At 59.5% G+C, this 55,793-nt stretch carries 49 protein-coding genes and 5 pseudogenes; 35 read left to right on the top strand and 19 right to left on the bottom strand.

Annotated elements, in window-relative coordinates:
- Window positions 1-108: 108 nt before the first annotated feature.
- Window positions 109-417, bottom strand: a pseudogene (locus tag D6851_RS16220) (tyrosine-type recombinase/integrase); the annotation flags it as partial.
- 56 nt (window positions 418-473) lie between these two features.
- Here D6851_RS16220 and D6851_RS18115 point away from each other — a divergent pair.
- Window positions 474-746, top strand: a complete 273-nt coding sequence (locus D6851_RS18115; protein ID WP_338014762.1) for a hypothetical protein — start codon at window positions 474-476, stop codon at window positions 744-746.
- 310 nt (window positions 747-1,056) lie between these two features.
- On the opposite strand, the gene D6851_RS16230 is transcribed toward D6851_RS18115, so the two are convergent.
- The 4 genes from D6851_RS16230 to D6851_RS16245 form a co-directional block, all read right to left on the bottom strand.
- Complete coding sequence (locus tag D6851_RS16230; protein ID WP_210210385.1) at window positions 1,057-1,446, bottom strand: nucleoside deaminase; 390 nt, start codon at window positions 1,444-1,446, stop codon at window positions 1,057-1,059.
- Window positions 1,447-1,514: 68 nt separating this feature from the next.
- Window positions 1,515-2,060, bottom strand: coding sequence for an AAA family ATPase (locus D6851_RS16235; RefSeq protein WP_210210386.1), 546 nt, complete (start codon window positions 2,058-2,060; stop codon window positions 1,515-1,517).
- Between the two features lie 8 nt (window positions 2,061-2,068).
- Entirely contained in the window at window positions 2,069-2,785 is a 717-nt protein-coding gene (locus tag D6851_RS16240; protein ID WP_120325962.1) for a 2OG-Fe dioxygenase family protein, read from the bottom strand.
- Window positions 2,782-3,288, bottom strand: a complete 507-nt coding sequence (locus D6851_RS16245) for a cupin domain-containing protein (protein WP_120325963.1) — start codon at window positions 3,286-3,288, stop codon at window positions 2,782-2,784. Before D6851_RS16245 ends, D6851_RS16240 begins: the two co-directional genes overlap by 4 nt.
- A gap of 73 nt (window positions 3,289-3,361) precedes the next feature.
- Between D6851_RS16245 and D6851_RS16250 the strand changes: the two genes are divergently transcribed.
- Genes D6851_RS16250 through D6851_RS16265 form a run of 4 tightly spaced genes read left to right on the top strand, consistent with a single transcriptional unit; the run spans window position 3,362 to window position 5,638 of the window.
- Complete coding sequence (locus D6851_RS16250) at window positions 3,362-4,009, top strand: 2-hydroxychromene-2-carboxylate isomerase (RefSeq protein ID WP_120325964.1); 648 nt, start codon at window positions 3,362-3,364, stop codon at window positions 4,007-4,009.
- Complete coding sequence (locus D6851_RS16255; protein ID WP_210210387.1) at window positions 4,006-4,446, top strand: PaaI family thioesterase; 441 nt, start codon at window positions 4,006-4,008, stop codon at window positions 4,444-4,446. Before D6851_RS16250 ends, D6851_RS16255 begins: the two co-directional genes overlap by 4 nt.
- Window positions 4,443-4,994 carry an RBBP9/YdeN family alpha/beta hydrolase gene (locus D6851_RS16260; RefSeq protein ID WP_120325965.1) on the top strand — a complete coding sequence of 184 codons (552 nt, stop codon included), beginning with the start codon at window positions 4,443-4,445 and terminating at the stop codon, window positions 4,992-4,994. The genes D6851_RS16255 and D6851_RS16260 overlap by 4 nt, the downstream gene beginning before the upstream one ends.
- Entirely contained in the window at window positions 4,991-5,638 is a 648-nt protein-coding gene (locus tag D6851_RS16265; RefSeq protein WP_120325966.1) for a LysE family translocator, read from the top strand. The genes D6851_RS16260 and D6851_RS16265 overlap by 4 nt, the downstream gene beginning before the upstream one ends.
- Before the next feature lie 60 nt (window positions 5,639-5,698).
- On the opposite strand, the gene catB is transcribed toward D6851_RS16265, so the two are convergent.
- Together catB and D6851_RS16275 are read right to left on the bottom strand one after the other, a co-directional pair.
- Window positions 5,699-6,334, bottom strand: coding sequence for a type B chloramphenicol O-acetyltransferase (catB, locus tag D6851_RS16270; protein WP_120325999.1), 636 nt, complete (start codon window positions 6,332-6,334; stop codon window positions 5,699-5,701).
- 167 nt (window positions 6,335-6,501) lie between these two features.
- Window positions 6,502-7,446 (bottom strand): LysR family transcriptional regulator, encoded by a 945-nt coding sequence (locus D6851_RS16275; protein WP_210210388.1) that lies wholly within the window; start codon window positions 7,444-7,446, stop codon window positions 6,502-6,504.
- 90 nt (window positions 7,447-7,536) lie between these two features.
- Here D6851_RS16275 and D6851_RS16280 point away from each other — a divergent pair, with 90 nt between their 5' ends.
- The gene (locus D6851_RS16280) at window positions 7,537-7,971 is read left to right on the top strand and encodes a VOC family protein (protein WP_120326000.1); all 435 of its coding nucleotides are present in this window, start codon (window positions 7,537-7,539) and stop codon (window positions 7,969-7,971) included.
- A gap of 33 nt (window positions 7,972-8,004) precedes the next feature.
- Here the strand turns inward: D6851_RS16280 and D6851_RS16285 are convergent, their stop codons facing one another.
- The 3 genes from D6851_RS16285 to D6851_RS16295 are packed head-to-tail and all read right to left on the bottom strand — an operon-like array spanning window position 8,005 to window position 9,347.
- Window positions 8,005-8,316: a cupin domain-containing protein gene (locus tag D6851_RS16285; protein ID WP_120325968.1), complete on the bottom strand. Its 312-nt coding sequence runs from the start codon at window positions 8,314-8,316 to the stop codon at window positions 8,005-8,007.
- Window positions 8,317-8,358: 42 nt separating this feature from the next.
- The gene (locus D6851_RS16290; protein ID WP_120325969.1) at window positions 8,359-8,742 is read right to left on the bottom strand and encodes a nuclear transport factor 2 family protein; all 384 of its coding nucleotides are present in this window, start codon (window positions 8,740-8,742) and stop codon (window positions 8,359-8,361) included.
- A gap of 11 nt (window positions 8,743-8,753) precedes the next feature.
- Window positions 8,754-9,347: a LysE family translocator gene (locus tag D6851_RS16295; RefSeq protein WP_120325970.1), complete on the bottom strand. Its 594-nt coding sequence runs from the start codon at window positions 9,345-9,347 to the stop codon at window positions 8,754-8,756.
- An 86-nt stretch (window positions 9,348-9,433) separates the two neighbouring features.
- On the opposite strand from D6851_RS16295, the gene D6851_RS16300 reads away from it, so the two are divergent.
- From D6851_RS16300 to D6851_RS16340, 9 genes and pseudogenes are all read left to right on the top strand, one after another.
- On the top strand, window positions 9,434-10,822 hold the full coding sequence (locus D6851_RS16300) for an aminotransferase-like domain-containing protein (RefSeq protein ID WP_120325971.1): 1,389 nt from the start codon (window positions 9,434-9,436) through the stop codon (window positions 10,820-10,822).
- Window positions 10,823-10,843: 21 nt separating this feature from the next.
- On the top strand, window positions 10,844-11,383 hold the full coding sequence (locus D6851_RS16305; RefSeq protein WP_238474171.1) for a DMT family transporter: 540 nt from the start codon (window positions 10,844-10,846) through the stop codon (window positions 11,381-11,383).
- A 237-nt stretch (window positions 11,384-11,620) separates the two neighbouring features.
- Window positions 11,621-11,821, top strand: a pseudogene (locus D6851_RS16310) (IS5/IS1182 family transposase); the annotation flags it as partial.
- A 197-nt stretch (window positions 11,822-12,018) separates the two neighbouring features.
- Window positions 12,019-13,215, top strand: coding sequence for an isochorismate synthase (locus tag D6851_RS16315; protein WP_183030149.1), 1,197 nt, complete (start codon window positions 12,019-12,021; stop codon window positions 13,213-13,215).
- Window positions 13,215-14,846 (top strand): (2,3-dihydroxybenzoyl)adenylate synthase, encoded by a 1,632-nt coding sequence (locus tag D6851_RS16320; RefSeq protein WP_120325973.1) that lies wholly within the window; start codon window positions 13,215-13,217, stop codon window positions 14,844-14,846. The genes D6851_RS16315 and D6851_RS16320 overlap by 1 nt, the downstream gene beginning before the upstream one ends.
- A complete protein-coding gene (locus D6851_RS16325) occupies window positions 14,843-15,493 on the top strand; it encodes an isochorismatase family protein (protein WP_120325974.1) in 651 nt (216 codons plus the stop codon). The genes D6851_RS16320 and D6851_RS16325 overlap by 4 nt, the downstream gene beginning before the upstream one ends.
- Window positions 15,490-15,729, top strand: coding sequence for a phosphopantetheine-binding protein (locus tag D6851_RS16330; protein ID WP_120325975.1), 240 nt, complete (start codon window positions 15,490-15,492; stop codon window positions 15,727-15,729). The genes D6851_RS16325 and D6851_RS16330 overlap by 4 nt, the downstream gene beginning before the upstream one ends.
- Window positions 15,730-15,732: 3 nt before the next feature.
- Entirely contained in the window at window positions 15,733-19,602 is a 3,870-nt protein-coding gene (locus D6851_RS16335) for a non-ribosomal peptide synthetase (RefSeq protein WP_120325976.1), read from the top strand.
- Window positions 19,599-20,378, top strand: coding sequence for a 2,3-dihydro-2,3-dihydroxybenzoate dehydrogenase (locus D6851_RS16340; protein WP_183030150.1), 780 nt, complete (start codon window positions 19,599-19,601; stop codon window positions 20,376-20,378). The genes D6851_RS16335 and D6851_RS16340 overlap by 4 nt, the downstream gene beginning before the upstream one ends.
- 17 nt (window positions 20,379-20,395) lie before the next feature.
- Here the strand turns inward: D6851_RS16340 and D6851_RS16345 are convergent, their stop codons facing one another.
- Entirely contained in the window at window positions 20,396-21,547 is a 1,152-nt protein-coding gene (locus tag D6851_RS16345) for an amidohydrolase (RefSeq protein ID WP_120326002.1), read from the bottom strand.
- A gap of 109 nt (window positions 21,548-21,656) precedes the next feature.
- Here D6851_RS16345 and D6851_RS16350 point away from each other — a divergent pair, with 109 nt between their 5' ends.
- The 4 genes from D6851_RS16350 to D6851_RS16365 all read left to right on the top strand — a co-directional run bounded on the left by D6851_RS16350 (window position 21,657) and on the right by D6851_RS16365 (window position 26,445).
- Window positions 21,657-22,811 carry a FecCD family ABC transporter permease gene (locus D6851_RS16350; RefSeq protein WP_238474172.1) on the top strand — a complete coding sequence of 385 codons (1,155 nt, stop codon included), beginning with the start codon at window positions 21,657-21,659 and terminating at the stop codon, window positions 22,809-22,811.
- A complete protein-coding gene (locus D6851_RS16355) occupies window positions 22,811-23,608 on the top strand; it encodes an ABC transporter ATP-binding protein (RefSeq protein ID WP_120325977.1) in 798 nt (265 codons plus the stop codon). The genes D6851_RS16350 and D6851_RS16355 overlap by 1 nt, the downstream gene beginning before the upstream one ends.
- Window positions 23,609-23,935: 327 nt before the next feature.
- A protein-coding gene (locus D6851_RS16360; RefSeq protein WP_120325978.1) for an IS5 family transposase occupies window positions 23,936-24,687 on the top strand; the annotation gives its coding sequence in 2 pieces (ribosomal slippage) (window positions 23,936-24,266 and window positions 24,266-24,687; 753 coding nt in all).
- A 120-nt stretch (window positions 24,688-24,807) separates the two neighbouring features.
- Entirely contained in the window at window positions 24,808-26,445 is a 1,638-nt protein-coding gene (locus D6851_RS16365; RefSeq protein WP_120325979.1) for an SPFH domain-containing protein, read from the top strand.
- Between the two features lie 332 nt (window positions 26,446-26,777).
- Here the strand turns inward: D6851_RS16365 and D6851_RS16370 are convergent, their stop codons facing one another.
- A complete protein-coding gene (locus D6851_RS16370) occupies window positions 26,778-28,193 on the bottom strand; it encodes a YncE family protein (RefSeq protein WP_120325980.1) in 1,416 nt (471 codons plus the stop codon).
- A gap of 84 nt (window positions 28,194-28,277) precedes the next feature.
- A complete protein-coding gene (locus D6851_RS16375) occupies window positions 28,278-29,438 on the bottom strand; it encodes an ABC transporter substrate-binding protein (protein ID WP_120325981.1) in 1,161 nt (386 codons plus the stop codon).
- Between the two features lie 108 nt (window positions 29,439-29,546).
- Here D6851_RS16375 and D6851_RS16380 point away from each other — a divergent pair, with 108 nt between their 5' ends.
- Window positions 29,547-30,404: an alpha/beta hydrolase gene (locus D6851_RS16380; RefSeq protein WP_120325982.1), complete on the top strand. Its 858-nt coding sequence runs from the start codon at window positions 29,547-29,549 to the stop codon at window positions 30,402-30,404.
- A 67-nt stretch (window positions 30,405-30,471) separates the two neighbouring features.
- Here the strand turns inward: D6851_RS16380 and D6851_RS16385 are convergent, their stop codons facing one another.
- Complete coding sequence (locus D6851_RS16385; RefSeq protein WP_120325983.1) at window positions 30,472-31,302, bottom strand: class I mannose-6-phosphate isomerase; 831 nt, start codon at window positions 31,300-31,302, stop codon at window positions 30,472-30,474.
- Between the two features lie 202 nt (window positions 31,303-31,504).
- Between D6851_RS16385 and D6851_RS16390 the strand changes: the two genes are divergently transcribed.
- The 5 genes from D6851_RS16390 (at window position 31,505) to D6851_RS16410 (ending at window position 36,333) form a co-directional block, all read left to right on the top strand.
- Window positions 31,505-32,356 (top strand): helix-turn-helix domain-containing protein, encoded by an 852-nt coding sequence (locus tag D6851_RS16390; protein ID WP_183030152.1) that lies wholly within the window; start codon window positions 31,505-31,507, stop codon window positions 32,354-32,356.
- Window positions 32,357-32,473: 117 nt separating this feature from the next.
- Complete coding sequence (locus tag D6851_RS16395; protein WP_120325985.1) at window positions 32,474-34,573, top strand: TonB-dependent siderophore receptor; 2,100 nt, start codon at window positions 32,474-32,476, stop codon at window positions 34,571-34,573.
- The gene (locus D6851_RS16400; protein ID WP_120325986.1) at window positions 34,570-35,100 is read left to right on the top strand and encodes a hypothetical protein; all 531 of its coding nucleotides are present in this window, start codon (window positions 34,570-34,572) and stop codon (window positions 35,098-35,100) included. The genes D6851_RS16395 and D6851_RS16400 overlap by 4 nt, the downstream gene beginning before the upstream one ends.
- The gene (locus tag D6851_RS16405; RefSeq protein WP_120325987.1) at window positions 35,097-35,474 is read left to right on the top strand and encodes a cupin domain-containing protein; all 378 of its coding nucleotides are present in this window, start codon (window positions 35,097-35,099) and stop codon (window positions 35,472-35,474) included. Before D6851_RS16400 ends, D6851_RS16405 begins: the two co-directional genes overlap by 4 nt.
- A complete protein-coding gene (locus D6851_RS16410; RefSeq protein ID WP_183030153.1) occupies window positions 35,446-36,333 on the top strand; it encodes a PepSY-associated TM helix domain-containing protein in 888 nt (295 codons plus the stop codon). The genes D6851_RS16405 and D6851_RS16410 overlap by 29 nt, the downstream gene beginning before the upstream one ends.
- A 54-nt stretch (window positions 36,334-36,387) precedes the next feature.
- Here the strand turns inward: D6851_RS16410 and D6851_RS16415 are convergent, their stop codons facing one another.
- Entirely contained in the window at window positions 36,388-38,442 is a 2,055-nt protein-coding gene (locus D6851_RS16415; RefSeq protein ID WP_120325989.1) for a TonB-dependent receptor domain-containing protein, read from the bottom strand.
- Between the two features lie 186 nt (window positions 38,443-38,628).
- Window positions 38,629-39,543, bottom strand: coding sequence for a LysR family transcriptional regulator (locus D6851_RS16420; protein ID WP_120325990.1), 915 nt, complete (start codon window positions 39,541-39,543; stop codon window positions 38,629-38,631).
- A gap of 50 nt (window positions 39,544-39,593) precedes the next feature.
- Between D6851_RS16420 and D6851_RS16425 the strand changes: the two genes are divergently transcribed.
- The 4 genes from D6851_RS16425 (at window position 39,594) to D6851_RS16440 (ending at window position 44,033) form a co-directional block, all read left to right on the top strand.
- Window positions 39,594-40,214: a sigma-70 family RNA polymerase sigma factor gene (locus D6851_RS16425; RefSeq protein ID WP_210210389.1), complete on the top strand. Its 621-nt coding sequence runs from the start codon at window positions 39,594-39,596 to the stop codon at window positions 40,212-40,214.
- A 123-nt stretch (window positions 40,215-40,337) separates the two neighbouring features.
- Window positions 40,338-41,342, top strand: coding sequence for a FecR family protein (locus tag D6851_RS16430; RefSeq protein ID WP_183030154.1), 1,005 nt, complete (start codon window positions 40,338-40,340; stop codon window positions 41,340-41,342).
- A gap of 239 nt (window positions 41,343-41,581) precedes the next feature.
- Complete coding sequence (locus D6851_RS16435; protein WP_183030155.1) at window positions 41,582-43,363, top strand: TonB-dependent siderophore receptor; 1,782 nt, start codon at window positions 41,582-41,584, stop codon at window positions 43,361-43,363.
- The gene (locus D6851_RS16440; protein ID WP_120325993.1) at window positions 43,317-44,033 is read left to right on the top strand and encodes a TonB-dependent siderophore receptor; all 717 of its coding nucleotides are present in this window, start codon (window positions 43,317-43,319) and stop codon (window positions 44,031-44,033) included. Before D6851_RS16435 ends, D6851_RS16440 begins: the two co-directional genes overlap by 47 nt.
- A 136-nt stretch (window positions 44,034-44,169) precedes the next feature.
- Here D6851_RS16440 and D6851_RS16445 read toward each other — a convergent pair whose 3' ends face one another.
- Window positions 44,170-46,326 carry a TonB-dependent siderophore receptor gene (locus tag D6851_RS16445; protein WP_120325994.1) on the bottom strand — a complete coding sequence of 719 codons (2,157 nt, stop codon included), beginning with the start codon at window positions 46,324-46,326 and terminating at the stop codon, window positions 44,170-44,172.
- Between the two features lie 145 nt (window positions 46,327-46,471).
- Between D6851_RS16445 and D6851_RS16450 the strand changes: the two genes are divergently transcribed.
- From D6851_RS16450 to D6851_RS16460, 3 genes are all read left to right on the top strand, one after another.
- The gene (locus D6851_RS16450) at window positions 46,472-46,927 is read left to right on the top strand and encodes a DoxX family protein (RefSeq protein ID WP_210210390.1); all 456 of its coding nucleotides are present in this window, start codon (window positions 46,472-46,474) and stop codon (window positions 46,925-46,927) included.
- A 259-nt stretch (window positions 46,928-47,186) separates the two neighbouring features.
- On the top strand, window positions 47,187-50,396 hold the full coding sequence (locus D6851_RS16455) for a glycoside hydrolase family 2 TIM barrel-domain containing protein (RefSeq protein WP_183030156.1): 3,210 nt from the start codon (window positions 47,187-47,189) through the stop codon (window positions 50,394-50,396).
- A gap of 226 nt (window positions 50,397-50,622) precedes the next feature.
- Window positions 50,623-51,855: a PepSY-associated TM helix domain-containing protein gene (locus D6851_RS16460; protein ID WP_120325997.1), complete on the top strand. Its 1,233-nt coding sequence runs from the start codon at window positions 50,623-50,625 to the stop codon at window positions 51,853-51,855.
- A gap of 240 nt (window positions 51,856-52,095) precedes the next feature.
- On the opposite strand, the gene D6851_RS18385 is transcribed toward D6851_RS16460, so the two are convergent.
- Window positions 52,096-52,446, bottom strand: coding sequence for a MarR family winged helix-turn-helix transcriptional regulator (locus tag D6851_RS18385; protein WP_120326005.1), 351 nt, complete (start codon window positions 52,444-52,446; stop codon window positions 52,096-52,098).
- On the opposite strand from D6851_RS18385, the pseudogene D6851_RS16470 reads away from it, so the two are divergent.
- The 3 genes and pseudogenes from D6851_RS16470 to D6851_RS16480 form a co-directional block, all read left to right on the top strand.
- Window positions 52,400-52,933: pseudogene (locus tag D6851_RS16470) on the top strand (IS91 family transposase); the annotation flags it as partial. The gene D6851_RS18385 and the pseudogene D6851_RS16470 sit on opposite strands and share 47 nt — an antisense overlap.
- A 519-nt stretch (window positions 52,934-53,452) precedes the next feature.
- A pseudogene (locus tag D6851_RS16475) lies at window positions 53,453-53,889 on the top strand (IS3 family transposase); the annotation flags it as partial.
- A 306-nt stretch (window positions 53,890-54,195) separates the two neighbouring features.
- Window positions 54,196-55,392, top strand: coding sequence for a Fic family protein (locus D6851_RS16480; RefSeq protein WP_238474173.1), 1,197 nt, complete (start codon window positions 54,196-54,198; stop codon window positions 55,390-55,392).
- Between the two features lie 294 nt (window positions 55,393-55,686).
- Here D6851_RS16480 and D6851_RS16485 read toward each other — a convergent pair.
- A pseudogene (locus D6851_RS16485) lies at window positions 55,687-55,793 on the bottom strand (IS5 family transposase); the annotation flags it as partial.

Below are 55,793 nucleotides of genomic sequence, written 5' to 3' on the forward strand. Positions count from 1 at the left end.
GCATTTGGCATTGGCCCCTCGGTCATGACCGAGGCCATGGACGTGCTCAATCAGCATTTTGCCAATGCTGCCTGATCCCCAGACGGGGTGACGCTGCCCGGCCGTCACCAATGTTTGCAACAGAGCCGTATGACTCAGCAGGATCTGGACCGCCCGAAGATTGCCTGTGGCTTTGCAGATCAGCGCTGCCTTGGTCCGTCGCATCGAGTGTGTGCCATACTCCCGCTTGTCGAGGCCAATCGTTGAAACCCACTCGTCAACAAGACGAGCATACTGCCGTGTGCTCAAATGGCCGAGATAATCGATTCTGCTTGGGAACACGAAGTCGCGGATAGTTCCGCCGCGCCGATCAAGCCATGCCTTCAGGCTCTTGCGTGCCTCCGACATGATCTCGAATTGCACCGGCCTGCCAGTCTTTTATTGGATGACGGTCGCGCGATCCCTCTCCAGCCGCGTCTTACGAAGCGGCTAGGATCGCGTCTTCGCGCCGAGCCGACTATCTTTCTCGAGGTCGGGATTTCGTGACCGAAACGGTCTTCTCGCATCCCTCCAAGCTTGAACTGATCGACGAAGCACGAACCAAAGGTTTCACCGTCATCGTGATGCATGTCGGCGTCGAAACGCCAGATCTCTCTGTCGCGCGTGTCGGTACGCGCGTCGAGGAAGGCGGTCAATATCGTACCCGAAGACAAGATCCGCGCCCGTTACGAGCGTGGCGCGCCATTCATTCGGGCCGGAGTCCTTAAAGCAGATCGCGGCAAAGCAGATCGTGGCATGGTCTTCGACAATTCGCGTCTCAACGAACCGCCGACCCATTGCCTGACATTCGCGAACGGGCGGCTGGCCTTTGCGTTGCCGCGCCTACCCGACTGGATCAGATCGGTTTATGAAGCAGACCTAGATATCGAGGCTAAGTGCAAAGGGTGGCGGGCAGGCCGCCCGGTGCCAGCCAGGTAATACGACCCTACTCTTCATTGAGTGTCGTTTGCACAGCCGATCGCCCACCCTGCGTCCAGATGTCGAACGTCGACTGACCTTCCTCAGCCATCATCTGGATCATGGAGATTTCACGTTCTGCAAGGGCCGCTGAAGTTCCGCATAAAGCGTCCGATCATCGAACCCCGCACGCGCAGCGGCGTTTCGGTCCGTCGCGAACCGGACAGCCGAGATCCGCGACCAGTAAATAGCTGACATGCACATGGGGCATGGCTCAGAGCTTGAATATAGAATGCAGCCATCGAGGAACGGCGATTCGAGCGTCTTGCTGGCGTTCCGAATTGCGACGATTTCGGCGTGGGCGGTCGGATCGTTGTGAGCATGAACGTGATTGAAGCCTTCCTTCACTATCACCGCACCAAAGGGCGGTCCCGAGCCCTGCGAGATTGCCTCTTGAGACAGGGCGATAGCTCTTGCCATCGCATCCTCAGGCAGAACCGGATTGACCATATTTTTCTCCGACCGGGGAATGGTTGCCGGCTTCCGGCCGAAAGGTTGGTACTTAGGCTTAGCTGTCATCACGTCTCCAGCTTCGCAATCCAGTGCTGCAGGAAAGCAGCGCGTTTATCGGGCGACACGAGAGGGAGGGGTACGAGAGTGTATCCCAGTTGCTGATAGACACGCGCCATCACGTCATGAGTCGCCACCGCCTCGTCCCAGTCCTGCTTGCGCTCGGTATCCTTGGCGTAGATCTCGGCCCAGGGCGGCGCGATGAAGACATGCCAATTGTACCGGTTGCTCTCCGCCGCGCGTGTGAGGTCGCCGGGTATGCCCAGCCCGCACAATATGCGGTAGCCGATGATGTCGGGAATGCCTCGGTCGAAGAACAGGACGCCGTCTTTCGTCCGTGCCTCCTCATAGGAGCTGAGGTCATGCGTAAGCATCCGCTCGGCAAAGGTGTCGCGGTCATCCCATGGCAGAGCGGTTCCGCCGGCGGCCACCTCGTCGCGGATCACCGCTCGTCCGGCCTCGGGCATATGCGGCAAGCCTTGTTTGGCCAACACTGCAAGGAGCGTGCTTTTGCCTGATCCCGGTCCACCGGTTACGACGAAGAAGCGATCCATCCTGTCCCTCAACTTTCCCGCGCTTGCGCGAAGGTAAGGACCAGCGTGTCCCGCCATGCGGGGGCGCCCGGTATCGCGGACTCGATCGGCGTTGTGCCGTGGCGGACGGTACGGTCATCGAGTAGCAGCGCTTCGCCGGGACGGGTTAGCCGATGTTCGAGGACGCAAGCGCCGGAAGCATCCTCGACGCGGCTTTCACCGCCTGCGTAATCGCTGCCGCCGACGAGCAGGATCAACACCCAGTCGCGCCCGTCATGATGCATGCCCTCCGGCGTGGGGAGGCCGGGCTGTCCCGACAGCGCTTCGATGCGAAATTGATGCGCTTCCACCGTCCAGGAGTTCGGACCCCTCGCGCTCGCATCCGCGATCAAGGTGGCGGTGCCCAGTACCAGCGCCTGAAACAGCGGCGATCCGGTTTGATCTTCGGCCATCGGCGCGAACCATCGTTCGATGCCGCCATTCAATGGATTGTCATCGCGCTCCTGGTAGTGCGGGCGATGCGGCAGGTGCGTGCATTTCCCGCCTGCAACCTCAAAGGCCGCGTAGCGTCTGCGGCGATAGGTGCCACCGTCGGCCATCCATGTGTTGCGCGGCAGATCATCCCAGCTCCGCGCAAATGCGGCCCATTCCGGGGTGCCGGGATCAACCAGCTTACCCGGCGGCAGGAGCTGGGCGGGCGGCGTGGCGATGCACTCACCGGAGGCAATAGCGAGCCGCCCGGTCATGTCTCGCCGTCCCAGTAGCCGACCGCATCGACATAGCGCCCGACATGGTCCACCGAGCGGCTCGCCTTGTCGCCACCGGGCGCAGCGCCTGCCATGACCGCGAACTTGCCGCTGTCGGGATAGTCGATCACGTCGGGCTCGTTCATCGTGCTGATGGCGAGATAGCGCAGGTCCGTATCGCCGATGTTGATAATCTGGTGCGCACTTGCCGCGCCGCTGGCCGGGCACAGCGCGACATCGCCCGCCCGCAGTGCATGATCGCCATCGGCATAGCGCAGGCAGCCGCTGCCGGAGAGGATCACGAACAGTTCCTCATTCGCGTGATGGCCGTGGAACGGCCACGCCCGTTTGCCTGGCGGTACCACGACGAGCCTTCCGCCCAGCATGTGCGCACCCAGCGGCGAAGCGAAGGACGCCATACGCGCCTCGTAGAGATCACCGTGCGCTTGTGTTTGCAGGTCGAGGGTGTCGAGATGAAGAACGGGGGGTGTGATAACGGCCATGATTGAACCAATACAATGTTTGATTTGATCGACTCATGAGTTGATACAATGATGAGGCCCAAGGAGCAACCAGATGAGCACAAAGACCCCGGCCGACTTCTATTTCGATCCCGTCTCGCCCTTCGCCTTCCTGATGTGGAAGCGCCTGCGTGAAGACGATTTCGGACTGGAGATACGCCCGGTCCCGGTGCTGCTGGGGGCGCTGCTGAACCACTGGGGGCTGATCGGTCCGGCGGAAGTGCCGCCCAAACGGGCACAGACCTATCGCATGTGCCAATGGCTTGCTGACAGGAACGGTATCGTGCTGCGCTTTCCCGATACGCATCCGTTTCGTTCGGTCGAGGCTCTGCGGCTGCTGATTGCGCTCGATGCCCGCGTGGATGCTGTAGATACCGTGTTCGAGGCGGTTTTTGCGAAAGGCCGGGATCTGACCGATGGCGCCGAACTGGAGAGGCTTGGCGGCGAACTTGGTCTTTCCGCTGTGCAGGATAGGATCGCGAGCGCGGATGTAAAGGACGGGCTCCGAGCCAACACCGAGGCGGCGATCGCGCGCGGCGTGTTTGGCGTGCCCACGCTTGCGATCGGGGAGGACCTGTTCTGGGGCTTCGATACGCTGGGCATGGTGCGCGATTATCTGGCCGATCCCAAAATGTTCCAGACGGCTGAGATGCAACGCCTCGGCACTCTCGATTATGGCGTGCCCCGGAGGACAGAATCGTGAGCGGGGCCAATGACCCGCTTCTGCTCGAACGCGTTCGCGAGAACTTCTCGCGTCAGAGCTTCATGGGGCTGATCGGGGCCGAGGTGATCCACGCCAGCCACGGCAAGGTGGTTCTCGATCTGCCGTTCCGGACTGATCTTTGCCAGCAGAACGGCTTCCTCCATGGCGGCGTGGTCGGCGCTATTGCCGACGTGGCGGGCGGTTATGCGGCCTATTCGGTCTTCGGGGATGGCGATGATGTCCTGACGGTCGAATACAAGCTCAATCTTATCCGCCCGGCGGGGGGAGAACGCCTGCGCGCCACGGGCGAGGTGCTGCGCGCCGGCCGCGCCCTGACGGTCTGCGATCTCAAGGTCCATGCAATGCGTGAGGGAGAGGAGGTGCTGTGCGCTTCCGGCCAGCAGACACTCATGCGCATGGAAGTGGGCAGCGCATGACACTCCCAATCCTTTTGCTTCCCGGCATAGGCGGTTCGGGACCGGACCATTGGCAAAGCCATTGGGAGCGGACCGATTCCGGCATGACCCGCTTCGCACCGTCCCACTGGGATCGGCCGGAACTTGCCGACTGGTGCGAGGCGCTGGATCGAGCGGTTGGGACGCTGGATCGCCCGCCTATCCTGGTCGCGCATAGCCTGGCCTGCCTGCTGGTGGCGCATTGGGCCGCCGCGCGGGAAACTCCGGTAGCCGGCGCGATGCTGGTCGCCGTGCCCGACCCGTGCGGACAGGCGTTTCCAGATGAAGCGCGGACTTTCGCGCAAGTACCGGAGCAGCCCCTGCCGTTTCCCAGCCTGATCGTCGCCAGCGCGAACGATCCTTACGGAACAGTCGATTACAGCAAACGACGCGCCCGGCAGTGGGGTTCGCGGCTGATCGCGTTGGGTCCGCTCGGCCATATCAACGCGGGCAGCAATCTTAGCGATTGGCCGGAGGGCCGGGATATCCTCACTTCCTTCCGTGCCGAAATCGAAGGGAATGGAGCATGACCATCTGGACTGCGCTTGCCGGGTTCATGCTGGCCGCCGGGCTTCTCGTCATCACCCCCGGCCTCGACATGGCACTGGTCCTGCGCACACTCGCCGTCGAGGGACCGCGTCAGGCTCTCGCGGCGGCGGCAGGCGTGGTTGCGGGCGTTCTTGCCTGGGGGCTGATTGTGGCGCTGGGGCTTGGCGCGCTGCTCGCGCTGTCAGGCACGCTCTACACGCTCCTGCAATATGCAGGCGCCGCCTATTTGCTATGGCTGGGACTGGGCATGGTTCGGGCGGCTCTCAAATCGGGTGCGCCCTCCGATGCAGCAAGTCCGGCATTGCCATCTGCTCCATCACGATCGGGCAACTGGTTCATCAAGGGCCTGCTCACCAATCTGCTCAATCCCAAGATGGGTGTCTTCTATGTGAGCTTCCTGCCGCAGTTCATTCCGGCGGGAGCGTCGGTACTGGGCTTCAGCCTGTTGCTGGCGGCGCTTCACGCCACGCTCGGCATGGCCTGGTTTGCGCTCCTGATCCTTGGCAGCCTTCCGCTGCGGCACTGGTTCGCGCAAGGGGCCGTAGCGCGCTGGCTCGATGGCCTGACCGGCGGCGCGCTCATCGCGCTGGGCCTGCGCATCGCCTTCCATCCGACGCAGCGATAGCCGCACAAACGCACCGGCTGCCCGTCCCACGGTACGTTCGGACGGGCAACTCTCCTGTTGTCATTTGGCTTGAACGACATTCCGCCAATGATCGTGCAACTCGCTGACCGAAGAGTTCGTAAGCAGCGGCATGGCCTCTCGGAGCTGTTCGTCGGTCCAGTTCCACCATTGCAGTTCCAGCAGCCGGGCAATATCGGCCTCGTCGAACCGTGTTCGGATCACTGTCGTCGGATTGCCGCCGACGATGGTGTAGGGGGCCACATCTTTGGTTACCAGCGCGCGCGTGCCGATGACCGCGCCGTCACCGATCGCGACGCCGGGCATGATAATGGCTTCCGAACCGATCCACACGTCGTTGCCGACCACGGTATCGCCTGCCGGTAAATAGCCATTCGCGGCGCCTTCGAAGGCCGGGACTTCGGGCATCCAGTGGAAGGGAAAGGTGCTGATCCAGTCGCTGCGGTGACCCTGATTTCCGGCCATGATGAAGGCCGCGCCTGATCCGATCGAGCAGAAACCGCCGATGATCAGCCTGTCCGCACCATCATCGGGAACGAGGAAGCGGGCGCACTCATCGAAGCTGTGGCCGTGATAATAGCCTGAATAGTAGCTGTAGCGCCCGACTATGATGTTGGGGTTGGTGACCTGACGGTCGAGAGGGACGCCCTTGAACGGGCTTTCGAAATAATTGCTCATGAAATGTACCACTGAATGCTGGCCACTGTGGGCCATGTCGTTCGTCATGCGTCTAGGCACGCGGAACCATTAGCGGCAGGCCGTTGATCCGGCCGCCGCGAAAACTCCTCACGCAACGCGCGCGGGAGAGGCTTCAGATGGTACAGTCTGCGGACTTCATGCGATCCCTATGCTTCGTGCATGGGCCTGAGCAAGTCCAATGAGGTCGGCTTTGACGTGCCGCTGACAATCCCGGCGATTTGCTCGCGTAGCCAGCGGTGCGCCGGGTCCATCTCGCGGCGGCGATGCCAGGTCTGGACGAAGGGGAAGCTGGCCATCTGAAATGGCAAATCGTTGCACCGTAAGCCCCCCGTGCCCAGATGCGCGATGCTGCGCCGTGCCGCGGTCAGCACAAGATCGGTGCCTCTGACCATTTCGGGGGCCGCCGACCAGTGAGGGATCTGCACCGCGATCCGGCGCTTGTGCCCAAGGCGTGCAAGCGCATCGTCGATCTCGCTATCGTCCTCCAGCGCGACAGTGACGCGCACATGAGGACGCTCAAGATAGCGATCGAGCGATAGCGACCCGGCCAGGACTGTCTCGTCATGGAGGCAGGCAAAGGTCTCTTCGAACAGCAGCGCGCTGCCAAGATCTTTGTACCGCGCCTGATCAAGCGCGGGATAGACGCCGAGCGCCAGATCGATCTCCCCGTCAACCAGTGCGGTCAGCGCCCGCTCTCGCCCATAGGATATGACCGTGAGGTCGATCAGCGGCGCGGACGTTCGAAGCCGCGCGACAAGCCTGGGCAACAGGATCGCCGCGCCATAGTCGGACAGGGAAAGGCGAAAATGGCGACTGCATTGCAGCGCGTCGAATGCAGGCTGCTCGATCATCGAACGGACCAGCGCGAGGGCCTCCGCCAGCGGTTCAGCCAGTTGCAGGGCGCGCGCCGTGGGTTGCGGGCCGCCTTCGCCGCGTACCAGCAGCGGATCGTCGAACAGGTCTCTCAGCCGCGCCAGAGCATGGCTGACCGCAGGCTGCGAACGGTTGAGCCGCAATGCCGCGCGCGACACATGCCGCTCTTCGATGAGCGCCTCCAGGATCGGCAGCAAAGCCAGATCGGATGGATTCATATTATTCATTTCCTGCATGATAATCGTATCGAATGGCGATTTCCATTCGGTATTCTTATTTTGCAGATTGGGCGGAAAGGAGAAACGACCATGAACCCATCGCCCTCAACAGATCTAGGCATGTCGCACATTGCGCTCGTGGTACGCGACATCGACAAGGCAATCGCCTTCTACGAGGAATTTGCCGCGCTTCATGTGGTGCATCGCCGCGCTGCCGGCGGCGATGTGGAGGAGGTCGCGTGGATGGCCGATGGCCTGCGCCCGTTTGCGCTGGTCCTGATAGGGGCGAGCGCGTTCGACGACACCCCGCTCGGCCCGTTCGGGCATATCGGCATCGCCTGTGCAAGCCGGGAAGATGTGCTGCGCCTCGCCGCCGAGGCCGAACGGCGTGGCATCCTGCGCTCCGCACCGCGCGACGACGGCCTGCCGGTCGGGCTCTGGACCTATATTGCCGACCCGGATGGAAATACGCTCGAACTGTCCTTTGGACAGGAGATTGCCTTCACAGTTGAGGCTCCGCAATAGCGCGCAATCGGCCAACACGGCACCTCAGGATTCCTACACGCTTGCGGCCCGTTCGATCACCAGGATGCGCGCTTCGCCAAGGGGGTGGGCGACATGTTCATCGCCCGGTTCGGCGTGAAAGATGTCCCCTGTTTCAAGATGCAGAACTTGTTCGCCGCCAGCGGTCCGGACATGCATGTCGACACGCCCGTCAAGGACAGCGAAGACTTCCGGGCCATCGTTGATGTGCCAGCGGTAGGGCTGGTCGGTCCAGTGCAGCCGCACGGTCGCGTCGCCGATCCGCTCGATCGACAGCGCGTTCCACGCTGATCTGCCGGTGAAGTCGCGGGCGCGGATAACCTGCATTTCTATCCTCTTGCTTACCGCTCTTGTGACGGAGATTTGGGATCAGTTACCAGGCGACGTTTCCTGCGCGCTGTAGAAGCTCTCGCCTTCGACCTGTCGGTCGTCCACGAAGCGCATCGTTTCGAGCGCCCGCCTGGCCTTGCCGTTGCGCCGGGCCACATAGTGGACGCCGAGCACCTGGCGCTCGATATCGCAGACGGCGGCGATCAGGGTAAAATGCAGTTCGGACGAAGCCTCCAGCGCCCTTGACCAATAGGCGCGCAAACTGGCCTTGCCCTCGATGATGGGAGATCCCGTCAGTTCCGCGGCCAATGGGCTGATGAAGCGCGCGTCTTCGGCAAAGTGCGCCAGAATGGCGTCGAGATCGCGCGCGTTCCAGTTGGTGATCCAGTTCCCCGCGAACATCTCCATTTCTTCCCGGTTCATCGCGTTATCCTTCAAACCAGAAACAGCAGCGCGGTGAGCGCGGTCAGAACCGCCATCACGCGCACGAACACGATCATGCCCTTGCGGCTTTCGAGCAGTTCGCGGGCCCCCGCGCCCATCGCCGCCCAGGTTGCGATGGAAGGCAGGCCGACCAGCACAAAGGCTGCGACGATCACGCTGAGCTGCAAGGCAAGTGGCTTGCCGGACACGGTAAAGCTGGCGATGGCGGGCATGGTGATCGCCCAGGCCTTGGGATTGACGAACTGGAAAGCGGCCGCTTTCCAGAAGGTTAGCGGATGTGCGCCCCCGCGGCGTTCGACGCCTTCCGATTGCCACAGCTTTACCGCCAGCCATCCGAGATAGACAGCACCGAAGATCCGCACTGCCCAACGCAGCACCGGCCATGCCTCGAACAGCGCGCCCAGACCCAGCCCGCTGAGCACCAGCATGAGGGCGCAGCCGAAATTGATCCCGAAGATATGCGGAATGGTCCGACGGAATCCGAAAACCAGCCCCGACGAGGCGAGCATGATGTTGTTGGGGCCGGGCGTCGCCGTGCAGACGAAACTGTACAGCGCAAGCGGGGCAAGCAGACTCGTATCCATGATGTGCTCCTGCGAAGCTGGATGATCATCATTGAACTATGAGTCAAATGTGATATTGAACCGGTTCAATATAGTCGGGAATGACAATGAAGGACTGGAAGCCGGATATCTCGAACGGCAGTGCGCCGGTGTACGAGCGTCTCGTGACTGCGCTGGAAGGCGATGTGCGCGATGGCCGCCTTGTGCCCGGCGACCGTTTGCCCCCCCAGCGCGATCTCGCACACCGCTTGTCCCTGAGTGTCGGCACGGTCAGCCGGGCCTATGTCGAGGCGGAGCGGCGGGGGTTCATTTCCAGCCATGTGGGCCGGGGTTCGTTCGTCGCCGACCGGGCAAGGCCGCATTCCTCGCCGCATGACACCGGCCCGCTCGACATGGCGCATAATGTGCCGCCGCTCGATCCTGCCGAGCGCTGGATCGGGGAGGGTTTGTCCCGCGTGCGCCAGCGCGCCGATCTTGGCACAGCGGTAAACTATGCGCCGCCCGAAGGCCTGGCCTCGATCCGCGAGGCCGGGGCATCATGGCTGACGCGCCGTCATGGCATGACGCGCGCGACGGCGGATCGGGTCATCCAGTGCAACGGCGGACAGCATGGCCTTGCGCTGGCTTTCGCGGCGCTGGCGCGGCCCGGCGATACGATCCTGTGCGAAGCCGCGACTTATCCCGGCATCCGCACACTGGCCGACCATGCGGGCTACCGCCTGCAGGGTGTTGCCATGGATGCGCGCGGCATCGATCCCGAAGCGCTGTCTCGCTGTGCCCGGGAGACTGGCGCCAAGGTGCTGGTCATAATCCCGACCTTGCAGAACCCGACCACGATCACCCTCGATGCCGCGCGCCGCGCTGACATCATCGAGGTCGCCCATGCCCATGATCTGATGATCGTGGAGGACGATGCCTATCGCGTCTTCGCCGATGCCGGGGCGGCGGACTGCTTTGCGGATCTCGCGCCGGAACGGACGTTGATGGTCGCGGGCGTTTCCAAGGCGGTCGCACCCGGTTTGCGGCTCGGTTTCCTGTTGCCGCCTGATAATGAAGATATTCGCGATCGACTGCTGCTGGGCATCCGCGCCTTTGGCTACAGCCCACCCTCGCTGGGTGGTCTGGTCTTCAGCCAGTGGGAACAGGACGGAACGGCCGACAGGATCGCCGACGATGTGATCGTGGAAAGCGAGGCGAGGACGCAGCTGGCGTCGTCGATCCTCGGCAAGGCGATGGCAGTGCCGGGGGCGGGGCGCAGCCTCCACGTCTGGATGCCGATGCCCATGCTCGATGCCGAACGGCTGAGCGCCCGCGCCTTGCGCGCCTCCATCGCGCTGACGCCGCCTGACGGGCCGATTGTCGATACCCTGGCACCCTCTGGGGTTCGCCTGTGCCTTGGCGGCCTGCGCTCGCGCGAAGCTCTCGAGCGAGCGCTAAACGACATCGCTGCCATGCTGACGACTGCCGGAGGCAGTGCGGCGCGCGGTCTGGTCTGACATGCGGGGCCAGCCATGCACATGAATCGATCCCCGGCGAGTGGTACGGATCTCTGGTCTTACGCCACGCTCTGCATCGTGATCCTGTTCTGGTCGGGCAATTTCATTGTCGGGCGAGCGGTGAACGGTGTCATTCCGCCATTCACCCTGGCGCTGGTCAGGTGGAGTGGCGCGCTTGTGATCCTTTTGCCTTTTGCCTGGCGGCATTTGCGCGCCGATCGGCAACGACTCCTGTCGCACTGGAAGGCGGTCCTGCTGCTTGGCCTGACGGGCGTGGCGGCCTTCAATGCGTTCATCTATTCGGGCCTGCAATTCACCACCGCCAGCAAGGGGCTCCTGCTTCAGGCAGGCGATCCCCGCCCTCATTCTCCTGTTCAATCGCATCTTTTTCGGCGACCAAACATCGGCTTTGCAGATCGTCGGCGTGACTCTCTCCATGCTGGGCGTGGCGGTCGTGAGCAACAGGAGCTTGGCGCGCTCGATCTGGCGATGAAGGATGAAGCGGTGCGGCCGTGTGCCGGTAGAATTGAGGAACGCCGCGCTGAAATGCTGGATACTTAACCCGGCGACGCTCGCCAGCGCTGCCACGCTCAAGCCGCTCTCCATCTCGGCTTCAATATAGTCGCACACTTTGTTGAGCCGGTATTGCCCCAATCCGCCGCGCATGAGGGGCCGTTCCTTCGGAGCAGCGCTATAGTGCCGGAACAGTAAGATCGCCATTGCGATGCCAAGATGCTCGGCAAATGTGTCTTCGCTCGCCGCTCCGCTCAACAATTCTTCCCGTGCCGCCCGCATACCGAACGCGATTTTCGCGGCGAAAAGCGCAGCAATGCAACCCATGCATCGACGACCGATTCCGATGCCCGGCTGTTCGAGAAGGCGCGTGGTCAGGCCGCGAAGCGGTGCCACATGGGCCATGTCCTTATGGAGAACCGCAATGGCCTCGTTGTCGATGCGATCCTCACCCACGCCACCGGCACTGCCGAACGCGAGGCCGCGCCGTCCTTGTCGGTTGCAGGCGCGGTTGAAGCCGGTTGGCTTAAAGATATAACTAAATCGAATAACCCTTATCCGGCAATCATGGGTCGCGCTGGCGATGCGGTTCGGCTAGGCGGCGCTATTGCGATGCAGTCGCGAAATAGAGTACGGGATGGTCCCGCTCTATTGTGATCTATCTGTATCCTGAAGGTGTTTACGTGTTTGCTTTGTACCAGAAAGAACGCTGTGTCGAAACCACGGGCATAAAGCGTAAACTCGCAATTCCCGCAGTCTGGGAGACAGAACACGCGGTTGCTGCTCATTTCGCCGCCGGTAAAGATGGCGAAGAGACTGTCGATGCGTCGGAATCGCGCATCGCCGATCCGGCGCCGCATTCACTGCTGGTCGGGGCCCTGCCCTTCGATCGGCAGGCTGCCCCGCTGCTGATCGAACCTGAAACGGCGTCATGGCGCCATGGGGTCGAAGCGCTGGCGCTCTCTGCGCAGGCGCCTGCCCGCCTGCCCGCCAGGCCAGTGCGGCTGACCGGTGAGCCCGACGGGCCTGCTTATGCCAGGATCGTTGCCGAAGCGCTCCGGCGGCTCGACAGGCGCGAAGGAGCTGTGCTGCGTAAAGTGGTGCTGGCGCGCAGCCTGCATATCGTGATGGATCGCCCGGTCGATCCGCTCGCCATTGCCGCGCGGCTAATGCGGGACAATTCGGTCACCACCTTTTTGATGGATCTGGAAGAAGCCACTGGCCTGCCGGGGCATAAGATGGTCGGCGCGACACCCGAATTGCTGGTAGCGCGCAAAGGATCGCAAGTCCTGTCTCATCCGCTGGCAGGGTCCGCGCCGCGTTCTTCCGATCCCGCTGCCGACCGGGCTGCGGCAGACGGGCTGCTCCATTCGGAAAAGGACCAGCGCGAACACAGTCTGGTGGTGGAAGCGATTGCCGATATGCTGGCGCCTTATTGCAGCGCCCTGACCATGCCCGAAGGCACTACCTTACGGTCCACGGCGAGCATGTGGCATCTCGGCACACGGATCGAGGGAAGGTTGAAAAACGGAGCTATGCCTTCTGCCGCGGGGCTTGCGGCACTGCTTCACCCGACACCGGCGGTCGGCGGTATGCCGCGTCAGGCGGCGCTGGACTGTATTCGCGAATTGGAGCCGCAGGACCGGGGCTTTTATGCCGGAGCCGTTGGCTGGACCGACCGGGCGGGCGACGGTGAATGGTATGTTTCGCTGCGCTGCGCCGAGCTGCGCGACAAACAATTGACCTTGCATGCCGGAGCGGGAATCGTGGCAGGGTCCGATCCGCAAAGCGAAGTGGCAGAAACATGGGCCAAGTTTCGAGCCATTCTGCAAGGGCTCGGTATTGAAGCCGATGACAGTTTGATGGAGTTTGCTGCCTGATGATTCCGCTTGAACAGCCTTTCCCGGAAGAATTTGCCCGGCGCTATCGCGAACGCGGTTACTGGCGGGGTGACACATTCCCCGAGGTGCTGGAACGACAGGCTGCGGATCGTCGCGATGCCCTGGTGGTGATCGGGGGCGATGAGCGCTGGACCTATGGCGAACTGGCAGAGCGGGCCGAAACCATGGCCGCGGGTTTCCTGAAACTGGGCCTGAAGCCGGGTGACAGGGTTGTGGTACAACTACCTAATATTCCTGCTTTTTTTGCCGTCACTTTCGGCCTGTTCAGGGCCGGGCTGATCCCGGTTTTTACATTGCCGGCGCATCGCCTGACCGAAATCATCCATTTCGTCCGTAAATCCGAAGCATCGGCGCTGGTGATTGCCGATGAGTTTGACGGTTTCGATTACCGCCCGCTCGCCGCCGCAGTGAAAGAAGCGGTTCCCGCGCTCGCCCATGTGGTGGTGATCGGCGAGGCGGGCGAGCATAAGGCTGCCAGCGATTTTTCGGCGGACCCGTCTTGTCTGCCCGCTATTTATCCCGATCCTTCCAGTGTCGCGCTGGTGCAGATTTCGGGCGGCAGCACGGGCCTTTCCAAGCTGATCCCGCGCACCCATGACGATTATCTCTATTCGATCTGGGCGAGCAACGATCTGTGCGGCATCACGCCCGACAGTGTCTATCTCGCGGCTTTGCCGGTGGCGCATAATTTCCCGATGAGTTCACCCGGCGTGTTCGGAGCGATCTATGCCGGGGCGACAATCGTAATGGCGCCCAAGCCCGATCCGCGCACCGCTTTTCCGCTGATCGAACAGGAAAAAGTAACGATTACCGGGCTGGTGCCACCGCTTGCGCTGTTATGGCTGCAATCGGCGCCCAAACTGGGTTACGATCTTTCCAGCCTCGAAGTGTTGCAGGTCGGGGGGGCGAAATTCATGCCCGAAGCAGCGAAGAAAGTCCGCCCGGTGCTCGGCTGCACGCTGCAACAGGTTTTCGGCATGGCCGAAGGGCTGGTCAATTATACCCGGCTCGACGATCCCGAAGAGATTATCGTCAACACGCAGGGACGGCCGATCTCGCCGGACGATGAAGTGCTGGTGCTGGACGATCAGGGGCAGCCGGTGCCCGATGGCATGCCCGGCAATCTGCTCGCCCGCGGGCCTTATACGATCCGGGCCTATCACGATGATCCGGGGGCCAATGCGCGCTCTTTCACCGAAGACGGCTTTTACCGTACGGGCGATGTCGTGAAGCGAATGGCAGGCGGTTATGTCGAAGTGCTGGGCCGCGCGACCGACCATATCAATCGCGCGGGCGAGAAAATTTCCGCCGAGGAAGTGGAGGACCATCTGCTCGCCCATCCGGCGATTTTCGATGCGGCTGTAGTGTCCATGCCCGACCGTTTTCTGGGCGAGCGTTCCTGCGCTTTTATCATTCCCGATGGCGACGCGCCGAGTGCGGCGGCGCTTAAAGCCTGGATGCGCGATCGCGAAATCGCAGCCTTCAAGATCCCCGATCAGGTGGTGATGGTGGACAGTTTCGCCACCACCGCAGTGGGCAAGATCAGCCGCAAGGAATTACGCGCGGCTTTGCGCGAACAGCAGCTTGAAAAGGAAGGCACGCGAATATGAGCGATGGTTCCGCCAGACTGCCTTCGATTGCACCCTATGCCATGCCGCAGCCGGACGAATGGCCCCAAAGCCGGGCGCCATGGGCCCTTGAGGCTGGCAGGGCCGCTCTGCTGGTGCACGATATGCAGGCCTATTTCTTTGATGCTTTTACGCCGGAGAGCGAGCCCGTTACCTCGCTTGTGGCCAATATTGCGCGGCTGATCGAAGCTGCACGGGCGGCGGATATGCCGATTTTCTATACCGCGCAGCATGGCGATCAGGACCGGCGCGACCGGGGCCTGCAGGCCGATCTGTGGGGGCCGGGTATGCGCGATATTCCCGCACATCTGCCGATTGTTGCTCCGTTGGCACCCGCGCCGGAGGATTTCGTGCTGGTCAAGCATCGCTATTCCGCTTTCCAGCGCAGCAATCTTGCCGAACTGATGCGGGTGCGCGGGCGCGATCAGATCATCCTTTGCGGCATCTATGCCCATATTGGCTGCCTGATGACCGCTGCAGAAGCCTTTCAGCGCGATATAGAGCCCTTTTTCGCGGCCGATGCACTGGGCGATTTTTCACGGGACTGGCACGATATGGCGCTGTCCCATGCTGCCGATTGCTGCGCGGTGCTGCGCAGCACGGCGCAGATAACCGAGGATCTTGCATGACCACCGAACCGTTCACGCGCGAAAAGCTGCGTCAGGATATCGCCGCTATGCTCGAAATCGATGCCGATGCGCTGGGCGATGACGACAATCTGATGGATATGGGCCTCGATTCCATGCGGGCGATGAATCTCGTCATGCAATGGGATGAAGAAGGTGTGCCGGTCGATTTTGGCGATCTGGCTGAGAATATGACGCTCGCCAGCCTTTGGTCCGTGGTGCAGGAACGGCAGGGCTGAACGATGCCGCAGATCGTGCCGCTCACCGAGGCGCAGGCGGGCCTGTGGTATGCGCAGCGGCTCGATCCGGCCAATCCGATTTTCAACACCGGCCAGTATCTCGATATAAACGGGCCGCTGGACGAAACGGCGTTTACCTCTGCGGTCAATCGCGCCTGTGACGAAGCCGAGGCGCTGGCGCTGTGCTTTGTCGAAAGGCCGGAAGGGCCGGGGCAATATGTCGATCCTGCGCTGACTCCGCGCCTGCAGATCGTCGATTGTGCAGGCGAGGCGGACCCCGCAGCGGCGGCGCTGGAGGCGATCCGGCGCGATATGGCAACGCCCGTCGATCCGCTGCGCGACAGGCTGGCGCGGCAGGTGCTCTACCGGCTCGGGAAGGAGCATTATTACTGGGCGCAGCAGATCCACCATCTGGCGACTGACGGTTATGGCATGGTGCTGCTGACGAGCCGGATTGCCGAACTCTATGCCGCTGCAACGGTGGAAGGGCGCCGGGAAGGGCGCGCTTTTGCATCGCTCGCCGGCGTCTGGGCGGAGGATGCCGCTTATCGTATCTCGCCCGAGCGGGAAGCGGATGCGCGCTGGTGGCGCGACGCGATGGCGGGCATGGAAGATGTCGGCAGTATGGCGCCCGGCAAGCCGCAATCGGCCTTTACCTTTCATCGCCATGCCGAAGCATTGCCCGAAGCGACACGTAAGGCGCTGCTCGCTTTCGCCAAACAGAAAGGCCTGTCCTGGCCCGATGTGCTGACTGCGCTCACCGCTGCCTATTGCCGCCGTTTTACCGGCACGCCGGAGATTGTGCTCGGCGTGCCCTATATGGGGCGGATGGGCAGCGCCTCCGCGCGGGTTCCGGCGATGGTGATGAATGTTCTGCCGCTGCGTGTCGCCCCCGATGAAGCCGCACCGCTGGCCGATTTTTGCGCCGAAATCGCCCGTGCGACCGGCGATGCGCGTAAAGCGGGGCGTTACCGTTCCGAACAGTTGCGCCGCGATCTGGGGCTGCTGGGGGGGCATAAACGGCTCTATGGCGCGCTGGTCAATGTCCAGCCTTTCGACCGTCCGCCGCGCTTTGCCGGGCTGGAGGTGACGCTGCATGTCACCGGCACCGGCCCGGTCGAGGATATCGACTTCACCTTTCGCGGCGATGCGATGTCCGGCCTGTCGATCGAAGTGGATGCCAATCCCGATCTCTACAGCACTGCGGAAGTCCGCGCCCATGTCGAACGGCTCGGCCTGTTCCTCACGCGCGCGATGGAAGCACAAACACTCGCCGACATCCCCACCGCCACGCCTGCCGAGGAACAGCGCGAGCTGGAAGCGTTTAACGCCACCGCGCATGAATTGCCCGATACCACGCTTACCGCTTTGCTGACCGGGGCCATGACCGCGCAGCCTGCGAGCGAAGCCCTGCGTTTCGCAGGCCGGAGCCTTACTTATGCCGAGCTGGACCGCCGCAGCGCCGCGCTGGCCGAAACCTTGCGCGGGCGCGGAGTAACGGCGGAAAGTATCGTCGCCATTGCCCTGCCACGCTCGCTCGATCTGGTGATCGCGCTCATCGCCGTGCTGCGCGCGGGCGGGGCTTATCTTCCGCTCGACACGGATCATCCGCCGGAGCGGATCGCCGCCATAATGGAGAGCGCAAAACCGCAAGCGGTGCTGGCTACAGACGATCCGCACGGGCTTTACGGTTCTGCCCTGCTGACCCCGCAGGACTGGCGGAAGGAACCGCAAGGCGATGCCTTGCCGGAGGTGACGCCCGATCAGGCGGCCTATGTCATCTATACCAGCGGATCGACCGGCACGCCCAAAGGCGTGGTCGTCACCCATCGGGCCATCGTCAATCGCCTGCTATGGATGGACGAGCATTATGCCATCGGTCCGCAGGACCGGATTCTGCAAAAGACCCCGGCCACTTTCGATGTCTCCGTATGGGAATTTTTCCTCGCCTTGATCCGGGGCGGGGTGCTGGTCGTGGCACCGCCTGGTGCGCATCGCGATCCGGCGGCGCTGGCCGCGCTGATCCGGGATGAGGGCATTACCACGCTGCATTTCGTGCCTTCCATGCTGGCGGCTTTTTGCGATGCGCCCGAAAGCGCCGGATTGCAGCTTGCGCGCGTCTTTTGCAGTGGCGAGGAACTGCCCGCCGATCTGCGCGACCGGTTTCATCGGCGTATCCGCGCCGAACTGCACAATCTCTATGGCCCGACCGAAGCGGCGGTGGATGTCAGCTACTGGCCCGCCGATGCGCAGGACCGCGCCGCGCCCGTGCCGATTGGCTGGCCGGTCTGGAATACGCGGCTTGTCCTGCTCGATGATCGTCGCCGCCCGGTTCCGCCCGGTGTCGCCGGGCATCTCTATCTTGGCGGTGTGCAACTGGCGCGCGGCTATCTGGGGCAGCCGGAACTGACGGCAGAGCGCTTTATCGCCGATCCCTTCCATGAGGGGGAACGGCTTTACATGACCGGCGATCTCGCGCGGCGCCGGGCGGACGGAGCGGTGATTTTCCTCGGCCGGGCGGACCATCAGGTGAAAATCCGCGGCTTGCGGATCGAACTGGGCGAAGTGGAAGCGGCCATCGCGCAGACCGGGCTGGTCCGCAGCGCCGTGGTGCTCGAACGCGATCAGCGTCTGGTTGCCTATATCCTGCCCGAGGATAGCTATAGCGAAACAGCTTTGCGCAACCGGCTCGCCGAACGGCTGCCCGATTATATGGTGCCCGCCGCAATCATGGCGCTGGAGGACTTTCCGGTGACCGCCAATGGCAAGCTCGACCGCAAGGCGCTTCCCGAACCGCGTTTCGCCGCCGCTGGCGGCGGGGCACCTTCCACGCCGACCCAGCAGAAGCTCGCTGCGTTCTATGGTACGCTGCTCGACGTGGAAGGTGCTATCGGGGTGGAGGATGATTTCTTCGCACTGGGCGGGGATTCGCTCTCGGCGATGCAATTGCTGCTTCATATCCGGGAGGAATGGGGCCGCGATCCAGGCCTTGCCGCTCTGTTCGAACATCCCGATATTGCCGGTCTCGCCCTATGCGTGGATGCGCTGGCCGAAGGCGGTACGGGGGATGACAGCACTGGCCCGCTGATCCGCCTGACCCGCGGGGAGAGTGACCGTCCGCCGCTTTTCATGATCCATCCGGCAGGCGGGCTGTGCTGGGGCTATCGCACGCTCGCCAGCACGCTCGATCCTCAGCGCACTGTTTACGGGCTGCAATCGCCCGCTCTGGCCCCCGATCGCGAATTGCCCGGCAGTATCGATGACCTGGCGAAAGATTACACCGCCCGGATCATCGATATCGCCCCGGCAGGGCCGGTACATCTCGCCGGATGGTCGGTCGGCGGCATTATCGCCCAGGCCATTGCGGTGGAGCTGGAGGCGGCCGGGCGAACCGTGGGGCTGGTGGCGCTGCTCGACGCCTATCCTGCCGAATGCTGGCGCGCCGAACCCGAGCCCACCGCCGCGCAGGCGCTGCGCGCTTTGCTGGCCATTGCCGGTTACGATCCCGAAGCCCATCCCGAGCTGGAAACGCGCGAACAGGTGCTGACCTTTCTGCGTGCCGGGAACAGCCCCCTGGGCAATCTTCCGCCACGCGCGCTCGATGGCGTGGTGCGGGTTGTGCTCGATACGAACCGGCTGATCCGTGGCCATTATCACCGCCCCTTCGGCGGGCGGCTGACGCATATTCGCGCCGCGCTCGATCATCGTGACCGGCCCGATCTCACGGCCGATTTATGGATGCCTTATGCCGGTTCTATCGACCGGCTGAACGTGCCTTTTCTCCATCCGCAACTGACCGGGCCGGAAGCCAGCACGCAAATAGCGCCCGCTCTCTGCAAAAGGATGGATGAGATGGAAAGGGTCGGCGTATGAGCCGCGATATGGGATTTTCCGGCAGGATCGCTTTCGTAACCGGAGCGGGCGGCGGCATCGGACAGGCCATGGTGCGCCTGTTGCTGGCTGAGGGCGCGCGCGTGGTGGCGAGCGACCTTGCAGTGCCCGTTTTTCCCGGCGATCCGAACCAGGTTGCGGATACACTGTGGTGTGCAGCGCTCGATGTCGGGGACAGTCAGGCGGTGACCGATCTGGTCGACCGGGTGGAAGAGGAATGGGGGCCGATCGATTTCGCGGTGAATGTCGCGGGCGTGCTCTCGACCGATACGGTGCTCGAAATGAGCGATGCCGAATGGCACCGTACCTTCGATGTGAATTGCCATGGCGTGTTCCATGTCGGGCGGGCGGTGGCCCGCCATATGGTGGAGCGCGGGCGCGGGGCCATGGTCACGGTGGGGTCGAATGCCGCCGGTGTGCCGCGCCATGCCATGTCCGCCTATGCCGCTTCCAAGGCGGCGGCGCATATGTTCACCCGCTGCCTCGGTATCGAGCTGGCGCCGCATGGCATTCGCTGCAATATCGTCGCGCCGGGATCGACCATGACACCGATGCAGACCGGCATGTGGGCAGACGATCAGGGCGCGGCGCGGGTGATTGCCGGGCAGCCCGAACAGTTCAAGGCCGGCATTCCGCTGGGCAAGCTGGCCGAGCCGGAGGATATTGCCGAAGCGGCCTTGTTCCTGCTTTCCGACCGGGCGGGCCATATCACCATGGCCGATCTCTATGTCGATGGCGGCGCCACGCTGCGCGCATGACGCCGTTTTGCCAGCCTTCAGCCGAGGCGCTGCTGGATCAGCCTGGCAAAAATGCTTGCCGCCACAGGCAGCAGCGTATCGTCGAAATCATAGGCGGGATTATGGCACATGGCGCTGTTCTGACCGAAGAACATATAGGCCCCCGGTGCGGCCTGCAGAAACAGCGCGAAATCATCGGTAAAGGGGAAGGGCGAATGGTCGCGCAGCACATTGTCCGCGCCGACCACTTCGGCGCAGGCCTGCGCGGCGCGCGCCGCCCCTTCGGGCGCATTGACGCAAGGGGGCACTTCGGCCAGTCGCTTGCATGTGATGGTGCAGCCGCTCATCGCAGCGATGCCTTCGCAGGCTTTTTCGAGCCGGGTGTAAAGCAGATCGATCACTTCGGGTTTGACCGCCCGCAGCGTCCCGCCGAGCGAAGCGGAAGCGGGAATGATATTATGCGAGCTGCCCGCCTGCATCGAACAGACCGTTATCAGCCCCGCTTCTGCCGGATCGAGATAGCGCCCGACGATCGAAGAGATTTCGCTGGCAAGCCGCGCAGCGGCCTGCAGCGGGTCGGTCGCCTTGAAAAAGGCCGCGCCATGGCCGCCTTCGCCTGCGATGGTGATATCCCAGATAATGTAACCGTTAAGCGTGGGCCCGGTGCTCACACCGGCCTGCCCCGGTTCGAGCAGCGGCATATTGTGAAAGGCATAGACTTCGTCGAAGGGAAAACGTTCCAGCAGCCCGTCGGCGATCATCGCCTGTGCACCCAGCCCGTTTTCTTCGGCAGGCTGAAAGATCAGCACCACTTTGCCGCTTGCCGGCGGATTATCGGCCAGCCAGCGCGCTACACCCAGCAGCGAAGCGGTGTGCCCGTCATGCCCGCAAGTATGGGCCACGCCTTCGATATGCGAATGATAAGATGTACCCGCCAGATCGTCCATCGGCAGCGCATCCATATCGGCGCGCAGGGCGATGCTTTGCCCCGGCCTACCGCTATCCACCACCGCAACTACGCCGGTTCCGCCGATCCCTTCCACCGGAGCGAGCCCGAACCGGCGCAATTTTTCGGCCACGATGCCCGATGTGCGCTTTTCTTCGAAAGACAATTCGGGATGGCGGTGGAAATCGTGTCGCCACTCGGTCATGTCGGAATGAAAAGCGTCGATGGCGGCGAGTGTTTTCAAGAGAAGATCCTTCTGGCGGCGGTCTTGCAATACGGACAGACGAGCCGGGCAGTAATGGCTCGCAGGGATAGGGTTTTTCCGCCAATGCCTATAGAGGGCAGGCGGGGGCATGGCCACAGATGGATGGCCCATGCGGTATAATCATCGGGCGGCAGGAGACAGGGCGCTGAGCACGGACAGAACATTGCAGGCGGGCGAAGAGACGATGGCGACTTCCGGCGATATGCGCGCTGCGGCGCTGGCGGCCTATCGCCGCCAGGTGCGGCGGCGGATCGCTATTGTGGCGGGGATGGGCCTGTTATGCCTGATGGCTTTCGCGCTCGATATTTCGACCGGGCCTTCTTCGCTGCCGCTGATCGATGTCTGGCGCGGCCTGTTCACGCCCGATCAGCTCAGCCTGCCGCAACAGACGATCATTCGCGATGTGCGTCTGCCTTATGCGCTGATGGCGCTGCTGGTAGGGGCGGCTCTGTCGCTTGCAGGAACCGAAATGCAGACGGTGCTCAACAATCCGCTGGCATCGCCTTTCACGCTGGGTGTTTCTTCGGCGGCATCCTTCGGGGCGGCGCTGGCCATTGTGCTCGGTCTGAGCCTTCCGTTCATTCCAGGGGACTGGATGGTCCCGTTCAACGCCTTTCTGGCCTCGTTCGGTTCCGTTCTGCTCCTCGAAGCGCTGGCGCGCAGCCGGGCCGCGGGAATGGAAGGTGTGGTGCTTTTCGGCATCGCGCTGGTCTTCACTTTCAATGCGCTGGTGGCGCTGATACAGTTTGTCGCCTCGCAGGAAGCGCTCTCCCAACTGGTCTTCTGGGGCATGGGATCGCTGACCCGCGCGACTTGGAACAACCTTGCCGTGCTGGCCCTGGTGGTGGCGCTGACCGTTCCCTTCTCGATCCGCGCAGCCCATGCGCTGACCGCTTTGCGGCTCGGCGAAGACCGGGCGCGCAGTTTCGGTATCGATGTGAAAAGATTGCGTTTTTTATCGCTTTTGCGGATCAGCGCCCTGTCTGCCACGGCAGTCGCCTTTGTCGGCACGATCGGTTTTATCGGCCTTGTCGGCCCGCATATTGCGCGGCTCCTGCTGGGTGAAGATCACCGCTTCCTTCTGCCTGCTTCCATGCTGACCGGCGCGCTCATAATGTCGCTCGCTTCGGTGCTGAGCAAAGTGCTGGTGCCCGGCGTGCTGCTGCCGGTGGGGATCGTCACATCCATGATCGGCGTGCCGGTTTTCCTCCTTCTCATCATGCGCCGGCCGGAGCGTGTTTGATGGCGCTTCATGATGAAAAGCTCGTAATTTCAGATATTTCCACCGGATATTCGGGACGGAAAATTATCGAAAACCTGTCACTCCCGGCGATTTTGCCGGGGCAGGTCGTTTCGCTGATCGGCCCCAATGCCGCCGGTAAGACAACCCTGCTCCGCTCGCTCGCCGGTTTGCAACAGGCCCATGGTTCAGTGCAACTGGGGCACCGCGAATTATTGTCTCTTCCGCTCGCCGACCATGCCCGCCATGTCACCTATATGCCGCAAAGCCTGCCGCAACGCGTGGCGCTGAGCGTGCTCGAAGCGGTGATCGGCGCGGTTCGCGCGTCCCCTGTCAGCGACAGTCTGGAAAGCGATCAAGCCGTGCTCGAACGAGCGATGGATGTAATCGAGCGGGTCGGTATCGGCCATCTCGCCATGTCCGGACTGGACAGCCTCTCCGGCGGCCAGCGCCAGCTTGCCTCGCTCGCTCAGGCGCTGGTGCGAAGCCCGCAGGTTCTGCTGCTCGATGAGCCGATCAGCGCGCTCGATCTGCATTATCAGCTTCGCGTGATGAAGCTGGTGCGCGATCTGGCGCGGGAAATGGGCATGATTATCCTGATGGTCCTGCATGATCTGACCATTGCCGCCCGCTGGTCCGACAGGATCGTGGTTCTGTCAGGAGGAAAAGTGGCGGCAGATGGTCCGCCTGCCGAGGCCGTGACCGACAGAGTACTGGCCGATGTTTACAGAGTGTCCGGCCGGGTTTCCCCGCAAAATGCCGGATTGCACATTGATATAGACGATATTCTGCCGCTCTAGCGACGGGTATGTGGGGTTCCGTAACTATCCTGAAGTAAGAGCCTGAGGATTATACGAATTCTCACAAATTGACCGTAACTAAATTAACGGCATCAGATTGAATGAGTTAGGGCTTCCTGCAGGTGTAACTGTGGGGAGCCCTTCACGTATTATGTTTTTGACTGGGACATTTCCAACAAGCGCTTGAAGTTCAGTGATGAACCTCCCACGTCATTCAGAACATTGGGGGAACATCAATGCAGACGATCTACCGCACCAAAGCCATCCGCCTAGGGCTTGTGGGGATTTGGGATTCCCATTTTGTGCGGAGTGTGATTCACACTCTGGATGGAACGCTTTGTCTTGACCGATGCCCAATGGGCGAAGATCGAACCACACTGTCTTGGTAAGGCGACTGATCCAGGGCGTAGCGGCCGGAACAACCGCCTGTTTCTGGAGGCAGTATTGTGGATTGCCCGGACGGGCAGCCCATGGCGCGACTTGCCTGTCTTGTTCGGGAACTGGAGTACAGCGTTCAGGCGGTTCCGGGATTGGCGTGAAGCCGATGTTTTCAAACGTATTTTCGACGCTCTGTCGGACGAACCCGATATGGAGTACGCCATGATCGACGCGACGATCGTCAAGGTCCACCGGCATGGTCAGGGCGCAAAAGGGGGACTCAGAGCCAGGCCATTGGCCGATCCAAAGGCGGTATGACAACCAAGATCGTGGCGCTGACCGATGCCTTAGGCAACCTCGTGCGCTTCGTCTTGTTACCGGGCCATCGTTTCGACACGATCGGTGTCGCACCTCTGATTGAGGGGCACGAATTCGGGGCCTTGCTCGGTGACAAGGCCTACGACTCCAACTGGATCGTTGAGGACCTCAACAGGCGTGGTACCAAGGTCGTGATCTCACAACGTCCCGCTCGGGCACTCAAACTCCCGGTCGACGCCGAAATGTACAAATGGCGGCATCTGATCGAAAACTTCTTCTGCAAGCTCAAGGAGTTCAAACGTGTCGCCATGCGCGCCTGCAAAACCGATCACAGCTTCTCAGCCATGATCTATCTGGCCGCCGCCATCATCAATTCCCGGTGAATCCCCACAGACCCTAGGCCGCCCACTCAACAAGTCATCTTCGTTTTTCAACCCGGTGCTTCTGCGCCCAAGGAGGTATTATGCCCTCAACCTATGCGGCTGCCCGCGAGGCGCTGTTCGATGACCAGCGCTACTTTTTGGAGACGCGTCACGTGGTCCATCGCTGGTGTAACTCTGACGTCGATTGCGTTGGCTTCCCTGCTCGACTGGACCTCGCTCGATAGCCACCTGATCATTGCCCTTGGAGGGTTGCTCAGCTTGGCGTTGCTCGCGGCGTTCTGGGTTGCCAGTCGTTCGAAATTCAGGCTTCAGCGTTTCATTTCAGCCGAGCGAGAAATTGCTGCAGCATTAGGTTCGACTTCTTCTGAGGGCATCCGAAACCTAATTCATGATCTTCGCATGTCCGCCGAAACGGATCCAGCCATTCGCGCCCTATATGCCGCTTCTAGTCCGCAAATTGCACATCACCTCGAGCGTGTTCTTGAAGTGGAGGTCCGCAATGAACGCAGCCGGAGGATCAGGGAGCTCTGCGAGAACGCGAGAAAGATAGTCCTGCCACAGGTCGAACTACAGCGTTCGGAATCGCCGGCGATCAAGGCTGAGCGAACGATCAGTGATGCGATCGAGAATCTCATCAAGCTTAAGGCCGATGCGGAGAAGCGATTGGACGCAGAGCGAGAAAGTAGACGCCTCAAGTGGTGGTTCGACCTTACTCGTCCGGATTTCGAAGACGTCGAGGAGAAAGTTGAGCAACTGAAGGCGGCCCGACAGAAGCTCATTGCTTCAGGCGACATCGCCAAGACCGAAAGCTATTTTCACGATCTAACCGACCGCGTCGAACGACGAACCCGCGATATTCAGAGGGAAGCTATCGCCTGTATTCCGGCTGCTCCTACTAACAATTTCGACGAACAGCGCGTTGTGCAAGGGGCGCTCATGCTCTCGGCCTTATCTGTGGCAGTCTCAGCGTGGGGCGATATCAGTCAGGCTGGAAGCGTTTACGACAGCCTGCGCGAGGTCAACGGCAACTACGCCGATATGACCGATACCGAAATCTGGTTCGATACCTTGACCATGACAGGACCTGAACTTGCTGGACTGGCCAGCCTCGCCAAAGGCGCGCTTTTTGAGGCCCACGTAGAATCAAGCTTCGGAGGGGAACTTCACGAACACTTCAACCATCCCGACACGGACATCGTCATTGACGGTGTCGCCTATCAGATCAAGGCCACCGATAGCGCAAGTTATATTGATACCATCGCCGATGGGATCCCCGTTATCAGCACGTCAGAAGTCGCCAGTATCACCGGTTCACTCGATGGAGGATATTCCAATGAGGATCTGACCGATGTGGTCGATCTCGCGCTTGGCGGGACAGTGCTGGACATTAGCGATACAGCGCTGGATGCCGTGCTTACGGGTGTCGGCGGCGTTGGAATCTTCGCTATGCTGAGCGGGGTGCGTAGCGCATCTACAAAATACAAGGAAACCGGTGATGCGCTAGAGTCGCTGGCGGAAGGCCTCAGCACTGCAACGGTCCACACGGCGAGAACGACGGTAAACATGGCAGAGATGGCCACTAAGGGTGTGGTAGGCGTCGCGACGTCTCGACCGATCCGGTTCGCCGGTAGCCTGGTAGCATCACTGGCAACTAGGGGTGCGGCTAGATTCGATCGCTGGTTAGAAGACGAAGGACCGACGGAAATGACCGATGGCATATCGGCCAGCTCGCAGAGAGCATCTCGCGGCTCGCGCTGAACCTGTCGACAGGGCAATCCCTTTAGCGACAGCGCTGGAAGAGGCAGGGCCAGCGTGGAGCCAACCATTATCGCGCAGCGCTGGACCTGCCATTGTGCAATGCTCACAGCTTAAGTCATGGACCCATCGCTCTGCGATGGGCTCGCTCGACATCTTGGTGGCGACGAGTTACAGGGCTACGAAGGACAAATTCTGTAGCCCGCGGATTTCTCTAGGAAATTGCTGAGTTACAGTGGGAAGCCTGTGATTCCCGTTCTGACCCGAAGGCAAGAGCAGCAGAAAGGTAATTCAAAAAAGCACCGGAGCGGGAGGGTCGCTCCGGTCAGGGGGGATCACTTGCGCGGTGAAATCCGCAGTACCCGGTCACCTTCGGTATCAAGCGCGCCGGCAGATTTATCGACCGCGTAAACCACGCCGTCTTTGCCGAGGGCAACATGGTTCGCCATGGGTGCCGGGCCGAGATTGGCCAGGATGTTTCCATTCACATCGGCGACGGCAATGGAGCCGCTGACCCGACTGGCGACATAGACGTGATTGGTCTGCGGATCGAAAGCAACATTGAGCGGCATGGCCCCGATAGGCGTATCGGCAATGACATCGCCCGTATCACCATCGAGCACGATAAGATTATCGCTGCCCGAAGCCGCTACGAAAATGCGATTTGTACCGGGATCATGCGCGATTCCGATGGCCATCTTGGCACCGGGAACCGGCAGAACTTTCTCCACCTCATCGCTTTGCGTGTCGATAACGGCCACTTCATTGGTCGAAAGGCTCGCCACATAGAGGCGATGGGCATCCTGATCGAGCGACAGGCTGGCGGAGGAAAACTGTTCACCCCATTGTTTCGAATCGATGGTGATCGTTTTTGACACTTCGGGCGTGGCGGTGTCGAACACCACCACTTCGGGCTTGCCGGTTGCGCTGGCAAAAGCCTTGTTCAGCGTTTCATCGACCAGAACATCACGGGCATGGGCCACCGTATCGGGAGCGAACTGCTTCACGAGCGACAGATCTGACTGGTTGTAGACCGCAACCGTGTTCTGCCGTGTATTCGTCACCCATACTGTATCATGGGCATCGTCCACGCCCACGCCATAAACCGCATAAAGGCCGGGGTCCCGGCCGGGCCGTGTCGCAGAGGCAGGCGCGGAAGCCGGTGTAACCTGCGCCAGAACATCCAGACTATCGGCATCAAGCTTGACCAAAGCCGCTTCTTTGACCGGCGGCCGACCGACAGAAGAGGTGACGAAAATAGCATTGTTTTTCGCACTATAAGCCGATTGATAGAGCCCGCGGGTCACTTGCGCTTCGCTGATCTGGAACTGATCCTGTCCGGACAGCGGAATGGTCGGCGAAACCTTCAGTTCGGCAATCGTGGCGTAATAGGGTTCCTGAACCAGCACGACCACAGGATAGATACCGGCACTGGCGTTGGCCGGGATGGTGATCTGGGTGGCAATTTCGCCTTTTTCATTGGCAGTGGCCTGCGCCAGCGGTGTGGTGCCGTAAAGCAGCGACACCTGCTGACCGGGTTCGAAACCGCGGCCCGCAACGTTGACTGTGCTGCCGGCTTCGACCGGTGCACCCCGATCAGAGGCAGAAAAACGAACTTGTGCATCCGTTTTGCTGTCCAGCGTTGTGAAAGGGGTTTGGGCCACGGCGCTGGCTGCACCGGCGACAAACAGAGAGCCTGCGGTCAGCAGAGCCAGACTTGTCCGGCGTAGCCGACTGTTTTGGAATGTCATAAATGTCCTCCTGTTTTATACGTTTTTTGTGTGATGTTACGCCTCGCGGCGGTGGGGTGTGATTGTTTCAGGCAGAGCGCTGCTTCAGGGCAGATCGACCCAGTAAGTTCCGTCATAAGGCACAGCGAGAAAACGGTTGTTGATCGTTTCGAGCGTCTGTGCCGGATCGATATCCGGAAAGACTTCCGGATGAATCCATTTCGCGAATGTTTCGATAGCGACGATATCGAGCGGTGAATTGATAAGCTGATGCGAGAAGCCATGCGTGTTGCCGCTGGCGACAGCGCTCAGTCCGGAAATACCCCGCCGTTCTGCGACTTTGGCGAGCGATGCCCGGGCTTCCTCAGGGGTGAATTCCGGGCCCAGCACCAGCCCGCCTGCCTTGGCCAGATGCGGCCCGCCAGTGGTGATATAGACCTTGGGGTCCTGTGCTATGACATATTCGAGATTGAGCTTGCCGAAGGACTGGCTGATAACGTCTGCACCGATATTATGGCCGCCTACAAAGTCGATATAATCGCCGATATTGCCGCGGCCGGGCGAGTTGCAGCAATCATTGCTGATGCCGGCATGAGCTTCCAGAAACACTTTCGGGCGGTTTGACGCGGGTAGTTTTGCCACGGCGTCGGCAATGCGTTTCATATGTTCGGCACGAAAGGCGATGAAATCCTCCGCCTGCTGCTCGCGCCCGGTCAGCTTGCCGAGAATGCGCAGACTGGGTTCGAGATTGTCGAAAGGTTTGACGAAAAAGTCTACTATGACGACATGAATGCCGGCCGCTTCAAGCTGGTCGATCTGGGCATCGCTTATGCCGCTTTCGAGCGAGAGCAGAGCGACATCGGGTGCGGCGGCCAGCAGCGCTTCCATGTTGAAATTGCCCGCCGAGCTGGAAATGACCGGCAGATCGGCCAGTTCGGGAGATTTGGCGAGATAGCGTTGATAAGTGTCGGTTCCCAGTCGATTGACGTCTTTCGGCCAGGCTGCCAGCAGCGAAACCGGATCGGGATGGATCAGTCCCAGCGCGACCAGATAGCGACTGTCATCAATGGCGATCGATTGAACAGGTCCGTCAATGGTGATCGGACGGCCGCTAATATCCGTCAATTCTGCCGGAGCAGAGGAAGAAGAGCCGTCTTTTTGTTCTCCGCCCTGCCAGAACATGAGAATGGCGAGCAGGGCGAGGGCCACGAGCACAGCTGCGCCGAGCAAAACGGATTTGTTTCTGTTCGGGGCTGGGCTTGGCATTTATAGACTCCTGCACGCTTCATCGGCATGGCCGGTGTCATAAAATCGCTATTGATTGTAAAGTGCAACAAGCATTCTCAAAGTGGATAACGAATATGAGTGAACAGGATGAATGAGGGCGGTGACAAGAAATGGGGTGTTTCCGGCGAAAATGAGCTAGTCATTCTGCCTAATGCCCTGCGCTTTCCCCTGACCAGTCATGCGCATAGCGATGTGTATCAGATCGATATTGCTTTTCCTGATGGCGAGCCGGTGAAAGCAGGCTGGCCTGCCATTTTTTTACTCGATGCATCGAACTGTTTCGGCACCTGTGTCGAAGCCATGCGCCGCATGTCCAAAAGGCCTGATGCAACCGGAGTCGAACCGGCGATCATTATCGGCATTTCTGGCGAGAAGGGGGCCTATGACGTTTCCCGTCGTCAGAGAGATTATACGACAATACCTGTCGGCCCGATTAGGGATGAGCGAACGGTCGGAGGCGCACCCGTCTTTCTCGACTTTCTGCGCCAGGAAGTGACATCTTTCGTATCGCGCCATGTAAATCTGGATCTGAAACGGCTGACCTTATTCGGGCATTCTCTCGCCGGATATTTCGTCCTGTGGACCATGCTCAATCACGGTGCTTTTTTCCGGAACTATGCGGCGATCAGCCCGTCTGTTTGGTGGGACAAGACCGGCATTTTCAACGCGGCAGGCTCTCTAACCTCTTCCGATCGGCGGCTATTGCTGACGATTGGGGAATGGGAGGATAGTTTGCCTCCCTGGCAGGCCGCAGCATCGGGAAGCGAAGATGTCATCGCCCGCCGAAAAAGGCGCAATATGTTTGGCAATGTCCGTGATCTGGGTGAGACGCTGAAGCCCCGATTGGGAGATAATATGTCTTGTCTGATATTGCCTGATGAAGACCATGTCTCGGGCATTTCCACAGCTATTCCTCGTATGTTGCGTATGGCCAGCCAGCGATAGGCTGGCCATTATGCGCAAGGCCGGATCTATGCTGAGGTACAGGGCTGCATGTGAAAGCGCGCTGCCTTCAGAGTGGCTGTGCAAGCAGGCAGATGCCATCAGGCGCAAAGCGCACCGCATCCAGCGATGATGCCAGAGCGCATTCGCCGGGGTTTATGGTTTCTCCATCGACGGTCACGGCTTGCTTTGTCGGGAGGATGAGAAAGGGCGCAGTATACCGGATGCTGATATCCTGATCCGGCAATCCGGCGAGCTGGTCGAGCTGGAAATAAGGCCCGCTGGTCAGACTGGCCGTTTCATCGAGCGAAATCCGTTTGTGATATTTCTCCGGATAAGGCTCGCCGCTGGCCACGGACAGGCCTTCATCGAGATGTAGTTCGCGTGGGCGACCGTAATCGTAGAGACGGTAGGTAATATCGCTATTTTGCTGCATTTCGATCAGGCTGATCCCGCCACCAATCGCATGGATCGTATTGGCCGGGATATAAAAGAAGTCTCCCGCCTGCACCGGATGCCAGTCGAGCATGGTTTCGATCGATCCGTCCAGCGCAGCCTGCCGAATGGTTTGGGCATCGGCATTTTGCGTGAGCCCGATGCCGAGAACAGCATTCGGTTCCGCCTCGATTACCAGCCAGCATTCCTCTTTGCCCTGCCGTCCGAGCCCTGCGGCTTCGGTCTGTGTATCGCTGGGATGGACCTGCACCGATAATTTGTCGCTGGTGAAGATATATTTGCCTAGCAACTGGGGCAGAATGGCTGGCGGTTCGAACCAGATTTCCCCGATACGTTTGCCCGCAGTGTCGGGGAAGGGCGCGGGCAGCCTGTCCTGACCCCAGATTTTTTCGACGCTGCGAGTGGGTAGCTTCACGAGTTTCTTCCGATAAGGGAGGCCAGACATTATTGCTGCCTTAGGACAGCAATAAACGAACCCATATCTTAACGGATCTTTTGGCCCGTACAAGATGCTGCACTTGCGAAGATTGCTGTTTGACAGAGTGCTGCTGGCTATCTCGCATAGAAGATGTGAAAATGCGAATTGATTGCATTTATCGCCGATGGCAGACATATTCGCTATCATGTTTCAGGATCGAGAATCCAGCATGCCGGTCTGGTCGTTTACCAGCCAGACGGCGATGACCGTATCGGGCGGTATGATTGCCAACCCGCCTGCGGCGCGGATGGAGGAACGCTGCCATCGCGGCCTGAAGCTGGTTGTCCTGCTGCAAGGCGCCCTGACATGCGAAATTCCCATACAAGGCCTGTGCGATATTAAGGGGCCGAGCCTGTGTGCCATCCTCGATCGTGACGGCCATATGGCTGCACAGAGCTTCGATGCTGGTCAGGCGCTGCATTATGTGATTGTCACGATCGAACAGGATGCCATGCACGGATTGATCGGGGCCGATATGGACCGTTTCTTCCGTGACACGGCTATCCGATCACGAACAGAGCCTGTATTGTTTCACAGCGCTGCTCCGCGTTTCCTGCAAAGCATCGCCCGGCAGATGCTGCGCCCTCGTCTCCGCCAGCCCGGTGCACATCTCTATGCGACAGGCAAAGCGCTGGAGCTGAGCGGACTGGCGATGGATCACATCTTTCGACCTCACATATCGGACAAACCTTCTGCAATCTGGTCGGCGGATGACATGGAGCGGCTCCATTTTGCGCGTGACCTGCTGTTCGAACGGCTCGATGCCGCGCCCGATATGGCCACTCTGGCCCGCCGAAGCGGTCTCAATATTCGCAAATTGACGCATGGTTTTCGGGATGTGTTTGGCGCCACGCCAGGCGCTTTATTGAAGGCCGAAAGGCTGGAACAGGCACATCATATGATTGCCAGCGGAACCTGGAGTGTCTCGCAGGCAGCATGGCAGGTCGGCTATACACCGGCTGCTTTCGCAACGGCCTTTCGCCGCCGTTTCGGGGTGGCACCCAGCACACTTCGACCCTGATAGCGCTCAGGCAACGCTTACGCGAAACTCTTTGTCGCTTGCGCGAAAGCCTTATCGATTTCACCGGAAAGCTATTGCGACTAATTCGCAAATCATTGAACTCTCATCACAGGGGATATGATGAATTTGCGAAAGAGAAGAGCCGGGCGCGTCACGATCGGACGCTGGAGCGCCTCGGCTTCGCTGGTTGCGTTGAGTTGTGTTGCCGCATCCGTGCATGCGGAAGAGCTGGCGTCTCCATCGGACAGGGAAATCGTCGTAACCGGTCTGCTCGAAGCGGCGACCGGAACCAAAAGCGGCACGCCGGTACGCGAAGTGCCGCAATCATTGTCGATTGTCGGCCGCGAGCAAATCGAAGTGCAGGCGGCCCAAACGGTCTCGCAGGCTATTGCCTATCAGGCCGGCGTGTTTAACGGCTCCACCTCTGCCAATGGCCGGTATGATCGCATTTCGCTGCGTGGCTTCGATATCATCAACACAGGCGTTTTACAGGATGGCCTGCGCGCTACCACGGTGCAGACCTATACCAAGGCCGAGCCTTACGGGCTGGAGCAGATCGAGGTGCTGCGCGGCCCTGCTTCGGTATTATACGGCCAGAATGCTCCGGGCGGGCTGGTCAACATGATAACCAAACGGCCGACCGATACACCGCTTTACGAAGTGGCCGTGCAAGGCGGCAGTTTCGATCGCATTCAGGGTCAGTTCGATCTCGGCGGCCCCGTTTCAAAGGATGTGTCGGTGCGTCTGACAGGTTTGGCGCGTGATGCCGACACACAGATAGACCTTATTCCCGATAACAAGATTTACATTGCCCCGGCCCTGTCCTGGACACGGGGCAGCAGCACCAAAATCACGCTGCTTACCAGCTATTCCTATGAAGAATACGGTCCGCCCATGTCCGGACTTCCGGCACAGGGATCGCTCCTTCCCAATCCCAATGGTAAAATCGACCGCCATCTTTATACCGATGAGCCCGGGGTCGATAATCACCGCAATCAATATCGTGCCGCTTTACTGCTGGATCAGGATATCGGCGCATCCTGGCGTTTCGCCTCCTCAACGCGGTACAGCAAGACTCAGTTTCTGTCTGAAACGGTCAGTGCACGCGGGGCACCGGTCGAAGGGCGCATTCTCAACCGGTCATTCTATCGGTTCGACATCGATGGGCAGGTCTGGGCCAGCGACAATCATTTGAGCGGCGACTGGTCTCTCGGCCCGCTGGCGATGGATAGTCTTGTAGGCGTGGATTATCGCCACACCAAGGAAGATTACTGGTTGCGTGCAGGCGCAGCGCCGCCGCTCGATGTTTTCGATCCGGTCTATGGTCAGCCTTACGGTCCGGCCACTACGCCCTTTTCGAGCACCTTGCAGAGCTCCGATCAGACCGGGCTCTATGCGGAACAGAGCATTCGATATGCCGATCTGATATTGTCGGGGAGCATCCGGCATGACTGGTCGGACACGACCACGCGCAACCGGTTGGACGATGCGCGGACCGAACAGAATGATGAAGCCACGACCTGGCGTGTCGGGGCGGTTTATCGCGGACCGGCCGGTCTGACACCCTATGTCAGCTATGCGACGTCTTTCAATCCGATCCTCGGTGCAGATTTCTACGGAGATGCATATAAGCCCAGCGAGGCCGATCAGTATGAAGCCGGGCTCAGGATCGAACCGCCCGAGTGGAAGAGCTATCTCGCTTTATCAGCCTATCGGCTCACGCAAAGCAATGTGCTGACACGCGATCCGGAGAACGATCTCAATCAGATTCAGATCGGAGAAGTGCGGTCGAAAGGCTTCGAAGCCGAACTGGTGACCCGTCCGGTTACCGGGCTCAATCTTACCGCCTCTGTCACACTGGCGGATTTCACCGATAGCGAAACGGATCTGGATCCTACGGGCAAACCTGAGAGGATGGCTTCGTTCTGGGCCGATTACGATGTCCCTGAAGGGCCATTGGCCGGTTTTGGCATAGGCGGCGGCCTTCGCTATATCGGATCGAGCTGGGCCGACAGTGCCAACACCATCCGTGTGCCCGATTATGCGCTGGTCGATGCGATGGTGCGGTATGACTGGGGCTCATGGCGCTTATCGCTCAATGCGACCAATCTGTTCGACAAGGATTATTATGTAAGCTGTTCGACATCGAGCTGTGGTGTCGGCACGGAACGGACCATTATGGCGAGCCTGCGTTATCGCCTGGGAGGAGCAAAATGAGAAAGCTTCTTCCCGTGGCCATGATGGCGCTTTGCTGCACATTCCAGCCTGTTGCAGCCCAGCCCACACTGGCTTTCTCTGAAGCGGCGCCTGCTGATGGGCTTGTCTGGCGCGGTGAAGAGCGCTGGGCTCTCTCGCTGGAAGATGGTGAAAGCGGGGTTTTGCGTCTGGGTTTCGTCCAGACACCGGCGGGCGACTATCTGGTAAGCGGCGAAATGCTGCTTCAGGATGCGGAACTGGGTGTTACCGGCTCGGGCCGCTGGCGAGGGAATCGTCTCATTCTCGACCTCACTGTTCTGGGCGGCATCCGTGATGTGCCGCCCGAGCCGGCCAAACGCGGCCTCTATCCGGAAGGTCAGGTGCCCGATCTTATTTCCTCAACCGGCTTTGCGATGATGCGCGCAGAGCTGGAGCGGGGCACGCTCGATGGCCGCACAGCGCAATATCAGACCAATATCGTGACCGGAAATCATCTGCAGGGCCCAATATTGCGGCTTGGCCGTCTGGAACGGATGGGCGAACCATGAAGAAAATCTCTGTTCCCGACCGTTTGAGCGGTATCGATCCCACCGGGCCCGATATTCTGGGACAGTTTGCCGTCTCAGGTTCTGCCATGGTCGGGCTTGTGCATATACCGGCAGGCAGTACCGACCATTTCTGGGAACGCCACGGAGACGGAGATGAGATTCTCTATGTGCTCGAGGGGAGGGCGTGTTTTACCGCCCTCTCCGAAGATGGATCGCCGACTGTAAAGGACGCAGCCCCCGGTGACTTGTTGATATTGGCGCGCAATGAAGCGCATCAGGCGCATATTCAAAAGGATCTCCGGCTGATCTTCATCACGCCGCAAGAGGGCAATGAGGCCTGGACAGATGACCCCTCCGTCACGCCGCGGCACTAAAAAGCCCCGCCGCCAGAACGGTCGGCGCCTATGGGTGACCGTTCACCGCTGGCTGGGGCTGTGCCTTGCCATTCTGCTGGTTCCGATTGCGCTGACCGGCGCTGTTCTGGCCTTGAAAAGTCCATTATTGCGATGGGAAATGGGGCCGGAACCGTTCCGGATACCCGCCGTGCAAAGTGCCCCCCTCTCCAGCGACCAGTTGCAATTGGCAGCACAGCAATCTTTTCCGCAAATCAGCCACATCATGGGCATGGCTGAACCGCATGAAGGCTTTTTCGACAGTCCGAATATCACGGCTTTTGGCATGATCGCGGGGCGGCAACGGGCTATGGGTGTCGGTTTTCTCGACCCGGCTACCGGAGAGGCGCGAGGCTTTTATATTTACGATGACTTGTGGATTGCCAAAGCGGTCAATCTGCACCGCAGCCTGTTTTTGCCGTCTTTTATCGGCGGGCCTTTGCTGGCATTGATCGGGCTGGGTCTGACCGTTTCAACGGTCACAGGGCTCTGGCTCTGGTGGCCAAGGCGGGGTCGCTGGAAGGCGCAGCTTTTCCCGGCATCTTTGCGCAAAGGAAAGATGCGACTGCTGGAGTGGCATCGCTGGGCCGGAGCATGGCTGTCTGTTCCGATTCTGTGTCTTGCCCTGAGCGGTATCTGGCTTTCCATCCCCCGTCTGTGGGCTATTTTGCCCGGTCTCGATCGGGCGAGTGGGCAGAGGGTTCGCAGCGTCATAGCCGACCTGCATGACAACTTGCTTCTGGGAGAATTGGGGAGCGCGCTCACAGCGTTGAGCGGTATTGTGCTGGCAATTCTTGTCGTTACCGGCGTCTGGGCGTGGTGGCGTCGGACAAGGCGCTGACAAGCAGACTCCGCTCCTTCAAAAGGAGCGGAGTCCATGGGTCTCTCGCGCGGGTCAAAAACGCGAGGTGACACCAATGAAATAACGCCGGCCGGGAGAATAATAGCTGAAATCGCTATCGCCGGTGATCATCTTGTCGAACAGGTTGCGGACGCCGGCACGCAGAGTCACAGACTCCGAAACGTCAATCGACGAACCCAGATCGAAGGTCCAGTAGCCTTTCGTAATCGTATCGGCAGCTCCCAGTTGTTTGCCTGTATATTGCCCGGTCAGGAAAAGATTGACGTCTTCCTTCGGGCTCCAGTCGAGCGAACTGAAAGCAGACCATTCCGGCGCAGTAATCAGATCCTCTCCCGTGTCGAGATTTTTGGCTTTTGCCATCCAGGTCACATTGCCTCGCAGCGACAGGGAAGGCAGGAATTTGACCTTGCCGGTCATTTCCACACCTTCGGTGCGGGCCCGTTCGACATTCGACATCATCGTCCACCACAAGCCTTCGAAATAGCCGAGCGGGGCATATTCGATCTTGTTCTTGAACTTGGTGTTGAAATACGTCGCGCTCAGACTGAGAGGAGCGGAATCATAGGCCAGGCCGATTTCGTAATTGGTACTCTTTTCCGGTTCGAGATCAGGGTTGCCGGCCATATAACAGCCACCGCTTGTATAGCCGAGACCGGTCAGGCTGCCGCAACCGCCCCCGCGTGAGAAAGTGGCAGCGCCGGCGCTGTTTTCCTTGAGCGAGGGTGCACGGAAACCGCGCGATACACCGCCTTTGACCGTTACCGCCTCAATTGGATGCCAGACCACATAGGCGCGGGGGCTGAAATTGCTGCCATAGCGATGATGATGGTCGAGACGGCCACCCAGTGTCAGATTGAGATCTTTCATCAGGGTGATCTGATCTTCGGCGAAGATGGCTGCCGTATCGCCGGACAATGTCGCTCCGTCGACGACATTACCATCGTAATCGATCGGGATCGTGCCGATCGTTCTCGTATTGGTCAGTTCTTCATCGCGATACTGGCCGCCCAGAGCGATCTTGTGCTGGGCGAGGAAGGACAGTTCGAAATTGAACAGCGCTTCGACAATGGTTTCCTTGAATTCGGATGTTCCGCCATCCGCAGACTCATCTTCATTCTTGAAAGTATTGTGATAAATATCGATCCGCGAAGTCCCGAAGCCCCATTTGCCTTCATGTCCGGCGCGCAGGCTGACACGTTCGGTCTTGGCGCCCCAGCTGCTTTGTGTATCGCCATCCACATCGGTTTCCGAAGGGGCAACAGGGTCTTCAACACCATAGCTGGCTTCAACAGAAAAGGTCTGATCCTTGACCGGTTGCCAGTTCAGCTGGCCGTTAAGTGTGGAATTGGAGACGCCGGCTGTGCCATTATCGCCCGAAATGTCCATTTCATCCGGATTGGTGCGGGCATAGGTTCCGCCAATGCGCAAACCGAGATTTTGCGTGACCGGCCCGCGGACATTCAGCCCGATCTGATAGGCATCCCCGCGGTCGCCATCTTCCTGTTTTGTATAGCTCGAATTGCTTGAACCGCGCCATGTCGGAGCGATCTTGCGGGTGATGATGTTGATGACACCGCCCATAGCATCGGACCCGTAGATCGACGACATCGGACCGCGTACGACTTCGATCCGCTCGATCATATCGGGCGAAATCCAGTTAAGACCCTGACGCCCCATATCGGGCCGGTAGGTAATATCGCGGGAACTGCCGATCCGCCGGCCATCGACAAGCATCAGAGTGTAATTGTCGGGCAGGCCACGGATGGAAATTTTCGACATGGCGCCGGTCGGACTGATGCCGCCTGTCACACCCGGAAGGCGGCCGAGCAATTCACCAATGCTCTGGACCGGTTGCCGTTCGATTTCCTCATGCGTGATGACGGCGATAGAAGCAGGCGCATCGCGCAAATTGACACCGGTTGCGGTGGCTGTGACGACGATTTCATCCTCATCCACGTCAAGCTCGGGCGCGGCGGCATCGCTGGCGGCAGGGGCTTCGTCGGCGAGCGCTGTACTCGCAAAACCGGCACTTAGAATTGCGGCACTTCCGATCAGCAATGAACGACGGAAATAGTGGTTAAATCTCATCTTCAGGCAACTCCCGGCATGGGATAGTTGTTGTCATGTGAGACGAAGGAATGAGCCGCGCCCATTCGGTATGCAGTAATCAGGCTGCAACACATTATGAGTATCCCCCTTTTGATATTGCGAATGCGTCGCAGGCGCAGATGTCAGCGACTGTCCTGAAAAGCCAATATCAAAAGCGAATATCGATTATGTGCTGAGGGACTGTCCGGCTTCAGCCAGCAGATCCACGATCCACATGGCTGCCGCATCGCGGCGATTGCGCTCGTGCCAGAGGACCCAATAATCGAAATCGGGAAAGGAAGCGGGCGCTTTGCGCATTACTATCCGGTCATCCCCTGCAAGCGTCAGAGCGAGCCTTTTAGGTAGTGTAAGGATGGCATCCGATCCGGGGAGGAAATGAACTGCGCCGTGAAAATAAGGCGTCGTGACGCAAATTCGCCGTTCTGCAGCCCTGCTGCCGACAAAGCTGTTCACCGGATCGTCATTCGAATCTCCGATCAGAATGCTGACATGCGGCCAGGCGAGAAACTGATCGAGCGTTAAGCGATCCGGAGCTTCTCCTAACAAGGGGTGGTCGCTGCGCATCATGCAGACGCATTCATCGGTAAAGAGATGCTTCTCATAAGTAGCCGCAAAACGAGGCCTGCCTCCAATCACGATCAGATCGAGGTCGCCGGCCCCGAGCCGGGACACCATAGTATCGCTGAACGGAACGATCTCCAGCCCCGCCATAGGGGCCTGATGATGGAAGGCTTCCATGACCGGTGCGAGAATCGCCATCATACCATAATCGGTGGAAGCGATGCGAAAGGTGCGATCGAGCAGCCGGGGTTCAAAATCGTGCCGGTCGAGCAGGGAGGATGTCTGCAGCCGCCAGTCCTGCAAAGGTGACAGTAATTCCTCCGCCCGCTGTGTCAGTTCCATCCCATGATTGGTGCGCAACAGCAGCGGGTCCTGAAAAATATTGCGCAACTGCGCCAGTGACCGGCTGACGGCAGGCTGGCTCACACCCAGTTTGCGCGCTGTACCGGTTACACTGCGTGTCTGCAGTAGCAATGACAGCACATAAAGCAGATTGAGATCGATCTCTGCCAGTTTCATGAAGGCCCGTTCTTAGCTCAAGAATGCTTTGCAATAGCATATAAAGAGCGATGCTCAATACAATCCGCCCGTTTGCAGATCATTGCTTCGATATAAGTGAAGCGCTATCCGGCTTTTGCGAATCTGTCGCATGTGATGAAAGCAGGGGCAGCATCATCGAGCGTTCGAAGGACAAGGCGATCGGTCTCTACGCCGCCCATCGGGGTGAGTTGGTGAACTATGCGACGCATATTCTTGGTGATCGCGCCCGCGCTGAAGACGTGGTGCAGGATGCCTGGCTGCGATATGACCGCGCCGTCGGACGGACAGCCATCCGCGAACCGCTGCAATATCTCTACCGCGTGGTGCGCAATGTCGCGCTTGATGGCCGCCAGCGTATCAATCTGGACAATAAGCGCCATGCAGAGGATTTCGACGAGATTGCCGCTACGCTGGCAAGTGACCGGCCCACGCCTGAGGCGGAAGCAACTGCGCGCAATGAACTGGAGCTTGTCCGCACCGCGCTAAGCGAACTGCCCGAACGCACGCGTATTGCGGTGGAAATGCATCGCTTCGGCGGTCATACGCTGACCGAAATCGCCCGGCATCTCGGCGTGTCGGTGGGCACAGCACACGCACTGGTGGCGGACGGTGTGAAGCACTGCCATCGCCGCCGCGAAGGGGGCGCCTGACGTGGTGGCCGCAGGAATGCTGAAAATCGGACGGACAAGTTCCGTGCCGGTAGCATGGACGAAGCATCGTCTCCTTGTCGTGCCCGTCTCTGCATTACGTCGGCGAAAGAGGGCGTGAATGTCATGACACAGGCGTCCGAGCGCATATTGGACGAGGCAACCAACTGGCTGCTTCAGCTGACCGAACACCCCGCCGATGACGCGGTGCAGACCGCGTTCCGGCAGTGGCTGGCCGCAGATCCACAGCATGAAAAGGTCTGGAAAGAGCTTAACCACAGCTATGAGCTGATTGGTGCAACGCAGCCGGATATGGCAGACAGGTGGCAGGACGAACCGGCTATGCGACCCCTTCGCCGCCGCGGGTTCAGGCGGCAGGATGCCCGTCGCCGACATGTTGCTTCACCGGGCCGGTTCCGGCGGCGGCGAGCCATTGCCGCCGCAGTGGCTGCGGTACTGCTCGCCGTCTGGGCAGGACCGTCGGCGTGGCTGATGCTCCAGTCCGATTATCGCACCGGAACGGGCGAACTGGAAACCGTGCGGCTGCCCGATGGGTCCTCTGCGCGCCTCGGCCCCGGCTCCGCCATCCGCATCGTTTATAAAGCCGGCACCCGGCGGGTCGATCTGATTGCGGGGCAGGCTCTGTTCGAGGTGGAACCCGATAAAGACCGGCCTTTCCGGGTCGTGGCGGGCAATGTGACGGCAACCGTGCTCGGCACTGCGTTCGATGTGCGCCGCCTTGGCGAAACGACCGGTGTTGGCGTGCGGCATGGCCGGGTCCGGGTCGCCTCCACGGCGTCGGGCAATGGCCCGATCGTTCTTGAAGCCGGGCAGCGGCTCTCCCTGAACGAAGCAGGCGCAATACGCATGGACAGGCTGTCGCCGCAACTGATCGCGGCATGGGCGCATGGCGAGGTCAATGCGCGCGACCGGACCGTCGCCGAGGTGATCGACGATATTCGCCCCTGGTATAGGGGCCGGATCATCATCGCCGACGAGGCACTGGCCGCAAAGCGCGTCAATGGCGTCTTCAACCCGCGTGACGCTTCTCACGCAATCCGCTCGATGGTGGCTCCACTAGGCGGGAGCGTCACCCGGATTACACCCTGGCTGATTATTGTTCGCGGCTGAAGAACCGCTTGAAATCGAGCGATCCGCGCCGGTCGTTGAAAAAAATCCGATTGAAATTGAAAATTCCGGCACCTGTCTCGGTCCTTGTTCCCATGGGGACGTTGCGGTTGCGTCACATTATCAATTCGGCAGGCCGCTCTTCCCCTTCACGATGACACCTGGATTGGGGCAAAATGGATATGGAATCGAAGAACAGGCCACGCATAATAGCACGCAGCGCGGCGTGGGTGGCCGCGCTTATGACGAGTGCGACAGGTGCTATGGCGCTACTGCCGGCACCCGCTATCGCACAGCAGGCTACGCCCGAGGCCCGAACTTTCAATATTCCCGCCCAGCCTTTGCCAGATGCGCTGATCCTGTTCGGACGGCAGGCCGGGATCGAGGTGTCCGCCGAAAGTGCCAGCACACGCGGCCGCAGCTCTCCGGGCGTATCCGGCCGCATGGCGCCTGCGGCAGGGCTTTCGCGGCTGTTGTCCGGCACGGGGCTTACCTTCCGCTGGACCTCCGAAAAGTCAGTTATGGTCGAACCGGCGCCGCAGGCATCGGGCGATGGTGCGATCAGGCTCGGGCCGGTACGGGTGGAGGGAATGGATGGCAATAACGCTTCCGGTATCCCCGCAAGCATGACCAGCGATCCGGCGGCAACCGAGAACACAAGCTCTTATACCATCAGCGTGATGCGCACTGCTACCCGGCTTGACCTTTCCCCGCGCGAAACGCCTCAGTCTGTCACTGTCATCACCCGCCAGCGGATGGACGATCAGGGCATGATCGATCTGCTGGACGTGGTGCGTGCGACACCTGGTCTTTCCGTAGTTCCTTACGGCGTCGGCCGGCCGAACATCTATTCCCGCGGCTTTTATGTCGACACTATCGCGCAGGACGGTCTGACAAGCCAGTTCGACAGTTACGTGACGAGCCCGCTCGGCAATACGGCCGTGTTCGACCGGATCGAGGTGGCGCGCGGTGCGACTGGCCTGGCACGCGGCGGTGGCCGCCCTTCGGGATCGATCAACATGATCCGCAAGCGGCCCACCGAAAGCCTGCAGGCCGGACTGACCGCCAGCGCGGGTTCCTGGAAAGACTTTGCACTGGAGGCTGATATTAGCGGCCCGCTAACCGCAGATGGTGCAGTGTCGGGGCGTGTGGTTGGCTATATTCAGGATGCTGACGGGTTTCGCGATATCGAAAAGACGAAGCGGCAGACCGTCTATACGACGCTGGACTTCCATCTGTCGGATACCACGCTTTTCAATGTCGGCTATTCCTATGTTTACAGCAATTCCAACATGGGGTGGGGCGGGTTGCCGGTGACCGATGATGGTGAGCATTTCGGCCTGCCGCGCTCGACCTTTATCGGTACGGACTGGGAATATCTGAAACAGGATCATCATACAGTCTATGCCAGCCTGGATCAGGAGCTGAGCGATGACTGGAAGCTGACCGTCAATGCACGCTATGTGGATGGTTCCACCCGGATATTGTCCACCTGGCTGATGCCGGACGAAGTGAATGGCGGCTATGGCCATACCTATTGGGCGGTGAACCGGGATGTCGAGCAGAAGGCCATCGACGCCTTCGTGTCCGGCAGCGTTGATTTGTTCGGCCGCGAACATGAGCTTGTGCTGGGCGGGACCGTCAATCGGGAGGAAACCCAATCGGAAAGCTGGTTCGATAGCTGGAGCAGCTTCGTCACGCATGTACCGGACCCCTTCACCTGGGACCCACGCTCGGCAGGGCCGCCCCCGGTTCTCGATTCAACCAGCCCGGACTACAGCACCACCAGCACGGATTACTCTCAGGATAGCCTTTACACGACCTTGCGGCTCAACCCGGCCGATGCGTTGAAAGTCATCATGGGCGGCCGGCTTGACTGGTATGATAATCGCGATGGTGGGACCACGACCAAGGCGGATGGCCACGCAACGCTTTACGGCGCCGTGATTTACGATTTTCACCGGCACCATTCGCTTTATGCCAGATACGGATATTTTCCGTCCGCAAAACAATGTGGACATTAGCGGCAATACGATTGCACCTATTGAAGGGCGCAATTTCGAAATCGGCCTGAAAGGTGAATATCTGGACGGTGCACTCAATGCCAGCCTCGCCCTCTTTCGGATCGACGAAGCCAATCGCGCCCGCGAACTTGCAGATCAGGGCGCTTGCCCCACTTTCCCGAACCGGTCCTGCTACGAAGCGGCGGGCCTTGTGCGGAGCGAAGGCGTGGATATCGAATTGCAAGGTGAACTGGCTGCCGGTTGGCAGATCGGCACCGGCTATACCTATTCGCGAACAGAATATCGCAAGGATGCCAACCCGGACCGGATCGGCACACAATATGATACGGGTGTTCCGGAACATCTGTTCAAGCTGAACAGCACCTACAGACTGCCCGGGAAGCTGGATGACTGGCGCATCGGCGCAAATCTGTCATGGCAAAGCGAAACCCATTATCTGATCGCACCGCTTACAGGCAGCACACAGGTGCGACACCAGCAGGATGGCTATTGGCTTGCCGGCCTGATCGCCGAATACGCGCCAGGCGAAAGGTTCAGTTTACAGGCGAATGTCAACAATCTGTTCGATAAGACATATTATCTGGCTATTTCCGATGATGTCTATTGGGGGGCGACAGAACTCTATGGCGCACCGCGTAATTTCAAGCTGACCATGCGTTTGAAATACTGATCGTCCCGGTGAGCGCCGGGCCGCCGCGCGCAGTTGCATCGACGCTCCAACGATGACGGGCCCAGATAGCTATCCGGGCCCGTCTTTGTTTCAGGCTGAGCAGCCCGGGAATGCGGTCATGATGATGGCACGAGGATCACAGATCCCAGCGCAGTTCTGCAAAGACGGTTCGCGGTTCTCCGGGGAAGTGGCCGGTGCGGTCGACAAAGCCGGAAGCCGCATAGGTTTTATCGAAGAGATTATCGACCCGCAGCAGCAGGCTGAGATTATCGTTGATCCGCTGAATGACCGAAGCGTCGAAAATGACGTAAGGTTTCACCTTCTGGCCGGAAAGCGACAGGCGTTTACTGACATATTCGCTGCCCAGAGCAATGGCCGTGCCGGTAGCGGCAAACTGATAGCGGCTCCACAATCCGGCCTGATGTTTGGGTGCATTGGCAAACCGGTCCCCCACGGCATTTGTGAGCGACTGACCTTCCACTGTGTCCGTGATTTTGGCATCATTATAGGCGTAGTTGGCAGTCAGCACCCAGTTCGGTGTCAGATCGGCGCTGACTTCCAGTTCGAAGCCTTTGCTGGTGACTTCGCCGATCGGGGCAAGCTGGTTAACGCCATCGACCACATCGCCATTGGCCTGCAGCAGATTCTGGCGGGTAATGTGATAGACGGCACCATTGGCCTGTATCTTGCCGTCGAGCAAAGCCAGCTTAACGCCGGCTTCGAACTGTTCGCCCGTGACCGGATCGAACGGTCCGCCGACTGCAGTGTCCTGTGAATCGACATCCTGAGGTTCGAACCCTTCGGACCAGTTGAAATAGAGCGACATATCCTGCCGCGGCTTGAAGATCACGCCGCCCCGGAATGTCCAGGCATCGCCGGTATAGTCTTCGTCCCCCAGAATATCCTCACCCTCGAAACGGTCATAGCGTGTGCCGCCGACCAGCAGCCACTGTTCGGACAGGCTCAGCTGATCCTGAATGTAGAAGCCATAGGATGTGCTGCGCGTTTCGGTTTCGCGCAGGGGAAGGGCATCCAGATCGTAGAAAGACGCACCCGACAGACCGTAAACCGGATTGGCGAGACTGAGCGGTTCGATCTCACTATTGGGAACGGTGTGCGCCCAGAAATCGGCCTTTTCGCGATACCAGTCAGCGCCAACCAATATACGATTGTCCAGGCCTGCTACCGGGCGATCAATCGTTGCATTCCCGGCAAAATTCAGGCCGTCTCTTGCCCGTCGCTGATCGCGCAATTCGCGGCGGCTTGCATCGACTATCCCGTCATTATCGGTATCGATCAGGCCGCGCGGTTCATGATATTGCTGGCGCTCGGTCGATTTGTAATAGCGGGTTGCCAGTTCGAAGGAGATACCGTCGGCGGGGGCGGATTGCAGACGCGCCTGATAGACGGTGGCCTTGAGATTGAGGAAATCGGTTTTTTCATTGGCATTCCAGCTACGGTCGGCCAGGAAATTGCCATCATCGTCGGTCGGCACGCCGCGCAACCGGGCGCCACGATTTTTCTGATCGTAATGGGTTATCTGGCCGATGAGGCGCGTATCTTCACCCAGCTTGGCGGTCAGCCCGCCATCGAGAATAAGAGACTTTTCCCGTGTGTTGTTCCGAAAGGGGTCCATCTGTTCGTAATAGACCCCGCCGCGCGCCAGCAACTGACCGTCGCTCGTCACCGGGCCGGAGACATCGGCCGAACCTCCGAAACGGTCATAATTGCCCAGCGTAGCCCGCGCCGAGGCCTGCAATTCTTCGGTAGGAACTTTCGTGACATAATTGATGAGACCGCCGGGTTCGCCGGGGCCGTATAGCATACCCGAAGGTCCTTTCAGCACTTCGACCCGCTGGATATTGAAGAGCTTGGGCACCGAGAATGCAATGAAGGGATCGCCGCGCAGATTATCGTAATAAACGCGATCCTGACGGAAGCCGCGGAAGGTGATGGTCGAGTAGCTGAAATTGGTGATCCCGGCGATGTTGCGATAAAGGTCGGTGGCATCGCGCGCGCCCTGATCGTTGATAAGCGCCTGATTGATGACACTCAGCGATTGCGGAATGTCCAGCGGGTCGCTCGTCCCGCGGGCAACCGACGTTTCATCGACATGATAAAGTGTTTCTGCCCGGCCCGTAACGATGATTTCAGGCGTGGTCTGGCCGGAATCCGAGCGGGACGGTTCCGCTGCTGTGGCAGTGTTGGCCCGGTCTTCGGCTCTCGCAGCCGGGGCAATGGCAATCGAAGCAGCACTGCATGCCAGCAGCACGGTATAGCGCAGAGTTTTCATGGATGTCTCAATCTCTTTCAACGGGAATGGGCCCGCTAATGAGAATGATTCATATTTGCAACCATGATGGATATAAGTTTGAGTTATATCCGCCCGATGTGATGCATATTGAAAACACGTATTTTCTTTAAGGAAGCCTGCGCCATTGCAATCGGATCGCGGTGCCTTGACCTCAACTATGGTTGAGGAAGTAGACTCTCTGTTGTTTATCGTGCCTGCCATCGCAGGCCGTTTCAGGGAGAGAAATATGAAAAGCCAATTCTGGCAAAATCTGTATGCCTGGCTCTTATCCGCATTTTTCCTTTTGGGGGGCTGGCTGAATATTTTCGCCGATCCCGAGCTGGTCGAAGAGTATCGGCATTGGGGATATCCGGGCTGGTTTCACTATGTCACTGGTATGGCGGAATGGGCTTCTGCCGGACTGATTGCTTTTTCCGTCACACGTTTTTGGGGCAGCGTGCTAGGATGCGCCATTATGGCTGCGGCAGCGATAAGTGTTTCGCTACAAGCCGAATATACCCACGCTCTGATGCCGCTGATAATTCTGGTTCTGACAGCCTTCAATGGATGGATAGCGTGGCGGCGACACAAAACAGCATAAAATACCAATGCAAATTTAATTACTCAGACAATTGCCCGCCCCATTCTCCATCGTCGATAAAGGAAACGCAAAGAACGAATCAGCCGGATTGGGAGCACGGATAAACGGCATTCATTTCCTTTAAGATTGCGTGCCGGTTTCGCAGGCGAAACCGGATCAGCTGCGCGTGAAGGGCAGGCATACGCCCTGCTTTGCCGATCTGGAGGACCGCATCAGGGAATGAAGTTTGTCGTGCCCCCGCCGGCGAAAGAGGATGGATATGGGGCATATTTTTCGCGGTTTATCTGCGGCGGTAACATTGTCTGTCGCAAGTGCCGCTATCGGGCAGGACCCTCAGGTGCAGGCGGTGCAGATAGATGCGTCGCGTCCGGACTGGGAAAATCCGTCGGTCTTTTCCGTCAACACATTGCCTCCCCGGGCAACGGGATTTCCTTTTGAAACCCGTGCGCAGGCCCTGAAGGGAAGGCAGCAGGATTCAGAACGCTTCCTGTCGCTGAACGGGCTCTGGAAATTCTCCTTTTCGCCCAATGCCGATAAGCGCCCCGTCGGCTACGAGAAGCCCGGATACGATGTGTCGGGCTGGGATTCGATCAAAGTTCCCGCTGACTGGCAAGCGGAAGGTTACGGGCAGGCGCGCTACAATAACTGGAAATATCCTTTCCCGGCCAATCGCCCGCTTATCCCGCATGAAACCAATCCGGTGGGATCCTATCGGCGCAGTTTCACCCTGCCTGCTGACTGGTCGGGCAAGGAGGTGATCCTCCATATCGGTGCCGCCGGATCGGCTTATTATGTCTGGGTTAATGGCCGAAAGGTTGGCTATGCACAGGATAGCAAGCTGCCTTCCGAATTCGATGTAACACCCTATTTGCAACCGGGCGATAATGTCGTCGCCATTCAGGTGTTTCGCTGGTCCGATGGTTCTTATCTCGAAGATCAGGACTTCTGGCGCGTCTCGGGTATCGAGCGGGATGTTTTCCTGATGGCCGTTCCGCCGGTGCGGGTACGGGATTTCTTTGCCCATGCAGGGATCGACACGTCTTATCGCAAGGGTGAACTAGCTGTCGATCTGGCGATTACGCCGGGGCAGGCCGTCGAGGCACGAATAGTGGTTATGGACGGGGAGAAGGCGATCCTGACCCGCACGGCCTCCGTGCCTGCGAACACTTCCGAACGTAACGTAAGACTGGCGGGGGAGCTGCCTGCGATTGCCCCATGGACTGCCGAAACGCCCAATCTTTATAGATTGCTGGTCGAGCTGGAAGACAAGCAGGGCAGACTGATCCAGTCTACGCCCTCGCATATCGGTTTCCGCACCATTGCGATGGAAAACGGGCAGGTGACGGTTAATGGCAGACCGATCATGATCCGCGGCGTCAACCGGCACGAACACGATCCGGAAACCTTTCATGTCATGTCCCGTGAATCGATGGAGCGGGATATCCGGCTGATGAAACAGAATAATGTTAATGCCCTGCGCACAGCGCATTATCCCAACGATCCTTATCTTTATGAACTGGCGGATCGTTATGGCCTCTATGTCATGGATGAAGCGAATATAGAGAGCCATGCCTATATGGCGCATGGCAACGCTGTTCCCGACAAACGCTCTTATTATCAGCTCGGCTTCGACCCTGCCTGGCGCGATGCACATATCAGCCGGGTGACCAATATGCTGGAACGGGACAAGAACCATCCCTCCATCATCTTCTGGTCTCTGGGGAACGAAGCGGGGATCGGCCCGACCTTCGAAGCGGCTGCGAAAGCTGTGAAGTCGAGAGATCCCGATCGCCTTGTCAGCTATCTGGGCTGGGGGCCATTGCCACCGGGGGACCATCGGCCGAACTGGTATGCCGATATTTATGCGCCGATGTACGATCCGGCGGCAAAGATGGAAGATTACGCCACAAACTGGACGTATCAGCAGCCGATGATCCAATGCGAATATGCCCATATGATGGGCAATTCGGGTGGCGATCTGAAAGAATATTGGGATACGATCTATGCCCATCCCGAGACACTGCAAGGCGGTTTCATCTGGGACTGGGTCGATCAGTCCATGTATGGCTATACGGAAGACGGGCGGCGCTACTGGGCCGATGGCAGCGAATACGGGCCCAATCCGGGCGGTGATATCGAATTCGGCGACGGCCTGCTGCAATCGGACCGAACCCCCAATCCCGCCCTCTATGAATTACGCAAGGTTATGGAGCCGGTTCAGTTCACCCGGTTCGATCCGGCAACGGGCCATGTCGAACTGCATAACCGGCAGGATTTTGCCGACCTTTCGCATTTCACCTTCGACTGGCAATTGCTGGAGAATGGAAGGGTTGTGGCGGAAGGACCTTTCACGGTTCCGAAGATAGAAGCTCGTGAAGAAGCCGGGATCGCTCTTCCACTGCCTGATTATCCCCGCAGGAAGAATGCGGAATATTTCATCACGCTCCGGGCCCATGCAAAAGCCGGAGCCATTCCTGCTGTTGATGCCGGAACGGTTATTGCATGGGAACAGTTCGCGCTGGAAGTGCCGCAACCCTCGCTAGTGCAGGGCAATGGCCGGTCTGTTGTGCTGGAACAGCATGGCGGTTCCGTCAGCTTCAGGGCATCCGGTGCGGTCCTCACTCTGGATCGTCAAAACGGTCTGATCGCGTCATACACAAAAGACGGGTGCGTTCTGGTGCAGGGCGGAGCGCCCAATTTCTGGCGCGCCGTCACCGATCCTGACCGGGGCACAGGAACGGCGAAGCAACTGGCCGCATGGAAGGCTATGAGCGAACAGCGCAGACTGACAGGGTTCGCTTTGCGCCCTGCGGGTAATGGCGGGCAGGAAGCGGTGATCGATTTCGCTCTGGGTGCGGACACATCGGAAGGCCCGGCTGCAACATTCCGGTCGATTTATCATATGGCCAGTGATGGCTCGGTCACCATATCGAACATGTTTCATCCCGTAGATGAAACACTTCCGCCACCGTTCCGCATCGGGCTGATTTTCACTTTCCCCGAAAGCTTCGATGACCTGGCATGGTATGGGCGCGGCCCGCATGAAAGCTATGTGGACAGGAAAAGCTCGGCGGCAATCGGCCTCTGGCGCAGCGCTCTGGCGGATCAGGCCCATGATTATATTCGCCCGCAGGAAACCGGCAATAAAGTGGGTGTTCGCTGGATGGATATTTCCGGCAGCGGTTACGGTTTTCGGATCGAAGGCAAGCGCCCCCTGATGATGAATGCCCTGTCTCTCCCTTATTCGGATCTCTATCGCCGTGAACCGGGCACATGGAAATCGACCGATATCTATCCGCATGATCACGGCACATTGCTGGTCGATGCAGCGCAACGCGGTGTGGGCGGAAACAATCAATGGAGCGATCTCGGCAAGCCTCTCCCGCAATATCGCACCAGACTGGAAGACACAGCTTTCATCATCCGCCTGTTGCCGAAGCGGGGCGAAATAGAAACCGGAAGACCCTGAAATCCTGTCGCTTCACCCCTTCCTTGCAGGAGCAGGGAAGGGAATACTCTGTATCGGCACAGAGCCTGTTGCTGCACTTGCAAAACTTGCTAATGCGAGGTGATCTTATTAGAGCCCTGTCCCAATTCAGCGCATTGGCACATATCGTGACGACTTGCTTTTTTCCGACATTCCCTGAAATCGATATCGGCAACCAAGATCTGACAGAGCGATTTCGGGCTCTGTGATGGCAACAGTTGCTGCGACAGGCCTATCGGCCAAAAAGAAGAAAAAAGGGCGGTCGATCTGGTGGAAGCTCCATCACTGGGCGGGGCTGCAACTAAGCCTGTTTCTGACCTTTATTCTGGCGACCGGAACGATTGCCACTCTGTCCCATGAAATAGACTGGCTGTTAACGCCTGCCATGCGGGTGAGCGTACAGGATTCACCGCAGGCCTCATGGGGCGATTGGGCGCAGTCTGCGCATACCGTATCGGATGGTGCGCGGATCGAATGGCTTTATGCCCCGACCGAACCGTGGTTTGCTGCCGAAGCCGTTATGATGCGCCCCGATGGCCACCGTTTTCGCGCGCAGATCAATCCATGGAGCGCGCAGGTGCAAGGCCTGTCTCCCTGGTTCAATGCCCAGCGCGTGTTTCGCGAAACGCATCGTAACCTGCTGCTGCCAACCGCTATCGGTGTTCCCATCGTGGGCTCTCTGGCCTTTCCTCTCCTTTTATCGGTGATAACCGCTTTCTGGGTCTACAAGAAATGGTGGCGCGGCTTTTTCCGTATTCCGAAACGCAAACCGCAGCGCAGAAATGACGGGCGCCGCTTCACCGGCGATCTGCATCGCTTTATCGGTTTATGGAGCCTGTGGTTCGCTTTGCTGATCGGTTCGACAGGGCTCTGGTATTTTATCGAGAAAACGGGCGGTGCGGCTCCGGCACCTCGCCCTGCAGAAATGCTGGCTCCCGCGCAGGTCACCGGGTTGCATCTCGATGCACTGGTCACCAGGGCACAGCAGCAATTCCCCGAGCTTGATATAAAGGCTGTCGGCTTTCCGAAAGGTAAGTCCGGCGGCGTTATCGTTGTAGGGCAGGCGACTGCTTTCCTGGTCCGTGATCGCGTGAACGCCGTCATGCTCGATCCGAGTGATGATCGGGTTGTGAAAACAGTGAAGGGAGAGACTCTTTCCGTTCACCAGCGCATTGCGGAAGCGGCCGACCCTTTGCATTTCGGAACATGGGGCGGGCTGACGACAAAGATCATCTGGTTTCTGTTCGGTATCGCCCTGACGGGGCTCGCTGTGACAGGCGTCCTGATCTACGCTCTGAGATTGCGGCAGGAGATCCGCTCCGAGCGCAGCCCTCGCATCCTCTGGTCCATGTTGAGAGGGATGAGCGTCATGGCATGGCCCTGTCTGGCCCTTCTCTGTCTCGCTCTGGCCCTCCTTGCCACCAAATTGATTGGCATGTAAATTTTTGCAAAAGCCCTTTCGGTAAAACTGTTATCCTCCTCCCATTCTCCAGAAAATCCGCAAAAAACTGACCAATCTGCCCGTCATCATGGTGGCGGAAAAGGCAGCCGATCTTATTCGCGCAGCTGCTTTCGGCAGGAGAGGCACCTGACCGGCAGCCCGGCATTTGTTCCGTCGTTTCCTGACGGAGCTTGCTTGATGCATCATTGGGCAGACTTTGGGCGCAACATTGATTCAAATCTATGCGGGGTCTTTTGGTACATACCGTTTGCGGTGTATCGTTTCGGTAAACGCTCTTATCTCACTTAATAAGGCAGCGAGGCGCTCCGGTCCGAAACTGTCGGCATAGGCATCGAGATATTCAAGCGTTTGGGTCGCAGTTTGTTCGACCAGCTCACGACCGGTTTCCGATATTCCGATAATCGACCGGCGTCCATCTGCCGGGTCGGGAGTTCGATAAATCAGGTTGCGCGCTTCCAGCTCGCGCAGGATGCGTGTTACGCTGGGCGCATGGAGAATGGCTGATCTTGCGAGGTGGGAAGGGCTCGCCGACCGCCGTGCCTTCCTGCGGCACCTCTCACCGGTGCGGATGAAGCGTTGGGTAGTGTACGCTAAGCCACCCTTCGCCGGACCCGAAGCGGTGCTCGCCTATCTGTCGCGCTATACGCATCGGGTAGCGATCTCGAACAGCCGGCTCATCTCCTTCGACCAGCGCGGCGTCACCTTCCGCTACAAGGATTATCGTCGCGGCAGCGCCGACCGCCAGCAGGTCATGACGCTTACCGCCGACGAGTTCATCCGTCGCTTCCTGCTTCACGTCCTGCCCAAGGGCTTCCACCGCATCCGCCACTATGGCCTGCTTGCCGGCACCATGCGCAAGGACAGCATCGCGCTCGCCCGCAAGCTGCTCGCGGTCACACCGCCGCCCGAAGATGGCGCGACCGAAGAGCCGCCTGACACGCGACCGCCGTGCCCTTGCTGCGGTGGGCACATGATCGTGATCGAGGCGTTCGCACGCTGGCAGCAGCCCCGCGCGCCACCATCCAAAGCCCCGCCCATCCGAGAACTCGCGCCATGATCCGGCATGGCTTGCCCTCACTTATCCACCAGGTCGATGCGCTTCCGGCGATGCCACCGCTCGCGCTACCGTCGCCGACAGCCGACCAAATGGACGGGGGCGGCCATGATCTGGCCCACCACCTGTGCCGGAATCGCCTGCAGGTAGCCAAGACCTACTGCCTCAGCGGCCACTCTGGTGCCAGTTCTCTTCACCCGGGGGTCAGCCGAAAACCGAAAAACCCATAGCGAAGCGCGTGTGGCCCGCGGGTTCGGTCCTCGGAGACTTTCGTACGCCTACCGGCGCCCGAAACCCTTCACGCAAGGAGACTGTCCGGTCCAAGGTGTCGACCTTCGCGAAGCAGACATTTGGGCGAACCAATTACCCAGCCAGCAGCCGCCTGAATAGCCGTCGTACAGCGGGCCAATTCGGTCTACCGAAACCTGCCGCCCGTTCATGCGCCTCCCGACAAACCCCATGACCATTGATCTTGTGGAAGCCGACGCGTGCCTATGACCGCTTGGGCGGTTGCTTGGCGACGTTATCGACCTGTTCTCGCGCCGGGTCGTCGGTTGGTCGATGAGTACCACCATGACGGCTCAACTCGTCACGGATGCTCTAATCATGGTGATCTGGCGCCGGGGCAAGCCCGATGCCCTGCTGCATCATTCGGACCAGGGCAGCCAATATACCAGCGAGCAGTTCCAGCGCCTGATGAAGGACAATGGCCTCACCTGCTCGATGAGCCGGTCTGGCAACTGTGGGGATAACGCAACGATGGAAAGCTTCTTCTCTTCCCCCAAAACCGAGAGGGTCAAGAGGAAGGTTTACCGTTCGCGCTATCAGGCCAGGGCCGACGTGTTCGATATATCGAGCGCTTCTATAACCCAACGCGCCGACACTCGACCCTAGGGTACCTCAGCCCCATGGACTCGACAAGCGAGCCATTACGTGCTGGAATTTTTGCTCCACGATAGCCGCGGTCGCGAAATAATTAGCGAGCAAGCAGGAATAGGTCGAATTCCGTAACCACAGCTCGGCCACTATATCGAGTCATTTGAACGAGAAGGGTTGCTGCAGCACTCATGTGATTATTTGAAGGACAAGGCCGATATCCTTAGGATAGTCATCGATAAGGAGCACTTGTCAAGTCTGCTGGATGCTTCTAGGGCGAAATTAACCGGACATTATAAAGGACGATTCTCGCGCTGACTTTGCCTATATTTAGTAGAAAACTGGCATTTTTAGCATACTTTAAACTGGACATAGAAACGGTCATATAAGTGGCAGAAGACCGCGGCGAAACAATCGATTCAATGCAGCCGATGAAGATTGGCGAAGGTTCGCCGCGCCTGCCGGGCATACGCGATCTTGCCGTTGATCTGGCTGCAAAGGCGGCCGCCTTTCGCAGCAGCCTTCCCCAAGGCGTGAGCACTGCATTGGCTGACCTCGTTCGGGCTATGAATTGCTATTACAGCAATCTCATCGAAGGCCATGACACGCATCCGATCGATATAGAGCGTGCACTTCGTGACGATTTTAGTGACGATCTCGCGAAGCGCAACCTGCAACTTGAAGCGCGCGCGCACATTGAGGTGCAGCAATGGATCGATGAGGGCGGACTCTCCGGCCGGGCTCACACGCGCGCAGGCCTTGAGGAAACTCACGCTCGCTTTTGCGCCGAATTGCCGGAGGATCTACTTTGGGTGGAGATGCCAAAGACGGGTGAGCGCGTGCGTATCGAACCCGGACATTTACGCGAACGTGATGTCCAGATCGGACGTCATATCGCCATCAGCCCAGGTGCAGTGCCGCGCTTTATGGATCATTTCGAATGGGCATATGGCAGACTCGGTCGTAGCGATGCCATCGTCGCAGTGGCCGCCGCCCACCACCGCTTCGTATGGATTCACCCTTTTCTTGACGGCAATGGTCGCGTCGCACGGCTGATGTCCCACGCAATGATGCTCGATGCGCTCGACACCGGCGGTATCTGGTCAGTAGCTCGCGGACTAGGCCGTACCGCTACACGCTATAAACAGCACCTTGCCGCCTGTGATCTTCCGCGTCGCAACGATCTCGATGGAAGAGGCGCACTCAGCGAGGAGGAATTGGCTGGCTTTACAGCCTATTTTCTGCAGGTTTGTATTGACCAGGTCGAGTTCATGTCAGGACTTGTTGAGCCGGACAGATTGCGGACTCGCATCCATCAGTGGGTAGGAGAAGAAGCCGCACTCGGTAACTTGCCGGCAAAGGCAGCAAATGTCCTCGATGCTGTACTTTATCGTGGCGAACTTCCGCGAGGCGAATTGGAGACAATCGTCGGAACGGGCGAACGTCAAGCACGTCGCGTTGCATCGACACTCGTCGCTATGGGCGTTCTGTCATCTGAAAGCTCAAGGGCACCTCTCCATATCGCCTTTCCTGCAGCGCTAGCATCGCGTTGGATGCCTGGCCTCTTTCCGGAAAAGCCAACCTAAGACAGGCCTTACGCTTGAAGAAGCGGTGTCGTGAGCCACTGGGCGCCGTTAGGCATACGCAAATCGCTCCAGTGCAGGAACCTGCGGGCCGCAGACGGGGGGCTATGGGAATTTCGTATTCTGACCGCTGGCGAACATATGCAAAGCAACGCGCGGCGGGCAAGGGGGCGATGCAGACGTGCTGGTCATTGGTGGCATCGAGCGCATCCTGCAGGTCTGATCGGCAATATCCGCACTTCGATATCTGTCGCTCTTTCCACCGAGAGCGAACGAGCTAGGCTCAGGACTCATTGATCACAGCCAGTAGCAAACGGTAGCGGCGATGCAGATGGCGGACATGAAGGTGTGGGCGCAACGGTCGTAGCGGGTTGCGACGCGCCTCCAGTCCTTGATCCTGCCGA

Source organism: Altericroceibacterium spongiae (genome assembly GCF_003610805.1).
GTDB lineage: Bacteria > Pseudomonadota > Alphaproteobacteria > Sphingomonadales > Sphingomonadaceae > Altericroceibacterium > Altericroceibacterium spongiae.

What these genes read in the sequence shown, in the direction of transcription:
- D6851_RS16380 (WP_120325982.1), top strand. Translation starts at nt 29,547, where the DNA reads ATGAATGAGGGCGGTGACAAGAAATGGGGTGTTTCCGGCGAAAATGAG.
- D6851_RS16290 (WP_120325969.1), bottom strand. Translation starts at nt 8,742, where the DNA reads ATGAACCGGGAAGAAATGGAGATGTTCGCGGGGAACTGGATCACCAAC.
- catB (WP_120325999.1), bottom strand. Translation starts at nt 6,334, where the DNA reads ATGAGCAATTATTTCGAAAGCCCGTTCAAGGGCGTCCCTCTCGACCGT.
- D6851_RS16335 (WP_120325976.1), top strand. Translation starts at nt 15,733, where the DNA reads ATGCCGCAGATCGTGCCGCTCACCGAGGCGCAGGCGGGCCTGTGGTAT.
- D6851_RS16245 (WP_120325963.1), bottom strand. Translation starts at nt 3,288, where the DNA reads ATGGCCGTTATCACACCCCCCGTTCTTCATCTCGACACCCTCGACCTG.
- D6851_RS16260 (WP_120325965.1), top strand. Translation starts at nt 4,443, where the DNA reads ATGACACTCCCAATCCTTTTGCTTCCCGGCATAGGCGGTTCGGGACCG.
- D6851_RS16230 (WP_210210385.1), bottom strand. Translation starts at nt 1,446, where the DNA reads ATGGTCAATCCGGTTCTGCCTGAGGATGCGATGGCAAGAGCTATCGCC.
- D6851_RS16400 (WP_120325986.1), top strand. Translation starts at nt 34,570, where the DNA reads ATGAGAAAGCTTCTTCCCGTGGCCATGATGGCGCTTTGCTGCACATTC.
- D6851_RS16235 (WP_210210386.1), bottom strand. Translation starts at nt 2,060, where the DNA reads ATGGATCGCTTCTTCGTCGTAACCGGTGGACCGGGATCAGGCAAAAGC.
- D6851_RS16340 (WP_183030150.1), top strand. Translation starts at nt 19,599, where the DNA reads ATGAGCCGCGATATGGGATTTTCCGGCAGGATCGCTTTCGTAACCGGA.
- D6851_RS16455 (WP_183030156.1), top strand. Translation starts at nt 47,187, where the DNA reads ATGGGGCATATTTTTCGCGGTTTATCTGCGGCGGTAACATTGTCTGTC.
- D6851_RS16425 (WP_210210389.1), top strand. Translation starts at nt 39,594, where the DNA reads ATGCTCAATACAATCCGCCCGTTTGCAGATCATTGCTTCGATATAAGT.
- D6851_RS16460 (WP_120325997.1), top strand. Translation starts at nt 50,623, where the DNA reads ATGGCAACAGTTGCTGCGACAGGCCTATCGGCCAAAAAGAAGAAAAAA.
- D6851_RS16355 (WP_120325977.1), top strand. Translation starts at nt 22,811, where the DNA reads ATGGCGCTTCATGATGAAAAGCTCGTAATTTCAGATATTTCCACCGGA.
- D6851_RS16305 (WP_238474171.1), top strand. Translation starts at nt 10,844, where the DNA reads ATGAATCGATCCCCGGCGAGTGGTACGGATCTCTGGTCTTACGCCACG.
- D6851_RS16250 (WP_120325964.1), top strand. Translation starts at nt 3,362, where the DNA reads ATGAGCACAAAGACCCCGGCCGACTTCTATTTCGATCCCGTCTCGCCC.
- D6851_RS16330 (WP_120325975.1), top strand. Translation starts at nt 15,490, where the DNA reads ATGACCACCGAACCGTTCACGCGCGAAAAGCTGCGTCAGGATATCGCC.
- D6851_RS16370 (WP_120325980.1), bottom strand. Translation starts at nt 28,193, where the DNA reads ATGACATTCCAAAACAGTCGGCTACGCCGGACAAGTCTGGCTCTGCTG.
- D6851_RS16420 (WP_120325990.1), bottom strand. Translation starts at nt 39,543, where the DNA reads ATGAAACTGGCAGAGATCGATCTCAATCTGCTTTATGTGCTGTCATTG.
- D6851_RS16365 (WP_120325979.1), top strand. Translation starts at nt 24,808, where the DNA reads ATGACCAGCGCTACTTTTTGGAGACGCGTCACGTGGTCCATCGCTGGT.
- D6851_RS16445 (WP_120325994.1), bottom strand. Translation starts at nt 46,326, where the DNA reads ATGAAAACTCTGCGCTATACCGTGCTGCTGGCATGCAGTGCTGCTTCG.
- D6851_RS16325 (WP_120325974.1), top strand. Translation starts at nt 14,843, where the DNA reads ATGAGCGATGGTTCCGCCAGACTGCCTTCGATTGCACCCTATGCCATG.
- D6851_RS16240 (WP_120325962.1), bottom strand. Translation starts at nt 2,785, where the DNA reads ATGACCGGGCGGCTCGCTATTGCCTCCGGTGAGTGCATCGCCACGCCG.
- D6851_RS16415 (WP_120325989.1), bottom strand. Translation starts at nt 38,442, where the DNA reads ATGAGATTTAACCACTATTTCCGTCGTTCATTGCTGATCGGAAGTGCC.
- D6851_RS16320 (WP_120325973.1), top strand. Translation starts at nt 13,215, where the DNA reads ATGATTCCGCTTGAACAGCCTTTCCCGGAAGAATTTGCCCGGCGCTAT.
- D6851_RS16390 (WP_183030152.1), top strand. Translation starts at nt 31,505, where the DNA reads ATGCCGGTCTGGTCGTTTACCAGCCAGACGGCGATGACCGTATCGGGC.
- D6851_RS16350 (WP_238474172.1), top strand. Translation starts at nt 21,657, where the DNA reads ATGGCCACAGATGGATGGCCCATGCGGTATAATCATCGGGCGGCAGGA.
- D6851_RS16280 (WP_120326000.1), top strand. Translation starts at nt 7,537, where the DNA reads ATGAACCCATCGCCCTCAACAGATCTAGGCATGTCGCACATTGCGCTC.
- D6851_RS16395 (WP_120325985.1), top strand. Translation starts at nt 32,474, where the DNA reads ATGATGAATTTGCGAAAGAGAAGAGCCGGGCGCGTCACGATCGGACGC.
- D6851_RS16435 (WP_183030155.1), top strand. Translation starts at nt 41,582, where the DNA reads ATGACGAGTGCGACAGGTGCTATGGCGCTACTGCCGGCACCCGCTATC.
- D6851_RS16430 (WP_183030154.1), top strand. Translation starts at nt 40,338, where the DNA reads ATGACACAGGCGTCCGAGCGCATATTGGACGAGGCAACCAACTGGCTG.
- D6851_RS16410 (WP_183030153.1), top strand. Translation starts at nt 35,446, where the DNA reads ATGACCCCTCCGTCACGCCGCGGCACTAAAAAGCCCCGCCGCCAGAAC.
- D6851_RS16440 (WP_120325993.1), top strand. Translation starts at nt 43,317, where the DNA reads ATGCCAGATACGGATATTTTCCGTCCGCAAAACAATGTGGACATTAGC.
- D6851_RS16405 (WP_120325987.1), top strand. Translation starts at nt 35,097, where the DNA reads ATGAAGAAAATCTCTGTTCCCGACCGTTTGAGCGGTATCGATCCCACC.
- D6851_RS16375 (WP_120325981.1), bottom strand. Translation starts at nt 29,438, where the DNA reads ATGCCAAGCCCAGCCCCGAACAGAAACAAATCCGTTTTGCTCGGCGCA.
- D6851_RS16300 (WP_120325971.1), top strand. Translation starts at nt 9,434, where the DNA reads ATGAAGGACTGGAAGCCGGATATCTCGAACGGCAGTGCGCCGGTGTAC.
- D6851_RS16265 (WP_120325966.1), top strand. Translation starts at nt 4,991, where the DNA reads ATGACCATCTGGACTGCGCTTGCCGGGTTCATGCTGGCCGCCGGGCTT.
- D6851_RS16295 (WP_120325970.1), bottom strand. Translation starts at nt 9,347, where the DNA reads ATGGATACGAGTCTGCTTGCCCCGCTTGCGCTGTACAGTTTCGTCTGC.
- D6851_RS16275 (WP_210210388.1), bottom strand. Translation starts at nt 7,446, where the DNA reads ATGAATCCATCCGATCTGGCTTTGCTGCCGATCCTGGAGGCGCTCATC.
- D6851_RS16385 (WP_120325983.1), bottom strand. Translation starts at nt 31,302, where the DNA reads ATGTCTGGCCTCCCTTATCGGAAGAAACTCGTGAAGCTACCCACTCGC.
- D6851_RS16285 (WP_120325968.1), bottom strand. Translation starts at nt 8,316, where the DNA reads ATGCAGGTTATCCGCGCCCGCGACTTCACCGGCAGATCAGCGTGGAAC.